The organism is Devosia marina (genome assembly GCF_009758415.1).
Classification (GTDB): domain Bacteria; phylum Pseudomonadota; class Alphaproteobacteria; order Rhizobiales; family Devosiaceae; genus Devosia; species Devosia marina.
Genome location: NZ_WQRF01000001.1, coordinates 401,746 through 456,665, shown reverse-complemented (window position 1 = coordinate 456,665; position 54,920 = coordinate 401,746). Strand labels below are relative to the sequence as shown.

Here is a 54,920-nt window from a genome sequence, read left to right as displayed (position 1 = left end):
GTATCACGGCCAGCGTGGCGACTACCGAGGCGGGAATGCCGATGGCAGCGCCCAGCATCAGGCCGCGTGTTCGCCCGAGGCGATAGATCACCATGGTGGCGGTCGAGGTGGTCAGCGCCAGGCCGACAATCATGGCCGTCACCGGCAGTGTCACGGCGGACCGGTCGGGGGCAAAATTTACGGCAGCCAGGGCCGCGACTGACATGATGATCGAGGAGTTCGAACCACCAAGGGCCTGGGCGGCCGAGAGCAGACCGATATTGCGGATGGACTGGCGGTGGCTGTCAGGCATTGAAAGACATCCTTGGTGGGCGGCGGTGGACGGTGCGCCCGGCCGCTAGAGGCGTCAATGCCGCTTGGGTCAGTTCATGTCCACGCCGGCGGAGCGAGCAATGGAATCCAGCGCTGCGTTGACGAGGCCGGATGCGTCATCCTCATAAAAGGCGCGGGCAATATCGACATACTCAGTGATGACCACACGCGCCGGAATGTCCTTGCGGCGCAGCAGTTCGAAGGCGGCAGCACGCAGAATGGCGCGCAGGGTGGCATCGACGCGCCCAATGGGCCAGCCTTCTGCAAGAGCCTTGTCGACCGAGGGGTCTATCTCAATCTGGTGCTTGGTGACCCCGGTGACGATCTGGCGGAAGAAGTCGGCGTCTGCGGGCAGGTATTGTTCGCCTTCGATTTCCCGGCCGAGATGAAACGAGCCAAACTGCGCCAGTGTATCTTCGAGCGTCGCCCGGCCGATATCCATCTGGTAGAGCGCCTGGACGGCAGCGAGGCGGGCCGCACCGCGCTGATTGGCAGGGCGAGCGGCGCCGGGATCACGTTTAGGATGGTCGGTCATCTAGCTGTTCAGTTTCACTTTCACACTGGATAGGGCCAGTGCGGCTCTCGCCGCGTCACCGCCTCGATCCTGGTCGTTCACATTGGCCCGCATTCGGGCCTGCGCTTCGTTCTCTACCGTCAGAATGCCAATGCCAAGTGGCAAAGCGTCAACAACGGCCAATTCGGCCAGCGCCCTGATGCTCTCATTGGCCACCGACACATAGTGGTTTGTCTGGCCGCGGATAACACAGCCCAGCGCCACATAACCGTCGAAGCGTCCAGTTTCAATCGCCATTGCCATGGCCACGGGCACTTCCATGGCACTGGGCACAGCAATTGTTTCATGGAGCGCGCCGGCCTTTTCCAGCGCTGCGATGGCGCCGCGCTTCATTTCATCGGCTATGTCGGGGTAGGCCCGCCCTTCGACAATTAGAAACCGCAGCCCCCTGCCCGCATCTTCAGGCAGCGGAAATCGCACACCGTAGGAATCCATGGTCAACCTCCCGTTACGCGCGTCACGTTGGAGAGAATAGCCCATTTCGGGGTCGCCCGGCAGCTCTACCTCAAGGGGCGATAAACGAAACCTTTTGCTGGCGAGGCCTGGGAGCGGTCAGCCCTCATCCTCAGGCATGGCAGGGGTGTTATCCTCCAAGTCCGCAAGGAACGACCGGAAGTCATTGGCTGCAGAGAAATTCTTGTAAACGCTGGCGAAGCGTACAAAGGCCACATCATCAAGGCCCTTGAGACCTTCCATGACATATTCGCCAATCTGGTCGGAGGTGACCTCGACATCACCCAGGCTTTCGAGCTGGCGGACGATGCCCGAGATCATCCGCTCGACCTTTTCAGGCTCCACCGAACGCTTGCGCAAGGCGGTGTTGACCGAGCGCGCCAGCTTTTCGCGGTCGAAGGGCACTTTGCGACCGGTCTTCTTGACTACGGTGAGGTCGCGAAGCTGCACGCGTTCAAAGGTGGTGAAGCGCCCGCCACAGCCATTGCAGACACGGCGGCGGCGGATAGCGCCCGAATCTTCGGTCGGGCGGCTATCCTTCACTTGGGTATCGTCATTGCCACAATAGGGGCAGCGCATGGCGGGCCTTCCGGTTGTCAGCCGTAGATCGGGAAACGGTCGGTGAGCGTCTTCACCTTGGCACGAACTTCGGCCTCAACAGCACCGTTATTGTCGTCGCCATTGGTCTTGAGGCCATCGAGCACCTCGATGATGAGCTCACCGATAAGCTGGAATTCCGCCTCGCCAAAGCCGCGCGAGGTACCGGCGGGCGTCCCGAGGCGCACGCCGGAGGTGATGGCTGGCTTTTCCGGATCGAACGGCACGGCGTTCTTGTTACAGGTGATGTGCGCGCGGCCCAGAGCTGTCTCAGTCGCCTTGCCGGTCAGACCCTTGGGTCGAAGATCGACCAGCATAAGGTGATTGTCCGTGCCACCCGAAACGATGTCCACGCCGCCCTTGACAAGCGTATCGGCCAAAACCTTGGCATTGGCCACAACCTGGCTGGCATAGGCCTTGAACTCGGGCGAAAGCGCTTCCTTGAAGGCAACAGCCTTGGCAGCGATGACATGCATAAGCGGCCCACCCTGGATACCAGGGAAAATGGCCGAATTGATCTTCTTAGCGATCGCCTCGTCATTGGTGAGGATCAGGCCGCCGCGCGGACCGCGTAGGGTCTTGTGCGTGGTGGTGCTGGCCACATGGGCATGGGGGAACGGGCTGGGATAGACGCCACCAGCGACAAGGCCCGCCACATGGGCCATGTCGACAAAGAGGATGGCGCCCACTTCATCGGCAATGGCGCGGAACGCGGCCCAGTCCATGACGCGCGAATAGGCCGAAAAGCCAGCCACGATCATCTTGGGCTTGTGCTCCTGCGCCAGGGCGCGGACCTGGTCCATATCGACGCGGCCGTCCTGCTGGCGCAAGCCGTACTGAATGGCGTTGAACCACTTGCCCGACTGGTTGGGCTTGGCCCCGTGGGTCAGGTGACCACCGGCGTCGAGCGACATGCCCAGAATGGTGTCGCCGGGCTGGATCAGCGCCTGATAGACACCCTGATTGGCCTGGGAGCCGGAATTGGGCTGCACATTAGCAAATTCCACGCCGAACAACTGTTTGGCGCGCTCAATCGCCAGGGTCTCGGCCACGTCCACATACTGGCAGCCGCCATAGTAACGCTTACCGGGATAGCCCTCGGCATATTTGTTAGTCAGGACCGAACCTTGGGCCTCAAGCACAGCCTGGGACACGATGTTTTCCGAGGCGATGAGCTCGATCTCGTTCTGCTGACGGCCCAGCTCGTCCTGGATGGCCTTGGCCAGCTCCGGATCGGTCTGGGCAACCGATGCAGAAAAGAAGTTCGGGAACAGGGGCAAAGACGTGGCGGCGCTCATCGGGCGATTACCTCGTTGACGATCGTGTGGGTCGGCGTGGCGAAGGCTTTATCACGTGACAAATCGCGATTCCAAGGCCGGCAATGATGTGTGGATAGATTTGAGAAACGCATGGGGCTCCCCTGATTGCGGATGGGTGCCCAGGCGAGCGGCTCTTGCTAAGGTTCGCGTTCCCCGATGGTTCCCCATCTCTTCTCGCCAGTCGCGCGAACGCTCCTGTTATGCCGCAGCGGGGAAACGAGGGAAAGAAAAAAGTATCCGGCTCAGGCAAATTTGCCGCTCACCGGTGCTGGCGCGGGTGTCGCCTGCTCCAGCTTGCGCTTGAGCTTGGCCATGGCCACGCGCTGCATCTGCAATTTGGTGGCGTTGAGCGGCGTGATGACTACAACTTCGGTGCCGGTCGCCTCGTCAATCGCGGCAACGCGCATCTGTTGTCCCATTTGGACAAACTCAAACAGAACGTCGCCCGCGCTCATGTCACCTCACTTCCGGACGGATCATAGCGGAGTCGCTTGCCATTCAAAAGCTATGGCCCGACGCAATGCGCCGAGCCACAAAATAAGCGCGCGCTGGCAATCACGCCGTGAAGCTGACCTTGCCCTCTTCGTCAAAATTGTAAACGTCGTCGCGGAAGCTGACCGTGCCCTGGCGGTTGGCCCAGGCGGTGATGTAAGTCGTGTGAATGGGCATCTGCGTGCTCAGGCTGACATCCTTGCGCTCGAGCGAGGCAAAGGTCTGGTCGACGCGGGCCTGATCCCAATCGCCATTATCGCGCAGCAGCCAAGCTACAAGCTGGTTGACCCCTTCCACCCGGACACAGCCGGACGAGTGGAAACGGGCGTTTTCGCCGAACAGCGCCTTGGAGGGCGTGTCGTGTAGGTAGACGTCGAAGGGATTGTAGAAATTGATCTTGCAATGGCCCATCGAGTTTTCGGCCCCAGGCTCCTGGCGATACATATAATTCACCTGGGCATCGGTGATACTCGCCCAGTTAATGGTAGCCGGATCGATGGTGTTGCCGCTACCGTCATAGATGAAGATGTTCTGCTTGGCCAAATATTGCGGATCTTCCAGCATATACTTGGTGAGATCCTGCCGCACCAGCGACTTGGGAACGTGCCAGTAAGGGTTGAAATTGACCTGGTGAATCTTGCTGGCAAGAATCGGAGTGGCGCGGTCGACGCGGCCAACGACCGCCGTGTGACGCTGTTCGACCATGCCACCACCGACGGCCTCGATGGTGGCGGCCGGAATGTTCACCACCACATAGCGATCGGTCAGTTGGGGCGCCATGTTCTGGACGCGTGTATAATTGAGATAGAGCTGCTGCAGGCGGGTCGAGGCCGGCACGTTGAGGGCATACCAGGTCGCCTCGTCGATCCAGCCATTGACGATCAGGCCATGACGAGCCTGGAAGACACGCACGGCTCGGTCGGTATCGGCATCAAAGATATCGCTGGCAAACTCGACCAGCGGCATATCCCCAGAGGAAATCAGTCGGCGCTTGAGTTGAACCACAGCTGGATCGGACTTGCCCAGATTAAGCTTGAAGGCGCGCTGGGGGATTTCTTCCCAGCCGCCAGCGGCCACGAATGGCTCGTATTGAGAGATGGCAAGCTGCAGGTTGTGCAGCGTGTCATAGGAGAGGATTGGCTCGTTGGTCGCGATGGTCGCCGCCGCCGCCGCCGTATTGCCGCTTGGGTCAGCTTCGTTGATGACGCGGCTTCGCGACATCATGTCGAACAAGGAATCCTGTGCCCAGGCCGGCACAGCCGCCGATGCCCCGGCAACTGCCATGGACCGAATAAAGTTACGTCGTGTCAGCCGCATCAATCCACCTTAGAAATCGCCCGCCACCTGCCTAAAGGGCGATAGCACCGCCCCGGCGCGATCCACAATCTGGCTCAACGCCTTGTGAACCCCGTATGGCATTTGTAGCCATGCCAGCAAATGGTTTCCAACCAGGTAACTCCGTTGCCCGCGCTTTGCGGCCTAAATAAGAAACGCCAGCCTTTCGGCCGGCGTTGTTCAGCAGTTGTGGCATGGAGGCAACACACGCCACCAGCTGCCGCTCGTTCACATAGCCCCTGCGGGCAGGAAAATCAGAGCTTGTAGAGAATCTGGTCGACCCAGAAGCGTTCGAGGCGGGCAAGCGCCTTGTTCAAGCCGTCAAATTCCTCGTCACCCAGGCCACCAACCTTGTCGATGGATTTGAGGTGGCGGTCATAGAGCTCATCGATCACCTCAGCCACTTCCTCACCCTTGGGTGTGAGCTTGATACGGACCGATCGGCGGTCGGTGCGCGAACGCTCCTGGAAGATGTAGCCGGTCTCGACCAGCTTCTTGAGATTGTACGACACATTGGAGCCAAGATAGTAGCCGCGGGAGCGTAGCTCGCCGGCGGTCAGTTCGGCGTCGCCGATATTGAACATCAGGAGCGCCTGGACCGGGTTGATGTCATCCCAACCCATGCGGTCGAATTCGTCCTTGATCAGATCGAGCAGGCGGCGGTGGAGACGCTCCACGCGGGAGACAGCTTCCAGGTAAAGGGGTTTGAGACCTTCACTACGTTCCGGGTTGAGCGCCTCGGCCGCGTTCGACTTGATTGCCATTTTTGCCTCACTGTTTTCAACGTGCGATTTTTCGCATCTGATGAGGCTAAACTAGGGCCACCCGACTAAGATCGCCCTAAGCCATACGCTTAAAACTATGTTACTGGAATGCAATGAGAATTTGGCTTAATGGCGCCTTACCACGGGTGAGAAACTTGTAACCATTCCCGAGTGTTAACGAGCCCAACTGCTCTGCCTCTGGTTTGCTGACAGCTGGCCAGAAAGCCAGCATTCACCCCAGATCTTAGTGGCCATCACGACACCTACAGCCAAGGCCTGCGCGACAAGCGCCACCCATCCCAACGTCGCTAGCTCGCTGGCATGAAACAGTATGAGGGCGACCGAGCCCACTATCCAAAGCAGGTCCCCAGCTATGTTGACACGGACCAAGCGAGGCACAGACCTGGCGCTGCTCGCAATGATCAGGTTGAACAGTGCCCATGGTAGCAATCCAAAACCGATAGCAGTCAGCACCGCGTCTGGAAGAGACCACCCCAACAAGGAAGTCAGAGGGGCAGCCAAAGCGATCAGGACGATGCCGAAGGCTAGCGAGCCTGCGGCGTCCAGCCAATAGACCAGCGACGGAGCGGGTCGGCTGGTAATGTAAGTGGGCGTGCTCATTCTTTGTCTCCATTCCGGTTTGACGATGCAAAGATCGTCGGGAAGACGGGTCATCGTTTCAATTCCCTCGCAGGTAATGGAAACCCGTCGCGCCGAGTGGCATGTCTTGAAATAATGGAGGCGGGAATGTTTGAGACGATGCTGCGCGAATGGCGCAGTCGGCGCGGCATGAGCCAGATGAACCTAGCGATGGCGGCAGATGTTTCACCGCGCCATCTGTCCTTTCTGGAATCGGCTCGTGCCAGACCAAGCACAGCCATGGTGCTTCGCCTGGCCGAAGCGCTTGCTCTGCCATTACGCGAGCGAAATGGCCTGCTGGTGGCCGCCGGGTTTGCGCCGCAGTTCGGGGACAGCGACTGGCAGAGCCCGCAAATGGCCGAGATCCGACAGGCTGCGCAGTTGCTGCTCGAGGCCCATTCACCCTACCCCGCCTTGGTTCTCGACGCTGCTTTCGGGATACTCGATGCCAATGCTGGCGCCTTGAGACTGGTGGCAATGACGCCCGGGGCTGGCATCGGGTCAAATCTGGTCGATCTGGTGTATCGGCCTGGCCCGGTCCGAGACGCGATCGTCAATTGGGAGGATGTGGCGGGTTATCTCCTGTTGCGCCTGCGTGAAGCGAGCCGCCGTCATGGCCCCAGCTCCGCGGCAACGCAGGTTCTTGCTCGGGCCAGACGACAGCCCGGCGCCAGCGCCTTGGACCAGGGGGCAATGTTTCCTCGCGGCACCGTGCTCCTGCCGCTTGAATTCAGGATAGACGGGGAGATCACACGATGGTTCACGACAGTTACCAGCTTTGGCGCTCCTCAGGACGCGCTGGCCGAGGAGGTCACCATCGAGCAATTCCACCCGGTGGCTTCTCAGTCGGCCTGAGCCCTGGCAAAACGCAAGCTCAGGCCGAAGATCAGCACGATGGCTGCCAGCAGTACGACACGCACGCCAAAGCCCAGCATGCTCATGCGGACATCGGGACTGCCAGAGAGGTAAAGCCCAAGTTCCAGTGTTGTGACACCAACCAGCAGCACGGCGCCCCAGCTTGCCTTGATCCACAAGCCCACGGCGGCGAACAGCTTGGCGAGGCAAAACACGGCGAGAAACGCGAAGGCAGAAAAGCCCATGGCCGTGATCGGGCTCTGCGCCCCGAGATTGATGCCGAGGAGCCGGGACGCGTCGCTCAATCCCAGGATCAACGCCAGGATGGCGACGACGCGAATATAGAGCGAGAAATTTGGGGCCTGAAACAGCATGGCGGTTTGATACTCTGCCGATCGGGCTGCGACAAGCGGTGGCTTGGAGCGGTGGGCGAGCGCTGGTAACTAGTCCCCGACAAGGAGAGTCCCGATGACCCAGAACTGGCCCAAGCACGACATGTCCTTTCTGGCCGGACGCCGGATGCGCCGGCTGCGCCAATCCGACTGGACCCGGGCCATGGTGCGCGAGACCGAATTGCTGCCGAGAGACCTGATCTGGCCGCTCTTTGTCATCGAGGGGCAGAACGAGAAGACGCAGATCAAGACCATGCCGGGGGTTGAGCGGCTCTCCATCGATCTGATGGTCGAGGCCGCGCGGCAGGCGCGCGATGTCGGTATTCCAGCGCTGGCCATCTTCCCCAATACGCCCGACCATCTGCGCAGCGAGAATGGCGCTGAGGCGCACAACCCCGACAATCTGATGTGCCGGACCCTCAGCGCCATCAAGCAGGCCGTGCCAGAGATTGGCCTGATCGCCGATGTGGCGCTGGACGAGTATTCGAGCGATGGCCAGGACGGGCTGGTGCGGGACGGCGAAATCCTCAATGACGAGACGGTCGCGGTGATGGTCAAGTCGGCCCTGGTGCAGGCACGGGCGGGCGCCGACATCATCGCGCCATCCGACATGATGGATGGGCGCGTAGCAGCGATCCGCGCAGCGCTGGATGCAGAAGGTTTCGAGCACGTCCAGATCATGTCCTATGCCGCCAAATATGCGTCCTGTTTCTACGGACCGTTCCGGGAAGCTGTTGGATCTGGGAGCCGCCTCAAGGGCGACAAGCGGACCTACCAGATGGACTTTGCCAATTCCGACGAGGCCCTGCGTGAGATCGAGCAGGATATTGCGGAGGGCGCGGACAGCATCATGATCAAGCCCGGCATGCCCTATCTCGATGTCATCCGGCGCGCCCGCGATGCGTTCAATGTGCCGATCTACGCCTATCAGGTGAGCGGGGAATACGCGATGATCGAGATGGCGGGGGCGGCCGGGGCGATCAATCGCGATGCGGCGGTGCTGGAAAGCCTCTGGGCCTTCAAGCGCGCCGGCGCCAACGGCATTCTCACCTACTACGCTCTAGAGATGGCGCGGACGCTGGGGAGCTGATCCGGTCACAATTATGTGCCCGCTGCTCTTGCAAGCCGCGCGGAGCGTGACAATGTGTGCTGCATGACACAGGACACAGCGGCCCGCCCCTATCTACCCGATCCTTCTACTGCGCCCGAGTTGTTCGAGGGGCTGCTGACCCGGCGCGCTACGGCCTACATCATCGATCTGATCCTCATGTCGTTCCTGGTAATGGCGATCAGCCTGGTGGGCGCGATCCTGGGGTTCTTCACCTTCGGGCTGGCCTGGGTGTCGCTGGTCTTTGCCGTTCCGGCTGCCATCATTCTTTACTACGCCGCCACGCTGGGCTCGCATCGCCGGGCCACTGTGGGCATGCAGATGATGGATATCGTACTGACCCCGACGCGGGGCCAGCCGCTGGATGGCTGGATGGCGTTCCTGCATGCGCTGGTGTTCTGGATCACCATCTGGATCAGCTGGCCGGTGACGCTGCTGTTCGCCCTGTTCACGCCCCGCCGGCAAATGATCCACGACTTCATCATGGGCACGCTCATGGTGCGCCGTTCGCCGATGATGCGGCATTGGCAGCGTCACCGCATGTCCGAGCAGGATGCCTATCACGGTGGCGAGTGAGGCGTTGCTTGCGGGGCGAGAAAGCTGCTAATCTGGCCCAATATGCATCGATAGGTCCGTGATGACCGACCAGACGCCGGAAACAACCCAGCTCTTTCTCACCGCGGCGATGCCATGCCCCTATCTTCCCGGGAAAATGGAGCGCAAGCTGTTCACCCATCTGAGCGGGCGGCGGGCGTCGATGCTGCACCAATTGCTCAGCGATAACGGGTTTCGCCGCAGTCAGAACCTGATCTACCGCCCCGCCTGTGAGGGCTGCAATTCCTGCCAGTCGGTACGGATCGTGGCGCAGGAATTTGCCCCGAGCAAACGCTTCCGCCGTGTCACCAAGGCCAATGCCGATATTGTAGTGGCGGTGCAGCCGACCGTCGCGACGATTGAGCAGTATGAATTGTTCAAGCGCTATCTCGACGCCCGCCATTCCGGTGGTGGCATGACGCAGATGAGCTACCAGGACTATGAATACATGGTGGAGGACACGCCGGTGCAGTCTGTGCTGGTGGAATATCGCCTGCGCGACCTGCCCGACCAGCCGCTGGTGGCCGTAGCGCTGACCGATGTGATGCCCGATGGGCTTTCCATGGTCTATTCCTTCTACGATCCGGACATGGCCCAGCGCAGCATGGGCACCTTTCTGATCCTCGATCATATCAACCAGGTCCGCTCGGCTGGCCTCAGCTATGTCTATCTCGGCTATTGGGTGAAGGATTCGCCCAAGATGGCCTATAAGGGTGACTATCGCCCCCTCGAGGTGCAACGGGGCTCGCTGGGCTGGATGCGCCTGGAAGAATAGCGCCTCACACCACCATATCGAACACGATCAGCCCGTCGCGCCCGCCCTCGAGCGCGGCGACCATGCGCCCGCCTGCCGCCTTGTGGGCGGGGTGCTCGAGATAGGCGTCGCGCGCAGCCTCGTCGGCAAAATCCATGGTGAAGCCCTCTGTATATCCCTGATGCAGTCCTTCCGGAGATGCATTGGCACCATAGCTCATACCCAGGAAGCCGGGGACAAGTTCACGCAGTGATTCAAGTTCGGCGTAGATCGCGGATTTTTCTGCGGCGGTGATTTCCGCGCGGAAGCGGAGGAGGACGATGTGGCGTATCATTTTTGATGAGTCTCCGGAGATGGTTAGGGACAATGTTTCACACAATGATTCCGCTGCAGCCCCCTCAGCCGGCGCTCCGCGCCGACCTCTCCCCCAAAGTGAGGTATAAGGGACCGTGCGCGCCCAGGCGTCGTCCGGCCCTGCGCACCGCCATTCGAGCATGGCTCGCACGGCCTTCTCGCCTCAAACCTCTCCACCGGAGAGATTGGTTGCCTTCGGCAAGCGCTCGTCACCCTTTAAACTTATTGTTCCGTGGGAAGCCGGTGGGGGGTTGGCGGCCGGCGGTGGCGCGGTCGCCGATCCAGTCGACCAGTTCCTCGGTGGGTTTGGAATAGGTGCGGCCGGAACTGTCCGTCCAGGTAAGACCATCGGCGGCGTAGAAAGTCTTGATGTCGGAGATGCCGCCATCCTTGTAGCGCTGCAGACGCACGCCCTTGCCGCGCGCCATGGCGGCGAGCTGGCTCAGGGGGAAAACAAGCAGCTTGCGGTTCTGGCCGATGACGGCAACGCGGTCGCCATCGCAGGGCACGATCAGTCGCGCCTCGTCGGGCAGCGAGACATTGAGGATCTGCTTGCCCTTACGGGTATTGGCTATCAGGTCGTCTTCCTTGACCACGAAGCCATAGCCGGCCGAGGAGGCGACAATGCGCTGCTTGCCGGGCGAATAGACAAAGAGGTCGACAATGTCCTGCCCCTCCTCGATATCAACCATGATGCGCACCGGTTCGCCCTGACCACGGCCGCCAGGCAGCTTGTCGGCGCCGAGCGTAAAGACCTTGCCGCCGGTGGTGAGGATGAGGAGCTTGTCTGTGGTTTCGCAGTTGAAGGCCAGCTTGAGGCGGTCACCGGCCTTGAAGCTCTTCTCATCGGCAGGTGCATTGTGTCCCTTGGGCGCGCGGATCCAGCCCTTTTCCGAGAGAATAACGGTGATCGGTTCGCGTTCGATCATGGCCTCGAACACTTCAGCAGCGTCGGCGGCCGGGGCCGAACCGAGAATGGTGCGGCGCGCGCCCAGGGCGTGCGGTGTTGTGCCATCGGCCTCGAACAGGGGATAGGCCTTTTTCAGCGCCTCGACCTGCTTGGCGATTTCGCCCCACTGGCGTTTGTCGGAGGCCAGCAGAGCTTCGAGCTTGCCCTTTTCCTCAGTGAGGTTCGTGTGTTCCTTGCGAAGCTCGAGTTCCTCCAGCTTGCGCAAGGAGCGCAGACGCATGTTGAGGATGGCTTCGGCCTGGTTGTCTGTCAGATCGAAGGCCGCAATCAGGCTTGCCTTGGCATCATCCTCCTCGCGGATGATGCGGATCACCTCGTCGAGGTTGAGATAGGCAATGATATAGCCTTCGAGCACTTCGAGGCGGTTGGCGATCTGCTCCAGCCGGTATTCGGAGCGGCGTACCAGCACTTCCTTGCGGTGATCGAGCCAGGCGCGCAGCGTATCGGCCAGGCTCATCACCCGTGGTGTCGTGCCATGATCGAGGACGTTGAGATTTAGGCTGAAGCGCAGTTCGAGCTCGGTGAGCTTGAAGAGCTGTTCCATGAGGATAACCGCGTCGACGGTGCCGGCGCGCGGTTCGAGCACCAAGCGGATATCGTCCGAGCTTTCATCACGCACGTCTTTGAGCAGCGGCAGCTTCTTGGCCAGCAGCAGTTCGGCGATCTTTTCGACCAGCCGGGACTTTTGCACGCCATAGGGGATCTGGGTGACGACGATCTGGTAGACGCCCCTGCCCTTTTCTTCCTTTTCCCAGATGGCGCGATGGCGGAAGGCGCCGCGACCCGTTTCATAGGATTGAATGATCGAAGCGCGGCTTTCGACGAGTTGTCCCCCGGTCGGGAAATCCGGTCCGCGGATCAGATCGTCCATGCTGGGCGGCGCTGACAGGTCAGCGTGGACCAGTTCCTCGGTGGTGGCGGCGGGGTTGTGGATCAGCTTGAGCGCGGCGTTGCACAGCTCAACCAGATTGTGCGGCGGCACCGAGGTCGCCATGCCCACGGCGATGCCGGTGGAGCCGTTGGCAAGCAGGTTGGGGAAATTGGACGGGAGCACCACCGGCTCTTCGTCTTCACCGTCATAGGTCGGCCTGAAGTCGATGGCATTCTCGGTGATGCCTTCGAGCAGGCGCGTCGCCACCTCGGTCATGCGGCTCTCGGTGTAGCGCATGGCCGCCGCGCTATCGCCGTCGATATTGCCGAAATTGCCCTGGCCGTCGACCAGGGGGTAGCGCAGGGCAAAGTCCTGGGCCAGTCGCACCAAGGCATCATAGATCGACTGGTCGCCATGGGGGTGGAACTTACCGATCACGTCACCGACGATGCGGGCGGATTTCTTGTAACCCTGGTTCGGATCGAGCCGCAGAAGACGCATGGCGTGGATGATGCGGCGATGCACGGGCTTGAGACCATCGCGCGCGTCCGGCAGGGCGCGCTGGGTGATGGTCGACAGGGCGTAGCTCAGATACCGCTCTTCAAGCGCCTGCTTGAGATCGACAATGCGGTGATCGTCTGGCGGTGGAAGGGTATCGGCGTCGGACATGCTTGGCTCAGTTCATGTGAACGAATCAGGAGCAGAGTATAGCGGGCGCGGGGCCGAGGGCGAGAAAAGCCGCGGATTTCCTGGGGTTTGTGCACCGATAAGGCGTGACAAAGCGTCGGACAGCCATCGGCTTCCGGCTGCGTGGTGGACGTGTTCCGAGGCACGTGCGTCTCGGTAAAACTAAGTAATAGAGACGTCGCCGCCTCGGAACACCGGGTTTCTCCTGCTGTCGTGGCCCCTATTGATCGCTCGTCGCAAGGTGACCCAACGAGCAGGCAGGCCCTGGAGCGACCCAGAGCCCAACCGGCTCCCCCCGCAAAAGTTCGCTGCAGTCCGTCCGCGCGGGAGTGATGGGGGGATCATAGCCCCGCTTTGTCCCGCGGGGATAAGTGGGCCCTACTCCCGGCTCAGCATCTCGATCAGCGGTTCACGGGTCGGCGGCGGACTGATCTGCCTGGCGGACCAGAGATGCATGTCGAGGAAATGGCCGGTGAGCCGGAAGGCCTTGCGAATGTCGTCGGGCGAGGCATTGCCGCGGGCGGCCAGGAAGCTGGGGAGCGGCAGCAGGCGGTCCTTATAGGGCTCGGCGGCGGCACGGGAGACGGCGCGGCCGGATTTGGGCGAGACGTGGGTGAGATCCTCCGTCACGCCTGTTGCGGCGCAATTGGTAAGATCGAGGCCAAAGCCGAGTTCATCAAGCAAGCTGAGTTCGAACCGCGCCAGGGCCGCGCCGTCCGGGTCGTGGTCGATCAATTGCAGCGCCATGCCGAGCAGGCGGTCATGCGGGTCGCGCTCGGGCAGCAGGTGCAGATGTTCGAAAATGGTCTGGGCGAGATAGAGCCGCTTTCGGTCGGCGATGAGGCCAGCGGCACGGCCCTGAAGCAGCTCGACCGTGAAAGTGCCAAGGTGATCTTCGAGGCGGGCGCGCCAGGTGAGCTGGACGGTGTTGCCGGGCTGAAGGGTGGCCGAGAGTTTTGAGGACCGGCCGCCGCGAATGAGGCCCATATAGCGGCCGCGCCCGGCGACCATGGCATCGGCAATGACGCTGGTTTCGCCGTGGCGGCGCACGCCTATGAGCAGGGCTTCACCGGTCCATTCCATGTTAGCGAGTAGTGAATGGGGAGTAGCGAACAGCGGCGCTTCTACTCGCTATCCGCCATTCGCTACTCACTCTTCTCATTTCTTGCCGGCCGGGAATTCCAGGCCCATTTCCTGATAGCGCTCCGGATCGTCTGCCCATTTTTCGCGAACCTTGACGAACAGGAAGAGGTGGATGGGCACGTCGTACATCGCCATCAACTCCTTCCGGCTTTCCGCGCCGATAGCCTTGATCGTCTGGCCGCCGGCGCCAAGCACGATCTTCTTGTGGCTGTCGCGGCTGACATAGACGACCTGGTCGATCTTGTAGGAGCCGTCCTTCTGGATCTTGAAGCTCTCGGTTTCGACCGTGGAATTGTAGGGAATCTCGTCGTGAACGCGCAGGAAGAGCTTTTCGCGCGTCACCTCGGCCGCGGTAATGGCCATGGTGAGGTCGGTGAGGTGATCTTCGGGGAAGTGCCAGGGGCCAGGCGGGATATGCTTGACGCACCAGTCGATGAAATCCTGAACGCCGTGGCCCTTGAGGGCGGAGAGCATGAAGGTGGCTTCAAAGCGTAGACGGTCGTTGAGCGTCTGGCTGAGGGACAGCAGGCTCTCGGGCTTGACGGTATCGATCTTATTCAGGATCAGCACCTTGGGCTGGCGGATGTTTTCCAGGCCCTCGAGCAGTGTTTCGATTTCCGGGGTGACGCCGCGATCGGCATCGATGAGGAAGGCGACGATGTCGCTGTCCCCTGCCCCGCCCCAGGCGTTTTCCACCATGGCGCGTTCAAGGCGCTTTTTCGGAGCGAAGATGCCGGGGGTGTCGACAAAGACCAATTGCGCCTGGTCCAGGGTCAGCACGCCACGCACCTGGGACCGCGTGGTCTGGGCCTTGTGGGTGACGATGGACACCTTGGTGCCGACCAGCGCGTTGAGCAGGGTCGACTTGCCGGCATTGGGCGCGCCGACCAGGGCGATGAAGCCACAGGAAGTATCAGCGAGTTCGGTTGGCGTGTTCATGTCTTGGGTTTCCAGACTTTCTGGTCGACCAGAAATAGTTCGGCAGCGCGGTGTTCGGCAATCTTCTTGGACGGGCCAATGGCCTCGATGCGATCAAAACCTGTCAAATCGACGCCAATCGTGAATTCAGGTGCATGGTCGGGGCCGGTGCGCGCGACCAGTACGTAGGAGGGCGGCTCGAGCCCGCGGGCCTGGGCCCATTCCTGGAGCGTAGTCTTGGCATCAGCACGATTGGCCTGACCATCGGCGAGGAATTCCTCAAACAGGCGCTCGATGAAGCTGCGGGCCGGCTCCAGCCCCCCATCGAGATAGATGGCGCCGATGATGGCTTCGGTCACGTCGCCAAGGATGGCGTCCTTGTCGGCGCCACCGGAGCGGGCTTCGCTCTCGCCCAGGATCATTTCCGTGCCCAGATCGAGCTGGCGGGCGATTTCGGCGCAGGTTTCCTTGCGCACGAGGGTGTTGAGCGAGCGGCTGAGCTCACCCTCGTTCGACTTGGGATAGCGGCGATAGAGCATATCGGCGACCACAAGGCCGAGCACGCGGTCGCCGAGGAACTCGAGGCGCTGATAGGAGCGTTCGATGCGCTTGCCCGGCGAAATGGCGCTCGAATGGGTCAGCGCACGATCCAGCAGATCGGGGTCGGCAAAGCGGTAGCCTAGCCGGAACTGGAGCTTTTCGTGGGACTTGTCGCGCCGGCTCACTGGCCGGCCGTGGTGTCATATGGCGTGTCGCCGTAGACGGAGCGGAACATGCGGTCCCAGCGCACATTGGCCGGCCACTGCCAGATCTGCCAGGGCGGCAGATTGTCCTTGATGGAGAAGAAGCGTGCTTCGGCCTTGGCGATCAGGTTGACCGAGGGGACATAACCCACCTGGCTCAAGACGCGGCTGTCGGCGGAGCGGTCGCGATTGTCGCCCATCATGAAATAGTGCCCGGCGGGCACCAGATATTCGGGCGTGTTGTCGAGCGAGAGGTTGTCGCCGATTTCCTGGATCAGGTGGGTCGTGCCTTCGGGGAAGGTCTCGCGATAGACTGTGACTTCGCGGGTATCGCCGCTGCTGTCGGTGTCCATAGTGGTGCCCACCATTTCGCGCTCGATCATCTCGCCATTGATGTAGAGGCGGCCATCCTGCAGCTGGATGCGGTCGCCGGGCATGCCGACGACGCGCTTGATGTATTCCATGTTCTGCGGCACAGGCCGAAACACGGCGATATCACCGCGATTGGGTTCTCGGCCCAGAATGCGGTTGGAAATGGGCAACTCGAAATCGAGCAGGGTAAAATTGCCGTAGCGGCCCAGCGAGAAGGAGTGCTTGCCATAGCCCCAGACAAATTTGTTGGCGACGAAATAGTCGCCAATCATCAGCGTCTGCTGCATTGAAGCGGTGGGGATGGAAAAGGGCTGGAACAGGAAGAACCGCAGCACGATGGCGATCAGCAGCGCCTCGATGATGACCACGAAGGTCTCCACCCACTCATTGGTGGCGGATTTCTTGGTGGACTTGTCGGCAGGCTGAGTCATGGTTTTTCCCGATAATGCGGTGCCGAAGGGTTATGCGTTTGGCCCGCTGGGGTCAACTTGCTTGAGTAGCCCGCGCGGCGGGCTCAGCGGATCGGCAGGGCTTCGATGATGACAAACGCCTGTGCCAGGCCCGCGTCATCGGTGATGGTGAGATGGATATGGGGCTCGTGTCCTTCGGGCACAAGTCGCGCCAACGCCCGCGCCGCGCCATTGGTCAGGCGCATGGTCGGTTTGCCCGATGGCAGGTTCACCACGCCCATGTCGCGCCAGTAAACACCTTGGGACAGGCCCGTCCCCAAAGCTTTGGAACAGGCCTCCTTAGCGGCGAAGCGCTTGGCGTAGGACGCGGCCCGCTGGGCCCGGCGATCGGACTTCTTCTGCTCGATCTCGGTGAAACAGCGATTGGTGAATCTGTCGCCGAACTTTGCCAGCGTCTGTTCCACACGGTGGATCTGGATCAGGTCAGAGCCCAGGCCGACAATCATTTCACCCCCTGAATGCCGCGGCTGCCGGGTTTGACGGCGGGGATGGCGGCCAGTTCGGGCGGCAATTGGTCGGCTGGATAGGCCGGAACCTTGAATTCGATCAGGCTGACCAGCGGCACGCCGACATCGGCCTCGCCACCGGAGCGATCGATCAGGCAGGCTGCGGCAACGACATTGGCGCCGAGGTTTTTCAGGGCAGCGACGCATTCGCGGATCGAAAGGCCGGTGGAGACGATATCCTCGACCACGATCACCTTGTCATCGGGCCCGATCTCGAAGCCGCGGCGCAGTTCGAACTGGCCTTCCACGCGCTCCGTGTAGAGCGCAGGAACGCCAAGCTGGCGCGCGGTTTCATAGCCGGGGATGATGCCGCCGATGGCAGGCGAAACCACCTTGGTGACGCCGGGCACTTCGGCCTTGATCCGCTCGGCCAGGGCGCTACAGAGCTTCTCGGTCTGATCGGCGTACTGGAAAACCTTGGCCTTTTGCAGAAAAACCGGTGACCGCAGACCCGAGGAAAGGATGAAATGTCCCTCCAGCATGGCGCCGCAATCGCGGAAGATCTGCAAAACCTGGTTCTTATCCATCACGTCCGCTCCTATCGATATTGCCGTCCCATTCAAGGGTCGAAATCATGCCCGCCTCGCGCAGTCCGGCGCGCTGAACAGCGGAAAGACCGGGGCTGCGCTTGAGCGTTGCCAGAACATCGGTCAGCTGCGCAAGGTCGCGCACTTCGATTTCGAAGATCATCTGGTGAAAGTCAGGCGAGATCATGCGCATCACCAGATTGTTGATGTTGGCGTCGCAAGCCGCGATGGCAGATGTAATCTGCGCCAGTGAACCGGGCTTGTTGACCGATTCCATGGAAATGACGGTCGAATAAGCCTTTTCTTCGCCCTTGGTCAGGTTCCAGCGCACATCGACCCAGGCGACATCGCTGTCGTGCTTGGCGATCAGGGCGTCGGAGTGGATCGGATAGACCACGAGGGGGCTGTCGGGTTCGAGAATGCCGACCAGGCGATCGCCGGGCACGATGCCCTCGCCCGAAATGGTCACCGGAGTATGGAAATCCAGCTGAGCCATGGCTGCCTTGGCGCGCGAGCCGGGACGCTGCCCGCCCGGCACACGGAACCTGAAATCGTCGGTCGAGCGCAAGGCAAACCAGCCATCAGCCGTATCGGCCACAGGCAGGTCGAGCTTGCGGCGACGCTTGCGAATGCCCTTGATCTGCGCCAGCGCGGCGGCAAGGGGTTCGGAGCCGACCTTTCCCTCGCCCACAGCGACCAGCAGGTCGCGCTTATTCCCGTATTCGAGCGCCTCGGCCAGGGTCGTGCCCTCGCTCTCGTCGAGCATGACGCCTTCGCGTTCCAGCATCATGCTGAGCACATGTTCGCCCAAGGCATAGGCGCGCTGGGCGGCGGCTTGCCGCACGGCACGGCGAATGGCGGCGCGGGCCTTGCCGGTCGCGGCAATGCCGATCCAGTTCGAGGGCGGGCGATGGTTCTGATCGCGCAGGATCTCGACCTCGTCGCCGGAGCGCAACTGGGTGACCAGCGGCAGAATGAGACCGTTGATCTTGGCGCCGACGCAGGTGTCGCCAATGTCGGTATGCAGGGCATAGGCGAAATCGATCGGCGTAGCGCCACGCGGCAGGGCGATCAGCCGCCCACGCGGAGTGAAGCAGAACACCTGGTCCTGGAACAGTTCGAGCTTGGTATATTCCAGGAAATCCTCGGTCGAGATGCCCGAGGTCAGGTGGCTGATGGTCTGGCGCAGCGAGCCATAGGCGTGCGACTCCATCTCAATGCGACCGAGATTGGCCGAGGCGCCATCCTTGTAGAGCGCGTGGGCCGCGATGCCGAATTCGGCGATGCGGTCCATGTCCTCAGTGCGGATCTGCAGCTCCACGCGTTGCCGGCTAGGGCCGACAATGGTGGTGTGGATGGACTGATAATCATTGTGCTTGGGGACCGAGATGTAGTCCTTGAACCGGCCCGGAACGACCTTCCAGGTGGTGTGGATCAAACCGACCGTGCGGTAGCACTCCTCAGGGGACGTGACGATGACACGAAAGCCGATCATGTCGGAAAGCTGTTCGAGGGCAATCGACTTGCGCTCGATCTTGGAAAAGATCGAATAAGGCGATTTGACCCGCGCCTTGACCCGCGCGGCGATGCCGGCTTCGCCGAGGCGCTCGGTCAGTTCGGCGGTGATGGTGTCGATGGTTTCCCGGTTATCGGCCTGCATCTGTTCGAGGCGTGCCGTGATGGCCGTGTAGTGATCGGGCTGGAGAATGCGGAAGCTGAGATCTTCGAGCTCGTTGCGCATGTCCTGCATACCCATGCGTCCGGCCAGCGGGGCATAGATATCCATGGTTTCCTGCGCGATGCGGCGCTGCTTTTCCGGCGCCATGAATTGCAGCGTGCGCATATTGTGCAGGCGGTCGGCCAGCTTAACGAGGAGCACCCGTACATCCTGGCTGATGGCCAGCAATAATTTGCGCAGGTTTTCGGCCTGCGCCTCCTCGCGCGAAACCAGGTTAAGACGTTCGATCTTGGTCAGGCCGTCGACAATGGTGCCGATCTCGCCGCCGAACATCTGGTCGATCTCGGCGCGGGTGGCGTCAGTGTCCTCGATGGTGTCGTGCAGCAGCCCCACCGCGATCGAGGCGTCATCGAGCTTCAATTCGGTCAGGATGGCCGCCACTTCGAGCGGATGGTTGAAATAGGGGTCGCCCGAGGCACGCTTCTGCGAGCCGTGCTTCTGCATGGCGTAGACATAGGCCTTGTTCAACAATTGCTCGTCGGCGTTCGGGTTATAAGCCTGAACCCGCTCGACAAGCTCGTACTGACGCATCATGGAATTAGCCGCCCGCTCGCCCTGCCGAGCTTAGCGCCTGTGACAGAAATGAAAAGAGCGCCCGGCGCATGCCGGACGCTCTCTGATATAAACCGATCACCATGCGCCGCAAGGCCGGTGCACGCCATTCGAGCGTAGCTCTCATGGCCTAGTCTGCTCAAATCGCTCCACTGGAGCGATTTGCAGGACGCAGCCTAGTCGTCCCGACGCTCCGGCGGAGCCAGGCTTTCGATGCCGCGCAGCAGCTCTTCTTCGCTGATCGTATCGAAATTGATGGCGTCGTCGTCGCCACTTTCGATCATCGGCGCAGCGCTGTTTTCGGGTTCATCGACCTCGACATATTTCTGCAGCGAGTGAATCAGGTCCTCGTGCAGATCTTCGGGCGAGATGGTCCCATCACCAATTTCGCGCAGGGCAACGACAGGATTCTTGTCGTTGTCGCGCGACACGGTGATCTGGGCGCCGGAGGAAATCATGCGCGCGCGATGGGCGGCCATGAGGACGAGATCGAATCTGTTCTCGACCTTTTCAATGCAGTCTTCAACGGTGACGCGGGCCACGGACGTCTCCACACTTTGGGGGAATGAAGGGCCGCAATACACGATGGCGGAGACAATGACAAGGCTTGCAGGGCAGAGGACACGAATGCGCTCTCCGCTTTACGCAGGCACGGGAATGTGCGAATACCGAACTTAAGATTTAAAGGTATCTGTGGAATTTATTCTGCCAACCGTCTTTGGCGGCATTTTCAACAAGGGTGGCCCCTGCCCCTACGGGAGTGTTCATTATGGCCATTGATCCGCGCGAAAAGATTGCCCTCTTCATCGACGGCGCCAATCTCTATGCCACGTCCAAGGCAATCGGCATCGACATCGATTATCGCAAGCTGCTCACTGAATTCAGCGCCAAGGCCTATCTGCTGCGGGCCAATTACTACACCGCGCTGGTGGAAGATCAGGAATATTCCTCGATCCGGCCGCTAATCGACTGGCTCGACTATAATGGCTACACGGTGGTGACCAAGCCCGCCAAGGAGTTCACCGACTCCATGGGCCGACGCAAGGTGAAGGGCAATATGGATATCGAGCTGACAGTGGATGCGCTCGAGCAGGCCCCTTATTACGACCACCTCGTTCTGTTTTCCGGCGACGGCGATTTCACCGCGCTGGTAGCGGCCCTGCAGCGCCGGGGCAAGCGGATTACAGTGGTATCCACGCTGACGACGCCCACGCCGATGATCTCGGACGAACTGCGGCGTCAGGCAGATTTCTTCATGGATGTGGCAGAACTGGCCAAGACGGTCGGGCGCCCGCAGGTACAAAGGCCGGTCGAGGCCTAGTCCGCTGTTTTCTTCACCCCATCCAGTTCTGCTACGGACCTGCCGGTCCCAGCGACGCTACCTTCCCCCTCAAGGGGAGGGAGAGCACCGGCGCATGAGCGACGCTCAGATGCGAACTTAACCGCGCCCACCTTCTTTCATGATCCGGGCCTTGTCGCGGTTCCAGTCGCGGTCGCGGCTGGTAGCGCGCTTGTCATAGTTCTTCTTGCCCTTGCCGACGCCGATCAGCAGCTTGGCCTTGCCCTGGTCGTTGAAATAGAGCTTGAGCGGCACGATGGTATTGCCGGAACGGGCCACTTCCTGGTCGAGCTTGGCCAATTGCTTTTTCGAGACCAGGAGTTTGCGCGGGCGCTTTTCCTCGTGGTTGAAGCGGTTGGCCTGCAGATATTCGGGGATATGCGCGTTGATGAGCCAGAGTTCGCCGCGTTCGGGGGAAGCGTATGACTCGGCAATCTGTGCCTTGCCCAGACGCAGTGACTTCACCTCGGTGCCGGTCAGGACGATGCCGGCCTCGACCGTGTCCCCGATCTCGTAATCGAAGCGCGCGCGACGGTTCTCAGCCACCTGTCCGTGGCTGATCCAACCATTCTTGTTCTTGTCGTTCTTTGCTGCCATCGAACCTAGATAAGGCCTGCGTGACGCATTGCAAAGTCCATTGCGTCCTGCGTGGGCTTGCTGATGGGAGTCAGCGGCAGGCGGATTTCATTGGCGCAGAGGTTGAGCCGGTTGGCGACATACTTGGCCGGAGCCGGATTGGGCTCCATAAACAGGTCCTTGTGGAGGAAGGCCAGCTTGTCGTTGATGTCGCGGGCAGCATTGAAATCGCCGGCAAGGGACAACTCCTGCATCTGCGCACACAGGCGCGGGGCGACATTGGAGGTCACCGAAATGCAGCCGTGGCCGCCATGGGCGTTAAAGCCAAGCGCGGTGCTGTCATCGCCAGAGAGCAGGATGAACTCCTTGCCCAGCTTGTTGCGCTGCATGGTGGCGCGCTCCATGCTGCCGGTCGCGTCCTTCACGCCGATGATATTGGCATGGGCATCGCGCAGGCGGGCGATGGTGTCCACGGTCAGATCGACAATAGTGCGGCCCGGCACCGAATAGAGAATGACCGGAATGCCAATGGCACTGGCGACAGCGGAAAAATGCTGGAACAGGCCCTCCTGGTTGGGCTTGTTGTAATAGGGCACGACCGAGAGCACTGCATTGGCGCCAGTCTTTTCCGCAAACTTTGCCAGGGCAACAGCTTCGGCGGTCGAATTGGACCCTGCCCCGGCCACCACCGGCACGCGGCCATTGGCGACTTCGATGCAGATCTCGACCACGCGGCGGTGTTCCTCATGGCTTACAGTGGGGCTTTCGCCCGTGGTGCCGACCGGCACCAGGCCATGCGTGCCCTCGGCAAGTTGCCATTCGACAAAGCTGGCGAAGGCTTTCTCATCAACAACCCCGTTGCGCATGGGGGTGATGAGCGCCGTTATCGAACCTCGCAGCATTTTGTCGGTATTCCTCAATTGGGGTCCGGCCCGCCCGCCGGTGCAGATTTATGATAGGTGATTGGTCCGGAGCCGGTTGGCGCCGAACGGGGCGCACCTTACTTTCAACAGCGTCGCGCCACAAGGCGGCTGAAACGGCTTGTTTCGCGGTGCTCCACGCGGCTAGATGACGCCATGGAACCGCTGTTCAGCCGCCCTCGCAAGGTCCCCGAAGGACACCCGGCCTTCGCCGGGCTGCCGGCGACGCACATTTGCCTTGGCGATGCGCGCACCCGCGCGGCGGTGCATCTGCGCGGTGATTTCCGCCGGGACCGCATGCCGCTGGTCTGCCTGGCCGGCTACCACCGGAACATGAGCGATTTTTCCGCCTTTGCCGCCCATTTTCAGCGGCTTGGCACGGGCGACTGGCCGATGGTGCTGATCGACCTGCCGGGACGCGGCCGCGCCGATGACCGGCCGCGCAAGACCCCCTACAGCACCTTGGCCGATGCGGACGACCTGGCCGATGTGCTGGCAGCACTGGGCATCGGCAAGGCCGTGCTGCTTGGCCAGGGGCATGGCGGGCAAGTGGCGATGGCGCTGGCGGCAAAGCATCCGCTGCTGCTGGGTGGAACGATCCTGCTCGATTCCGGCCCGGTGACCGATTCCCGCGGCATTGTGCGGTTGCGCAACAACCTGGCCCATGTGGAAGCGCTGCGGGGCGCCAAGGCGGTCACCAGCGGGTTTCGGCGCATGCTGGGCGGTGACTATCCGGGGCATTCGGAGGCCGAGCTGGACCAGCTGGCGCTGCGCAGCCATTGGTTCGACAAGCGCGGCCGCGCCCGGCCGCTGTTCGACCCGCGCCTGCTGAAGCAGATCAAGGATATCGGTTTTGACGACATCCTGGTGGCGCAATGGCCCCTTTATGATGCGCTCGGTTGTGCTCCCCTGATGCTGTTGCGCACGCAATTGACCGACCAGCTGCGGCGCGAAACCTATGAGGAAATGGTCAATCGCCGACCCGAGGGCGTTGCATTGACCATTGCCGGTCAAGGGTCCCCTGCCCTGTTCGACCAGCAAGCCGAGATCGAGGCGGTCGCCGCGTTTGTGTTTGAAGTGGGTATCGTCAAGCGCCGGGTGGCCTGAATATCACGCGATGGCAGTGGCCAGCAGCACTGCCTGTTCCACCCATTGCTCGCGGCGGATGCGGCCCTTGACCGCGATGCGGCCTTCGAGCCAGTCGATATGCGCCGCAGTCCAGGCCGCGATCTGATCATAGTGATAGATACCAAGATCGTTGAGTGCTGATTCCGTTTTCGGCCCTATCCCCTTGATTTCCTGAAGATTATCGGCCTTTCCATCACGCGGCGCGGGTAGATCCGGCGGGCGCAATTGGGACGAGGCAGGGGCCTGGACCGGCTCGGTATCTTCGCGTTCTACCGCGCCAGCCAGGCGCCGGGCGGCCGACCGGGTGGTGGGTGCAGGCGCGTTCCTTGTTGCGGGGGAGGACTTCGCTTTGCTTGCGGTGACGGCCGGGGCGAGCTGCGGACGGGACTGATAGGCCCGGACAGACAGATGGGCGCCATAGCCAATCAGGCAGCCACCCAGATAGGCGGCGAGCACCAGCAAGGCCACTTCGATGATGTGGTCCAGCGGGATCATTCCGGTTCCTTACGGCTAAGACTCAGCCAGCCCGTCACCAGCCCGACAAGCGCAGCCACGGCCATGAAGGGCCAGTAATAGCTCAAAAGGAACAGCAGCGTTGCCCCGAATGGCCCCATGGCGACGTGCTCAGACCGCGCCGTCGGCAGCGCGAACCGAAACGACAATACGCCGGTTCTGCCGCTTGCCGGCAGCGGTCGCGTTGTCGGCCACCGGCTGCGTTTCGCCATAGCCGATGGCATAGAGCCGCTCGGGGGCAATTCCGCGCTCGATCAACGCATTGACGACAGCTTCCGCCCGGGCGACCGAGAGGGCCAGATTGCGCTGGTCGTCGCCATCGCTATCGGTATGGCCCTCGACATCGATGGCCGCGTTGGGGCAGAGCACAAGCGCCTCGGCAAAGGCGTCAAGCTCGGCGTTGGCGCTGGCCGAAATGATGGCAGCGCCGGACTGGAAGAGAATCGCATTGTGAGCGGAAAGCTCGGCCAGGCGGGCCTGACAGAGTGCCAGATTGGTTGGGGCGGAAATCGTCCCGGTCCAATCACCACCAAGGGCCGCGATCTGCGCCTCGATCCCGGTCCTGACTGCCGAGGAAGGCGCCTCGCCGGTGAGGGACCAGGTGCCATCAGCAAGTGCCAATTGGCCGGACTGCAATTGCAAAAGAGCGCGAAGGCCGATTTGCAGATTGCCGACAAACCCCTCCGGAGCCCCGATCCTGACCTGCAAGGCGCTGCCATCGGCACCGGTCAAAGCTGCGGCATAGCGTGCGGTGGCTTCGGCCGGGACTGAACCGGTCAGCTCCACCGCACCTTCGGCTGTACGCGTGGCGGAAAAGGTGTAGGCCGGATCAATCGCTGGATCGGCTGCGGGAGCATCCGCCGCCGTTTCTGGCACAGCTGTGGCAGCAGGCTCCTCAGCCGGCGCCGGTGCGGGGTCGGGCTCCGGTTCGGCTACGGGCGTTTCAGTTGCCGCCTCAATGATATCGGGCTCGACAGGCCCTCCCGTAGCGCTCTGGGGCTCAAGCAGGGCGATCGACCAGCGGGGCGCCGCGGTTCCCAAAACGACTTCTGCGTCGGCCAGAATATCGGCGGTGAGACCGACGCCGTTCGCCGTCCAGCCTGTTCCGTCAAACGCGACTTCGCCATCCGACAGCAGGGCCAGCAGATCAAGCGCCTGCAGTACTTCGCCGGAAAACGCCTCCGGCGCGTCCGTGCGGACGCTCGTATTGTCCGTCACCGCATCGCCGCCCCGCACAGCCAGGAAACGCTGCAGTGACTCGGCCGGAACGGCGCCATTGAAGACGATGCTGCCATCGGACGCCTTGCTGGCCGACCAGAGATAGGGCGCGTCATTGACGGTGTCCGGCGCATTGATCTTGGCGTCGCCATCAAGGTTGAGCACCGAGGCCTGTTCCAGGCTGGCATCTCGCGCATCTGGCGTTGCGGCCTCTCCCAAAAGAGTCCAATCGGTGCCGTCAAAGGCCGCCCTACCCTCTTGCAATGCAAGCAGCGCATCGACCGCAGCGCGGGCTTCGGCGGCGAAATTGTCCGGCGCGCCCAGCGCAACGCGGCTGGTATCGGCCACGCGGGTGCCGACATGAACCTTGAGATAGGCCTGCAGGGAAGCAGCAGGCACATTGCCAGCGAACAGGAAACTGCCATCGGGCAAACGCTCGGCGGACCAGGTAAAGGGATCTGCAATCACCGGCTCAGGCCGTGGCTCTGTCAGCGCCAGGCTCCAGCCGGATTGCGCCAGACCGCGAACGGCAAATTCGGCCTCAATGGACCCCTGGTCGATTGCTGACGCCGGTTCGCCTTCGACAGACCAGCTTGCGCCATCGAAACGCACCACGCCGCTGCGCAGCCAGGGCAGGAACTGCAGTGCCTGCTCGGCAGAGGCAGCGAAATTGAGTGCTTCCCCCGAGGCGAAGCTGACATTGGAACGGGCATTCGGTCCTGCGAGGGCCAGCAGTTCCGTTTCGACCTGCGGATTGGGCAGCAGCCCTTCAAGAGTCACGGCGCCGCTTGAATCACGACGCGCGGCAAAGCTGTAGCTGGCCGCGGCGGGGGCCTGGTAGGCCATCTCGCCCAACGAGACTCCCTGGGGCAATCCCGTTTCGAGCAGAGTCTGGATGGCCCGATAGTCGGTCGGCGTCTGGGCAGAGCCCGAAAGCGACACGACATTGCCCGCAAGGGCAAAGCGGCCTTCGGACAGATGCGCGAGCAGTTCGAGGCCGAAATCGACGGCGCGGCGATAGGCTTCCGGCGCACCCGCTCCGAATTTGAGGAAGGACACATCCGCACCATCAACCTCGGCAAATTGCGCGCGGGTGGCTTCATCGGGCACGTAGCCATCAAAGACCAGCACGTTGCCGGGCTGGCGATTGATGCTGATCCAGTAGTCCGCAATGCGTGGCGGCTGCAGCTCAACAATGGAATTGGGACCAGACAGGGCCTCGGTGACGGCCTGCGCGACTTCAATGCTCGGCGGCACGCCGGTGAGGTGGCTCACCCCATCGGTAATCCGCGCCTCGCCCTCCTCAAGCCGGGCCAATTGTTCCACCAGAAGCTTGGCCTGCTCTGCAAAGCCGTTGGGTGCGCCGGAGGCCAGGGACAGTCCGGTGGCAATCGGCACGCCAGAGACATCGGCAAGGCGCAAGCGGTCAACCAGTCTTTCTTCGGGCACATGGCCGGAAATGGCGATGCGCTGGCCGTCATATTCGGCGCGCCAGGTATAAGGGGTTACCCGCACCGGCTCGACGGCGATTTCGCCGCTGCCAATGCCGTCAGGAAGTTCGGCAAGCGCCATTTGCAAATGACCAAGGGCCTGTTCGGAACGGGCACGACCGATGGCGTTGAGCGTGAGCCCTGACAACTCGAAATGTCCAGACTCGACCAGTGCGGCCTGAGCGAGGGCGAACTCCACGCCCTTGCGCCATTGCTGTTCATCAGGTTGGCCGGATCTGATCTGCAGATCGACAGCGGCCAGGCCCGGCAGGGTCATCAGAAGCTGTCGCAAATCCTCATTTGGCACGCTGCCAAAGAGGCTTACTGCGTCATCTTCAATCGCTACATTAATGCGGTAGGGCGCGGCGAGAGGTGCGATGGTGACAGTTTGGTCGATGCGACCAATACCGGTCAGGGCGGCGAGCCGCGACATGGCGAGATCGCGTTCGGTATCGGAGGACGTTGTGCCCGACAGAAGAAGCTGTCGCCCGGAAATCGAGACATGCGCCCAGTTCGAACCGGAGGCATCGAGAGCCGCTCTGCTCTCCTCCGCCAGATTGCTCACCATGGCCGGCGTTGCCATTGCCAAGGCTGCAATCGTGCCACCCAGCACCGTCACAACACCCGGCGCCACCCATTTAAGGAGGTCCCTGATCATCCCGAATCCATTGGAAAACCGCAATTTTCAGAAGGTTAGATGATTTGCGGACGGGGACAAAGAGAAAAGGGGCAGAATGGATCTTGGGAGAGGTGTGGGCTTCGCCCATTTGAGTCTGCTGTGACCTGCAAGTCAAACAGCGCTCACAATATTCCCGGAGCAATCAGAGCACTGGGCGAACCGTGCTCCGGCGCCATTCGAGCATAGCTCTCATGGCCTTCTGGACTTGCCCGGCTCCACCGGAGCCGCGCACTCGCTGCGCGAACCGTCTGCGAAGTCACCTAAATTCGCTCCACCGGAGCGAATTTGCCTTTGGCACGGCTCGAAGAAAGAAAGGCCCGGCAGAGCCGGGCCTTTCCAAATTCAGCAGTAATCCAGGGATTACTTGAATTCCTTGGCAGCCTTGAAGGTAACCTTGTAGGCACCGTTCTGGTGAGCTTCGCCCTTGACCGAGGAGGTGAAACCACCACCCGGAGCCCAAGCGAGTTCAGCAGCGCCGTAGAAGTCGGTCTGCTGAGCAACAGCCTTGTTGGTGCCATAGACGCCAACTTCACCGGTGATCTTGATGGTTTCAGAGACGGCAGCCACGAGCTGGGCAGCGACCTGGTAACCTTCAGTGTTGTTGGTGCCAGTGTCTTCGTCGAACCAGCGACCGCCGAGGTTGATGCTGACGCCTTCAGTGACCGTAGCACCGATGGAGCCACCAACACCGGTCTGCGTGGCAACGGCAGTACCGTTGTTCTGGCCGCCGGTTGCTTCGCCCGACAGAGCGATCTTGAACATGTCGAAGGAAGCCTCAGCCGAACCCAGGACATTCCAGTAGGTGTCGTTCATGTTGTTGGCGCTGTATGCACCAGCAGCACGGACCTTGAACATGTCGAAGGTGCCGGTCACGCCAGCGTGGACAGCCCAGTTCTCAACGACGCCGTCGAGGATGCCGCCAGCCATACCGGTAACATGAGCGGTGATGCCGTCGCCAGCATATTCCAGAACACCGATAACAGTACCGGCATTCTGAGCGGCCGCAACAGCATCATACCAGCCTGCTGTGGTGGCGGCGTTGGTCGGAACTGCAGCACCGAAGGCAGCAGTCGCGTTGCTGTCGAGGTTCTCAAGACCAGCCTTGACGACAACACCATTACCGAGGTCGGACACGACCTGGATGACATGGCCACCGTCGTACGGCAGATCCTTGGCGAACATTACGCCCTTGTCGACGGCGTCCGAGTTGAACAGGCCGAGGAAGTTGAACGGCTCGTCGTCGCCGAAGTTAGCGATCGAACCCTTCTTACCAGCCATGATGGTGGTGGTGTCGCCGATCGAGACATAGGCCTCATCGATAACAACTGTGCCGTTACCAGCAGTCAGACCCGAACCAGCAACACCGGTCGTGCCGTAACCTTCATTAACGACGGTGGTCTTCCACTCGTTCTTCAGCTTGATCACTGCCGAGGCAGGACCAAAATCAGACGAAGCGGTACCGGCGAACTTGACCCAGGACTCAACCTTGCTGTCCCAGTCGTTGTCATAAGTCGTGCCACCAACAACAACGTTGTTGTTATCCATGACATTGCGGGTGCCGGCAGCGGCGTTGACGCCCATACCATTGAAGCTGCCGTTGAAGTCGCCCCAGTTGAATTCGTACTTCACGCCGCCGGTGATCTGCAGGCAGTTGTCAGCCGACGAGATGGTCAGGCCGGAGATGCCGAGCGAGTCACAGACGTCGAGCGAGGTGAGGACACCCAGATCGGCAGCGAAGCCAGCGGTCGAAAGACCAGCGGCAGCAACAGAACCGAGGATAAGGCTCTTGAGTTTCATTAATTGACCTCCAAAGTCAGTCATTTTTGGTGCCGGTTACCCAGCGGTTTGTCGAAACGCGACCACACAATTCGTGGTGCTGTGTGTTGCCGTCGCGTTGCGACCGACAAACGATCCCATGCATGGATTCGCAAGACCCACTGTACGCATGCAAAAAGCTGACGCAATCGCGGCAAGCCGGTTTTGGGGTCGTCACAATGTGGTTGCACAGCAGTTGTTGCAGATTCAGCACACAGCTGGAAACGGAGTGTTAAGCGAGTTGAACAAAGCGTTAAAATTGTAAGGTTCCTGCCACTTTGCGCCCGTGCAGAAGGCATGGATGGCCGCGTCGCAGGAAGAATGTGGCGACCTGCCCGATCTGTGGCAGAGTCGTGGAAGATATAAGGAGACCTGTATGGCTGAGGGAAAAGTAGCGCTGGTGACGGGGGGAACCTCGGGAATCGGTTTGGGGGTAGCGCGTGGCTTGGCCCAGGACGGTTGGCGGGTAGTGATTTGCGGTCGGCGGGCGGAACTGGTGAAAGCCCATAGCGCAGAGAACGGTTTTGACGGCCATGTCTGCGACGTCACTCAGCCGCAGTCTGTTGAAGAGCTGTTCGCGGGCATTGCTGCGCGTCGGGGACGGCTCGATCTGGTGTTCAACAATGCGGGGCGGTTTGCGCCGGCTGCCAATTTCGGCGATCTGGAGGTAGCCACCTGGCGCGAGATGATCGATACCAATCTCAATGGCGCATTCTATATTGCGCAGGGTGCGTTCCGGATGATGCGCGATCAGAGCCCACAGGGCGGACGCATTATCAACAATGGATCGATCTCGGCCTATGTGCCTCGACCGCATGCAGCATCCTACACTACCAGCAAGCACGCCATCACCGGACTGACCAAATCCATCTCGCTCGATGGCCGGCCCTATAATATAGCCTGCGGGCAGATCGATATCGGCAATGCGGCGACGGACATGACGAGCAATATGAGCGCCGGGTCGCTCCAGGCCAATGGCACGATGGCGCCGGAGCCGACATTTGATGTGGCCCATGTGATCGACGCGGTGCGCTATATGGCGGACCTGCCGCTTTCGGCCAATGTGCAGTTCATGACCGTGATGGCGACCACCATGCCCTATATCGGGCGAGGCTAGAATCGGCCGCCACGCGCTGATGCTGTTCTGCAAATGCCAATCTCCTCCGCTTCCGGTGCTCACGTGCTGGAGTACGCTGCGCGCCGGGTCTCGGAGATCGCCATTTTCGCCTCAGCCTGAGCGCGTGGCGTTGGTTCTAGTTCAAACTCCAGACCTTTTCGCCCCCGATCCAGGTCGATCGCACATGTCGGTCAGTAGAAAGATGCACGAAGCTGGCTTCGGCCGATGGGCGCAGATGGCCCAGGCGGTCGTCGGCGCCGATGGCGCGGGCAGGATAGAGCGCCGCCATGCGGAATGCTTCTTCCGGAACCAGGCCGACCCGGTCGATCATGAAATTGACCGCGTCGATCATGTCCAGGTCGGCGCCGGCCAGCGTACCGTCGGCGAGGCGCAGCGCGCCATCGGCACGGGTAATGGTGCGGCCGTTGAGTTCAATGGTCTTGAGGTCGGTTCCGGTCTGCGACATGGAATCGGTGACCAGGAAGATGTGACCCGGTCCCTGCTTGGCGCGCAGTGCCGCACCCATCGAGGCGGCATGCACGTGAATGCCGTCGGCAATCAGGCCGGCATGCACTGCCTTGCTGTCCAGAACCGCGCCAACAACGCCGGGCTCGCGATTGCCGAGTTGGCTCATGGCATTGAACAGATGGGTGGCCATGCTTGCCCCGGCCTCGAAGGCCGCCATGGTCTGATCGTAGCCAGCGTCGGAATGACCAATGCTGACAACGGCACCTGACGCCGCGAGCCGGGCGATCTGCGCCGGGGGCACAGTTTCGGCGGCTACGGTGCAGAGCAGGTTTGGCAGAGCCTCGGCGGCCGCGCAGAGACGCTCAAGGTCCGTCTCATCCATCGGGCGGATCAGGGATGGATCATGCGTTCCCTTGCGCGCAAGTGCCAGATGCGGCCCTTCCAGATGCAAACCGATGAAGCCGGGCACGCGGTGGTCCGCCGCTGCTACACCGGCGGCGATGGCCTGGATGTTTATCTCGGCCGTATCGGTAATCAGTGTGGGCAGCAGGGCGGTGGTGCCGAACTGTGCGTGGGCGTTGCAGATGGTACGGATGGAATCGAGTGTCGGGGCATTGTTGAACAGCACCCCGCCCCCGCCATTGACCTGCAGGTCGACAAAGCCGGGCACAATCATGCCGCCATCGAGCACCACGCGCTCGGCATGATCGGGGATATCGGCCTTGGCGACGATGCCGGTGACATAGCCGAATTCGATCAGCAGCGCCGCGTCGTCGAACCAGTTCTCGCCGTCAAAAATGCGGGCGCCCGAGATTGCAGACAGATCACTCATACCGTCTCTGTCACCTTCTTGAGCGCCGGCGGCACGTCGGGATTGAGGCCGCGATGGCGCGACAGCGCTTCGACGAAGCCATAGAAGGAGACAATCAGCGCCAGCGGGTCGGTGATGGAATGGCCAGTGGCGGCGAATGGGAGCGGCTTGGCGGCCCCCGGCAGGTCGCTGGTCAGAAATGCCTTGGCGCCCTGCCCGGCCAGCTTGTGCGCCATTTCGGCGACCGATGTTTCGGCGGCATCGCGCGCGGCCAGACCGAGCACCGGATAGCCCGGCGTCACAATGGCCACGGGGCCATGCATGACTTCGGCAGCACTGTAGGATTCGGCCTGAATGTTGCAGGTTTCCTTGAATTTGAGGGCCGCCTCATTGGCGATGGCGAAGCCGGGGCCGCGTCCAAGAACATAAAGAGCGCTGTGGCCATCCAGCGCGCCCACCATTTCCGACCAGTCGCAGGCCACGGCACGCGACAGGCTTTCAGGCAAGGCGGCCACGGCACGGGCGAGATCGGCATCCCCGCTCCAGCGCGCCAGCAAGGCGAGACCGGCGACCACCGAGGTCACGAAGGTCTTAGTGGCGGCGACGCTTTTTTCGAGGCCAGCATGCAGGTCGATGGTGAAGTCGCTGGCTTCGGCTAGGGGCGAACCGGCCGTGTTGGTGATGGCGATGGTGGTGGCGCCATTGCGCTTAGCCGACTGGGCCATGCCGACAATGTCCGGGCTCTTGCCCGACTGGGAGATGGCGATGGCCGCGGCCCGGTCGAGGCGCAAATCCTTGCCATAGATCGAGGCGACCGAGGGTCCGACTGAAGCGACGGGGAGGCCCAACGTCAATTCAAAGGCATATTTGAGGTAGGTGGCAGCATGGTCCGAGGAGCCGCGTGCCACGGTCACCAGCAAGGCCGGATCAAGGTCACGCAGGCGCGTAGCAGCAGCGTCCAAGGTTAGGGCAGAGGCATCGAGGAAACCGGCCACCACCTGCGGGATCTGATCGATTTCCTGTCGCATAAAGGTCTGAGTGGTCACGATCCGAGTGCTCCATTGCTGGTGTCTCCAAGCCGGAGCTCGGCGACGAAATCATAGGTGTCGCCCCGGTAGATGGAGCGGGTGAATTCGACGACGCGGCCAGTGCCGAGATAGGAAATGCGCTCGATATGCAGGCCAGCCGAGCCGACCGGCACCTGCAGCAAATGGGCATCCTCTTCCGCGATATTGGAAGCGCGAATGCGCTGAATGGCGCGAACCGGCCGCATATTGGTCTTTTCAAGGTGCTTGTAGAGCGAATCCGCAATGCTCATCGGATCGGGCAATACAGCCATGGAGAGACTGGCGCGCTCGATGGCCAGGGGGGTCTCCCCGGTCAGCCGAAGACGCGCAATGCGCGCCACGCGATCGCCCGCACCGAGGCCCAGAATTATGGTTTCCTCCGGAGAGGGCACATAAAGTCCGCGCTCGAGCCATTCGGCCCGCACCGCCATGCCGCGCCGCGCCATATCCTCGGTGAAGGACGTAAGCTGGGAGAGGGATTGTTCGACGCGCTGGGTTTCGGGCGCAACGAAAGTGCCCGAGCCGTGACGCTGAACCAGAACCCCTTCATGCACCAGTTGCTGCACCGCCTTGCGCACGGTAACCCGGGACACGTCGGCGCGCTGCGCCAGGTCCCGTTCGGACGGCAAGGCATCACCGGGGTTGATATGTCCGCGCTTTATGGCATCTTCTATCCAGCGTTTGAGCTGCAGATAGAGCGGCCCGCCGATCGGCAGAACGACCGGACCTTCGCCAAACATCGTGCCGGACTGTTCAGTCAAGCGACCTCCTTGGCCGGCCATTCAGCAAGACCGGCAAGACTGATGCGCCAGGATGGCGCTGCACATATAATACCAATAAAATACCATTTACCAAGCCCATTTGGCAAACTTACGCCAACATGCCCATCCCGCTGTGGATATTGTGCTTTTGAGCCCGGCGCTTTATCCCTTGGCGTAGTGATCGTGATAAGTGGTATTTTTTTGGCATTAGAGCCAGACAGGAGCAGCGGATGACAGACAGGCGAACCGAAGCCCGGCACGCAAAGGCCATTGGTCTGGAGCTGCAGAGTGACACGGAAATCCTGTCCTTGCTGGCGAAGGGCCAGGCGGAAGCGGCCCAGTGTGTCGAAGCCGCTGTTCCCGAAATTGCGCGCGGCGCCAATTTGGCGGCGCGTGCGCTGGGCAATGGCGGACGACTGGTTTATGCCGCCGCCGGCAGTTCGGGCCTGATGGCCCTTGCCGATGCGCTGGAATTGCCGGGCACCTACGGCATATCGCTTGATCGGATCGTGGTGTTGCTAGCCGGTGGCATGGACGCCTTGCGCGACATGCGCGGCGGCCCTGAAGACGATGCCCCGGCCGCCAGAGAGGCCGCCGAGGCCCTGGCACTAAATGCAAATGATTGCCTGATTGCCGTGACAGCAAGCGGACAGACCCCCTACCCGCTTGCCGCAATTGAAGTCGCCCGCGCGGCTGGCGCCAGCACGATCGGCATTGCCAACAATGCCGGTGCACCCCTGTTCGAACTGGTTGATGCGGCGATCTGTTTGTCCACCCCGGCCGAAGTCATTGCCGGATCCACGCGCATGGGCGCAGGCACTGCGCAGAAGATCGCGCTCAACATGCTCTCGACCTTGATGGCCATTCGGCTCGGCCATGTGCATGACGGCTATATGGTCAATGTGGTGGCGGACAATGAAAAGCTGCGTAAGCGCGCCTGCGGAATCGTCGCGGCGATTGCCGGGGTGGACGAGGCCAAAGCCCAATCAGCGCTGGCGGCCAGTGCCGGCGCGGTCAAGCCGGCCATTCTCATTGCCAGCGGCGCCAGCGGCCCTGCCGAAGCAGAGGCCCTGCTGAGACAGAATCAGGGTCAGTTGCGGCCTATTCTGGCGGATATGGGCTGCCAGTAAGAAGGATGGCTGCCGATGCGGTTGAAAATCCTGGTTCGCCGCGCCAAAAAAAGCCGCAGCAAATGTCGATGTGCCGTTGGCTCTCTCGTCGCCTTTGTGAACCATCATCTCAAAGGTGACATGCAATGACCACTCCAGCCAATGATCCCGACCCCGACAGCAATCGCGATCTGGTGCTGACGCGCCTGATCGATGCCTCCCCAGAAGCGGTTTATCGCTGCTGGACCGAACCGGACCTGATGACACGCTGGTTCGCGCCCAAACCCTGGTCCACACCGCGCGCCAGCGTCGATCTGCGCCCCGGCGGCACCAATCTGGTGGTAATGGCCGACGAGAACGGGACCGAATATCCCAGTCCGGGTCAATATCTCGAAATCATCCCGAACCGTAAGCTGGTATTTACCGATGCCTATATCGGCGACTGGCAACCATCAGAGAAGCCCTTTTTTACCTGCGTGCTGACCTTCGAGGCCGAAGGCGGCAAGACGCGCTACACGGCGACCGCGCGCCATTGGAGCGTCGAGGACCGCGAGGCGCATGAGAAGATGGGGTTCCATGAGGGGTGGGGTTTATGCGCCGCGCAACTCGAAGAAGTAGCGAAGTCCCTCTGAGCGCCGCACAACAAAAAACCCCGGAGGTGGTGGCACCCTCGGGGTCTTTTACCGGTCTTCGATATGTTTCAATCGCGTTCCAGTAGTGGTTAAACGGGGTCGGCACGATCAGGTTCCACAAAGACCGGTACACTAGGCGACCGCCCCGACCCGTGCGTGAAAGGTGACCAATCATGGACCGGACGACTGGAGGATGCCTCTGTGGCGCCGTGCGGTTCGAGGCGACGGGCGCACCCTATCGCGTAGGGCTCTGCCACTGCCTGGATTGCCGTAAGCATCATGGGGCCTTGTTTCATGCCTCCGCCATATTTGCCGAAGCTGCGGTATCCAAGACCGGAGGGACGAGCTCATATCGGGGCCGACATTTCTGCCCCCGCTGCGGTTCTTCGGTGTTTTCCAAGAGCGGCGATGAAATCGAGATCCATCTAGGTGCCCTGGACGCGATCGATCAGTTCCGCCCGACATACGAACTCTGGACGATCCGCCGGGAAGCATGGCTTCCGCCCTTTGACGGCGTACGGACCTATTTGAGAGACCGGGAAGGATCAGGACGAAGCGCAGCCTGAGGTTCAGGGCTGCTCAGGTTCGAGTGGCACTTCACCGGCCAGTTCGGCGACATGGTCGATTACTGCTGCCGCATCGGGGTGGTCGCCACCGAGCATGTCCGCGACGCGTTCGAGCGCCGCGATCAGCATGATCTGTTCCCACTCCTTGAGATCGGAAAACTGCTGGTGAAACTGCGCGTGCACGCCGTCGGGCGCGATCGCCAGCACTTTCTGACCCTTGTCAGTCAGCGACAGCAGCACCTGCCGGCGATCCTTCTCGCCGCGCCGGCGCTGGATCATGCCGGTTGTTTCGAGCTTTTGCAGCAGCGCCGTGGTGGTAGCCTGGGTGATGCCCATGCGGCTCGCCACATGCCCGGCGGTCTTTTCCTGCTCACCATCCAATATCTGCATGAAGATCAGCTGGGACGGTGTCAGCCCGGTTTCGCGCATCAACTGTTTGGAGTTCGACTCGGTCGCGCGCAGAATTTTGCGCATCGCAGTCAGGGCCAATTTGGTCCGATCTTCCAATAGCCTACTCCAGAGTCTTCCTCACCATATTATCGTCAGAATTCAGGGAACCCAAGCGCCTTCACAAGGGTTCACCATTCCTTAGCTATATCTAACCTGTTTTTATACGACTAAGCAAAAATGGCGCATACAGAAAATAATTTGGCACACTGCGTTCCGCGCAACCCCTTGATTTCATACGGTAGATCACGGGTTTCTGACACCAGCATGACGCAGGCGTCAGATTTTGTCGCACCGCCTGGGTTGAAATTTAGTTTTAACAAGCTAACTTTCGCCACCATGATTTACGGCAACTCAGCGCTGTTCGATGCCAGTGCCCTGCACCGGCAAACCGCAAGTGCCCCGCAAGCGAGCATTCGCACCCCCATCAGTACCGATGGTTCAAAGGTGTGGAAGCTCATCGGTGCCACCAGCGCGCTCGATGACAATTCGCTTTATTGCAACCTGTTGCAGACCACCCATTTTGCCGCCACCTGCGCCATTGCGGAGCAGGACGGCAAGGTGGTGGGCTGGCTCTCGGGCTACGTCCCCCCTGAGCATCCCGACACCTATTTCGTCTGGCAGGTCTGCGTCAACGACGCCGCCCGCGGCCAGGGTCTTGGCCGCCGCCTGATCGGCGACGTGCTGGCCCGCCCGGCCTGCCGCGCGGTGACTACGCTGCAATGCACCATCACCCATGACAACGAGGCGAGCTGGGGCCTGTTCACAGCGATCGCCCGCAGGCTCGACGCGCAGATGCGCCAGGTCGAGCTGTTCGAAAAAGACGCCCATTTCGACGGACTGCACGACAGCGAATACGCCGTCAGCATCGGTCCGTTCAGCCCCGAGAAGGTGACGGCGCTTACGAGCGCCTGATCGCACGACTTTCAGACCTAGCCCTTTGACTATCCACGTCCAGGAGACGTTCCCCATGGCCACGACAGCAACCATCACGCCTATCAATACCTTTGAGCGCGTCGAAAGCCGCGTGCGGTCCTATTCGCGCAGCTTCCCCAAGGTGTTCGACCGTGCCCTTGGCTCGACCATCTTCGACACCAATGGCAAGGCCTATACCGATTTTCTCGCCGGCTGCTCGACGCTCAATTATGGGCATAACGACCCGGACCTGAAATCGGCGCTGATCGAGTACATCTCCAACGACGGCATCGCGCATGGCCTGGACATGTTCACTGACGCCAAGGAGCACTTTCTATCGACCTTCGAGCGGCTGGTGTTGCGCCCGCGCGGTATGACCCATCAGCTTCAGTTTACCGGTCCGACCGGCGCCAATGCGGTGGAAGCGGCAATGAAGCTGGCTCGCAAGGTCACCGGCCGCACCAATGCCATCGCCTTCACCAATGGCTTTCATGGCGTGACCCTGGGCGCGCTGGCCGCAACTGGCAATGGCAAGCATCGCGGTGGCGCAGCGACGCCGCTCTCCGGCGTTACCCGGGCCGCCTATGACGGCTATCATGGTCCCGACATCAACACGGCCGACCTGCTCGAGCGCGAATTGAGCGATCCGTCCAGCGGCATCGACGCGCCGGCGGCGATCATCGTCGAGACCGTTCAAGGTGAAGGCGGGCTCAATGCCGCCTCCCCCGAATGGCTGCGCCAGATCCAGACGATTGCCCGCAAGCACGGTGCCCTGTTCATCATCGACGACATTCAGGCCGGTTGCGGCCGCACGGGCGGGTTCTTCTCGTTTGACGGCATGGGCCTTTCGCCCGACATCATCACCATGGCCAAGTCGCTTTCGGGCATGGGCCTGCCGCTGGCCATGACGCTGATCAAGCCGGAGCACGACATCTGGAAGCCGGCCGAACACAACGGCACCTTCCGGGGCAACAACCATGCCTTCGTGACGGCCGCTGCGGCGCTTGAGAAGTTCTGGTCTGACGACAGGTTCATCTCGGAAGTGAAGGAAAAGGCCCGTTATCTTGGCGAGCGCCTGGCCGCCATTGCCGACGAGCATGGCCTGACAACGAAGGGCCGCGGCATGATGGTCGGTATCGACACCGGTTCGGGCGAAAACGCCGCTGCGATCTGCAAGGCCTGCTTTGCCAAGGGCCTGATCATCGAAACCTCGGGCAGCTTTGACGAAGTGGTCAAGGTGCTCTGCCCGCTCACCATTTCCCTCGACCAGCTTACCGCCGGCATCGACGTCATGGAGACCGCCTTCGACGCGGTCCTGGGGTCTCACCGCGCGGCGGCCGAATAAGGACAAGCCAGCGATGATTGTACGCGATCTTGAATCCGCCCGCCTGGGCGACCGCCTCGTCAACTCCAATGGCTGGGACAGCACGCGCCTGCTGCTGGCCGGCGACGAGATGGGCTTTTCGTTCCACATCACCCGCATTCACGAAGGCACCAGCCACGTGTTCCACTACAAGCACCATTTCGAGAGCGTCTATTGCATCTCGGGTGAAGGCTCGATCGAGGAACTCGATACCGGCGTGGTGCACCAGATCCGCCCCGGAGTGATGTATGCGCTCAACCTCAACGACAAGCATCGCCTGACCGCCAAGAGCGAGATGGTGATGGCGTGCTGCTTCAACCCACCGGTCACCGGCAATGAAGTGCACCGCGAGGACGGCTCCTACGCCCCGGCTCCAGAAGACGCCTGAACGTCTTCCCCGAAAACTCCAACTGAAAGGCGAGAACCATGACCCAGTCAGCTTTCGACACCGCCAATCATGATGACTATCCCACGCGCCTGCCGGCCGAAAAGTGGCAGGAGCGCAAAGACCCCGTCGTCTGGGGCAACTGGACCCCGGAAGCGCCACTGACGCGTGCGCAGACCGAGAGCTTTGAGAAGAACGGCTATCTGGTCCTCAAGGATGTCTTTTCGCCGGCCGAAGTTGCTGCGCTGCAGAAGGAATCCGCCCATATGCGTTCGGGCGAGGCGAAGATCGCCGAAGACAATGTGATCACCGAGCCCGGCTCGAACGAGGTGCGCACCGTCTTCCGGCTGGATGAAGAGAACGCGCTCTTTGCGCGCCTCGCCAGCGACCGCCGCATTGCCGGCGCCGTCAGCTTCCTGCTCGATGACGAGGTCTATCTCCACCAGTCGCGCCTGAACTACAAGCCGGGCTTTACGGGCAAGGAGTTCTACTGGCACTCCGATTTCGAGACCTGGCACGCCGAGGACGGCATGCCGCGCATGCGCGCCATTTCGGCCTCGATCCTGCTCACGGACAATGACGCGCTAAACGGTCCGTTGATGCTGATGCCGGGCACGCACAAGAACTTCATAGCCTGTGCCGGCGAGACCCCCGAGGACAACCACAAGACCTCGCTCAAGAAGCAGGAAATCGGTGTGCCCTCGCATGACGCGCTGACGAAGATGGCCAAGGAACACGGCATTGACTATGCCTCGGGCAAGGCCGGGACCGTGGTGCTGTTCGACTGCAACACCATGCATGGCTCGAACGGCAATATCACGCCCTTCCCGCGCTCAAATGCCTTCTTCGTCTATAACGCCTGGTCCAACCGGGTGGTGCAGCCCTTCGCTGCCAAGGCACCCCGCCCTGCCTTCCTAAGCTCGCGTGACCCCAAGGGTCCGATCAGCATCGAGACCGGCAAGATCAGCTAAGGCCGGTATTTCTATCGCCAACGACCAATCAAATGGCTCCGCTCCCGAAAAGGGAGCGGCTGGAGACTACATGACCACCGAAAGCCCGCGCCATACCGTTGAGAAGATCGGCGGCACCTCGATGTCCCGCACCGAGGAATTGCTCGACACCGTGCTGATTGGTAACCGCAAGGGTGCTGATCTCTACCAGCGCATCTTTGTGGTCTCGGCCTATGCCGGGATGACCGACGAGCTGCTTGAACACAAGAAGTCGGGAAAGCCCGGCGTCTATGCGCTGTTTTCCAGCGCCGAGAGCGGCTGGGGCTGGGGCGATGCCCTCAGCGCCGTGGCCGACAAGATGTTTGCCCATAATGAGCGCATCTTCGCCGACGAAGGCGCCCGCCAATCGGCCAACCGCTTTGCCCGGGAGCGGGTGGAAGGCGTGCGATCCTGCCTGATCGATCTGCAGCGGCTGTGCTCGTTCGGGCATTTTCAGCTGCAGCAGCATCTGCTCACCGTACGCGAAATGCTGGCCTCGCTGGGCGAAGCCCATTCCGCGTTCAACACCGCGCTGCTGCTCAACCTCAACGGCGTCCGCGCCCGGATGATCGACCTCACCGGCTGGCGCGACGAGGGCCAGTACACGCTCGATGAAGCCATCGAGCGGGCGCTGGCCGATGTGGATCTCGCCACCGAGCTGCCGATCGTCACAGGCTATGCCCAATGCAGCGAAGCGCTGATGGGCACCTATGACCGGGGCTATTCGGAGGTGACCTTGTCGCGACTGACGGTCGTGACCAAGGCGCGCGAGGCGATCATTCATAAGGAATTCCACCTTTCGAGCGCCGACCCGCGGCTGGTGTCTCAGGATGCAGTGCGCGTGATTGGTGAAACCAATTACGACGTGGCCGACCAGCTCTCCAATATGGGTATGGAAGCAATTCATCCTCGCGCGGCCAAGGGACTGCGGCGCGCCGGCATACCGCTGCGTGTGAAAAATGCTTTCGAGCCGGAACATCCCGGTACGGTGATCCGTTCTGACCTTGATGCGCAGTCACCCCAGGTCGAGATCGTGACCGGATTGAAAAATGTCTATGCCTTCGAGTTTTACGACCAGGACATGGTCGGAGTGAAGGGCTATGACGCCGAAATCCTCGAGGCGCTGAAGCGGCACAAGGTCTGGATTATCGCCAAGACCTCCAACGCCAACACCATCACCCATTATCTCAAGGGTTCGATGAAGGCGATCAAGCGGGTCGAGACCGATCTGTCCAACGCCTTCCCGACAGCCGATATCTCCTTGCGCAAGATCGCGCTGGTCTCGGCCATCGGCCGCGACCTGGGATCGCCGAAGGTGCTGACCCAGGCCATTCGCGCCCTGTCAGATGCCGGGATCGAGCCGCTGGGCGTGCACGACCTGCTACGCAAGGTCGACCTGCAGGTCATCGTCGAGCCCGACCAGTTTGAAGCCACAATCGCGGCCCTGCACAAGGGCCTGATCGAAGACTGGGCCGCCGCCCCGCAACACAAATTGCACGCGGCAGCCTGATCCATGCCGGCTGCAGGGATGGGCAGCAGCCGGTTTCAACCGCCCGAAGAAGAAGAAATGAGGAGAACACACATGACCAAATTCGGAAAAACCGCAGTCATGGCGCTGTCCGCCATCGCCGCTTCGGCACTTGCCTCCACCGCAGTCAGCGCCGCATCGCTGGCGGAAATCCAGGAATCGGGTTCGATCCGCATCGCGGTCGCCAATGAGATTCCCTATGGCTATATCGATCCCGTCTCTGGCGAAGCCATGGGTGCCGGACCAGACGTGGCCAAGCACATTGCCGAGGAACTCGGCGTAACCGATATCGAGTGGATCACCACCGACTTTTCCTCGCTCATTCCCGGCCTGCAGGCCGACCGGTTCGACATGGTTGCCGCCGAAATGGCCATCATCCCGACCCGTTGCGCCACGGTCATCTATTCGGAGCCCAACACGTCCTACGGTGAAGGTCTCCTGGTGCCCGCCGGCAATCCCAAAGAGCTGAGCGGCTATGCTGACTTTGCCGACAATTCCGATCTGAAGGTCGCCATCATGGCCGGCGCGAACCAGCTCGACATGATGCAAGCTCTCGGCGTTTCGGAAGGTCAGCTCGTAACCATCTCGTCCAACGCCGACGCGATCTCTACGGTCTCGACCGGTCGCGCCGACGCCTATGCCGCGACCGGCCTGACCGCTAGCGAACTGGCTGGCCAGAGCGACTCCGTGGAAGTTGCCGAAGGCTTCAGCGATCCCGTGATCAATGGGACCGAACAGCGCTCCTGGGGCGGGTTCGTGTTTGCCCAGGGCAATGAAGAGCTGCGCGACGCGGTCAACGAAGTACTGGCCGAATACAAGCAGACCGACGACTGGCTCGAGACCGTGTCCGGTTATGGCTTTACCGACGCCGACACCTCGCGCTCTTTCGACATGAGCACTGCAGAGCTTTGCGCTGAATAAGCTCCGCTCATTGATCTGATCTGCCGGCGGGCGCCGCTCAATTGGCGCCCGCCGGCAAATTGGTTAAGCTTCACCGCCAAAAAGCTAGGTTGAGAACACCTTCATGGATTGGACCCAATATCTCAACCCCCTGATGCTAGGGGCTTGGGTGACCATCGAGCTGACGATCTATTCAACGGTGTTCGGAGCGATCCTTGCGTTCGCCGCAGGCATCGGCAAGCTCGCCCACAACCCGCTCATCAAGGCGATTTCGATAGGCTATATCGAGATATTCCGTGGCACCTCGCTTCTGGTGCAGCTGTTCTGGTTGTACTTCGCACTGCCGGTCGCTGGTCAGGCCATTGGCATCGACCTGCGCCTGCCCCCTGTGGCCGCCGGGGTCCTGGCACTGTCGCTCAATATCGGTGCCTATGGTGCCGAAGTGGTGCGTGGGGCCATCCAGTCCGTCTCCAAGGAGCAGTACGAGGCTGCCAGGGCGCTCAACTTCACGCCACGACAGGCACTATGGCGGGTGGCGCTGCCCCAGGCCATCCCCGAAATGATGCCGCCTTTCGGCAATCTGGCCATTCAGAATCTCAAGGATACCGCACTGGTTTCGCTCATTTCCTTGTCCGACCTGGCCTTTCGCGCCGAGCAATTGCGCAATTTCACCCAGGACTCGACGACGATCTACACACTGGCGCTGCTGATGTATTTCGGGCTGGCGCTGGTCTTGACCGCCATGATGAAACTGCTCGAGCGGTTTGTCGGCCGCTGGCGCGCCGGAGCGAGGTAGAACAATGCTTTTTGGAATTGCATGGGATACCTCCTCGGGCTGGGCGTTTGCCGTTTCGATATTGCCCATCCTGCTGATCGGCATGTGGGTGACCATCCAGGCCACCGTGCTGGGCTTCTTCATCGCGCTTGTCGTAGGGCTCGTGTGGGCAGCGCTCAAAGCCGCACCGCTCAAGATCATTTCCTGGCCCGCCGCCGTGGTCACCGAGTTTCTGCGTGACACGCCGCTTTTGATCCAGTTGTTCTTTCTTTATTACGTGCTGCCCGAATTCGGCATAACGCTGCCCGCCTTCATGACCGGGGCGCTGGCCCTTGGCCTGCAATATTCCGCCTATACCTCGGAGGTCTATCGCGCCGGTATCGAGGCTGTGGCCAAGGGCCAGCACGAGGCGGCGCGCGCCCTCAACCTTTCAGGCGGCCGCACCTTCAGCCACATCATCCTGCCCCAAGCGATCCCGCGCATTGTCCCGGCCATGGGCAACTATCTGGTGTCGATCATGAAGGACGTGCCGCTACTCTCGGTGGTGACAGTCCTCGAAATGCTCAACGTCGCCCGCATCATCGGCGATCGGACATTCAACTATCTGGTACCACTCTCGCTGGTCGGCGCGCTCTACCTTATCATGACACTGGTGGCCTCGGCCGGCGTTCGCCTGCTCGACAACTGGCTGCCCAAGCAGGGGATTCCCTTGAAATGAGTGACGAACCGATCATCAAATTCGACAAGGTCGTAAAGCGCTTCGGCGACCTGACCGTGCTCAACGAGCTCGATTTCGAGGTCAAGAAGGGCGAAAAGGTCTCGATCATCGGGCCGTCCGGATCGGGCAAATCGACCGTGCTGCGCATCCTGATGACGCTTGAAGACATCAATGGCGGCGTGGTGACCGTGGGCGGCGAGCCACTCTGGCACGAAAAGGGCCCCGACGGGTCCCTCGCCCCGGCCAGCGAAACGCATCTGCGCAAGATGCGGACGCAGCTCGGCATGGTGTTCCAGCAGTTCAACCTGTTCCCGCACATGACGGTGCTGCGCAATATCACCGAAGCGCCGGTCCAGGTGCTGGGCCTGTCCAAGCAGGAGGCAAAGCAGCGCGGCGAGGAACTGCTTGAACTGGTTGGCCTCGCCGACCAGGCGCAGAAATACCCGCACCAGCTCTCCGGTGGCCAGCAGCAGCGCGTCGGCATCGCCCGGGCGTTGGCAATGCGTCCCAATATCCTATTGTTCGACGAGCCGACCTCCGCGCTCGACCCGGAACTGGTGGGCGAAGTGCTCAACGTGATCGGCAAGCTGGCCGAGGAACACGACCTCACCATGCTGCTGGTGACCCACGAAATGCGCTTTGCCCGCGAAGTTTCGGACCGCGTCTGTTTCTTCGACCAGGGCCGCATCCGCGAGGAAGGTGCCCCCGAAGACCTGTTCACCGACCCCAATGAAGAGCGCACCCGCGAGTTCCTGCAGGCCGTGCTGGATAATTAAGGGCGCGAGTTGCCGCACATCCCCGCGATTCGAAAGGCCGCTCAGCCCTGAGCGGCTTTTTTTATGTCCGGCGGAGAGGTGCGACCGCGCGGAAGCAGACAGGTGATGAATTCGGGAGTTTGGCGACGAGGAAAATGGCGGAGAGGAAGGGATTCGAACCCTCGAGACAGTTGCCCATCTGCACCCTTAGCAGGGGTGTGCCTTCGACCACTCGGCCACCTCTCCGGCGGGGTCGGGTCTAGCGGTCCCACCCCTGGATGGCAAGTGGTTTTTGTGCGGGGCGCCACAAGGACTTGCTGCCTGTGGACGGACGGGGAACTCCAGCGCCGCAATTTGGTTGGTATGCGCGCGCATTCATGGCTTAAATCGGCGGTGTGGCGGCGGCAGGTTCCGGATCGATTGGACGACCGGACAAAGGCAAGAGGCGGAGAGCAGATGGCAAGTTGGCACAGATCCGGGCATTTCCTGGCGCTTCTGGTTGTGATGGTGTCGAGCCTGTTTGCCGGGACTATGAGCGCACTGGCGCAAGCGCCGGCGCCAATCGAGGGTGTCTGGCGCACGGCGCTCAAATCCGAAATCACCATCATGGCCTGCCCGGAAGGTTTTTGCGGGCACCTGTCGCGCATTGTGGTCCCCGAGGGCCTGTTGAGCGGGGCAGAGGCCGAAGCCGCCGCGGCGATGGCGCCCGAGGACTTCTTCGATTATCGCAATGAAGATCCCGCCTTGCGGGATCGGCCCATGCTGGGGCTGCAGATCCTCACGCTGTGGCAGGGCCAGCAGCCCTATATCTATGACGGGGAAATCTACAATCCCGAGGACGGCAAGACCTATACGGGCTATCTCGAGATGACCGGGCCGGACGTGGTGCGGCTCAATGGTTGCGTACTGTTCAACGTGGTCTGCCGGGGCGAAGACTGGACGCGGGTCCCAGCAGAAGAGCTGGAAGCGCGCGCCGCAGCGGAAGCAGGGACCGAGGCGGCAGAAGCCGCCGCCCCGGCGCAGTAGGTGCGCTACTCGTGCATTAATCGCATCTGTGGCTGGCCATTGCCGCGCAGGGCCGGCGAGATGCCGCGCAGATCCACGGTCGAGACCACACGCTGCCGATAGGCGGCGAACATGAAGTCCGGCGTGACATTGACCGGCTCATCGAACTGAATGGTAACCGTAAAGGCTTGCATAGTGTGGGCAAGCTGCACGCCGATCAGCAGGCCCTTGAAGGGCTGTTCGAGATAGAAGCCCTTGACGCGCATCCCGACCTGGAAGGGCACGGCGACACGCTCGGGCAGCGCCGCGCGGGCGGTATTCCAGTCGCGATAGCCATGGGCGCGCGCTGTCTCTTCGAGGGCGGCGCTATGGGTTATGGGGTGGCCGGATTGGGCACGGGCTTCGCGCAGGGCCTTGGCCTCGGATTTGAGGGTTTGGGCGGACGGGGTGTCGAGGGAAAACGACATGTTTCGGGCTCTCCGGATGGGAGGCGACAATTCACATGGGAGCCCGCATTGCCATGATGCGCCTTGGGAGAAACAACCGAAGGGATCATCGTCATTGAGCCGGACTTCACCATGGATCTTGCGATCCGCGAGCGGCAGGCGCCAGCAACCGGTGGAGTGAATGCGCCCTGGACGGCGCCAAGTCAAGCGCGGGCCGATCACCTGCGGTGATGGGGCGATCAGACAATTGCGTTGGGCGCCGGCGGGATTGGGCGCTAGGAAGGTCCGTCGCACAATTGGGGGAATGATGACCGAGCTCTTGCTGTTTGTTGCGGGCCTTTTGGGTGGAGCGCTGAATTCGCTCGCCGGTGGCGGCTCGTTCATCGTCTTTCCGGCGCTGCTGTTTTCCGGCGTGCCACCCGTGCTGGCCAATGCCTCCAATACCTATGCGGCCCTGCCGGGCTATGTCAGCGGCGCAATCGGCTATTGGAGCTCCATGGCGGGTTACAAGGACCGGCTGGTGCTCTATGGCATCATCTCGGCGCTGTTCGGCTATGTTGGTGCCGAACTGCTCCTGGTGGTGTCGGATGAACAGTTTTCGCTGGTCGTACCCTGGCTGATGGCGTTTGCCGTGACGCTGTTCGTGTTCGGCAACCAGATCAATACGACGCTGAGGGCCCGTAGCGGCGAGCGGCGCGGCATGAAGGCGCTCGGAGCCGTGCTGATCCTATCGCTGCTCGCCGCAGTCTGTGTCTATGGCGGGTTCTTCAATGCGGGCCTGGGTATTCTGCTGCTGGCGTTTCTCGCCATGGCCGGGATGACCGACATCCACGCCATGAACGGGCTGAAGCTCTATATCTCCACCATTGTGGCGCTGGTGGCTGTGGCGCGCTTTGCGTTCAATGCCAGCATCGACTGGTATCACGGCTCGATCGCCCTGGTGGGCGTGACCATCGGCGGCTATGCGGCGGCGCGGCTGGCGCAGTACATTCCGACGCTGTGGATCCGCATGGGCGTGATCGTCTATGGCATCGGGATGACGGGGTATTTTTTCTGGGCGGCGTATTTCGCCTGACAGGGCGGCCTAACTCGCAAGCCGGATCCACACCGCCGCGTCGTGGAACGGCGCACCGCCAAAGGGCGGGGCCGGTTCGGCGCTGGTGAGCATGTTAATGCCCTGCCCACCGCGATGGGCCTTGTTGCGATGCAGGCCTTCGGCGATCAGCACGCCGGTGCGCAGCCCGTCAAACAGGCGCGCGGTCAACTGCACCGAACCGCGATGATTGCCGACCACAACGGGCGCACCATTCGCAATGCCAAGGCGGGCAGCGTCGTCGGGGTGAATGAAGACGCTCGGCTCGCCCTCACGCCTGAGGCTGCCCGGGGTCTGGTTGAAGGAGGAGTTGAGGAAGGCGCGCGCCGGGCTGGTGGCCAGCTTGAACGGGTGCTCGGCGTCGGTGGCCTCGGTGATGGCCCAATGGTCAGCAAAGCGCGGCAGAATCGCGGGGTCGCAGACCCAGCGATAGCCCTTGATATCCGAAACGGCCTGCCAATTGGGCGCGAAGCGGAAACGGCCATCGGGCCAGGCAAAGCCATTGGCGAAGCGAGCGTCATCATCCGGACGGCCGCGATCGATGTAGCCGGTCTTCTCCACCTCTTCGAGCGCCGGGTAGTTGGAGCGCGCAAAAGTATCGGCCACCACATCGCGGTCGCTGGTGCGGAAGATCGGATCATCGCTGCCCAGACGCTGCGCGATGGCATTGATGACCTCGTGATTGGAGCGCGCCTCGCCCGGCGCATCGACCACGGCGGGTCCATAGAGCACGCGGGTGTGGCCGCCACGGGTGTAGTAATCATTGTGCTCGAGGAACATGGTGGCGGGCAGCACGATATCGGCCAGTTCGGCCGTTTCGGTCATGAATTGCTCATGGACCACGAGGAACAGGTCGTCGCGCCGCAATCCTTGCTGCACCAGGGTCTGCTCCGGCGCGACGGTGGCTGGATTGGTGTTCTGCACGATCATGGCATGCACCGGGCCACCGCCCTGCAACGCCCTGGCGTCGCCGATGAGGATCGGGCCAATCTCGGACATATCGAGCAGACGCGGCGTGCCCTTCTGCAGGTGCTTGCCGGTCAGGCGTGACTTGTCGAGCGCCCAGGTGCCGGAATTTGAGTGGAAGGCGCCGCCGCCGCGATGTTGCCAGGCGCCGGTCATGGCCGGAATGCAGAGCGCCGCATGCATGGCGGTTGAGCCGTTGCGCTGGCGGGAAAAGCCGAAGCCGAGGCGGAAGAAGCTGCGCGGCGTCTGGCCAATGAGATGGGCGAAGCCTTCGATTTCCGCGACGGACAGACCGGTGATGTCGGCCGCCCATTCCGGCGTGCGGGTTGCAAGATGGGCTTCGAATTCAGGCGAGAAATCGGTGAACCGGTCCATGTAGTCCCGGTTGGCCAGACCATCGCGCAGCAGTACATGCATGGTGGCAACGGCCAGCGCCCCATCGGTGCCGGGCCTGAGGACCAGCCCCATATCGGCCTGGTCCATGGTGGCATTGCGATAGATGTCGATGACCACCACCTTGGCGCCGCGCGTCTTGCGGGCCTTCATGGCATGGGTCATCACGTTGACCTGGGTATGCACGGCATTGGTGCCCCAGATGACAACGCAATCGGCCTCAGCCATCTGCTCGGGATTGACCCCGCCCAGCAGGCCCGTGCCGGCGATATAGCCGGGCCAGGCGAGACCCGTGCAGATGGTGTCGTATTGATGGGAATAGCCGCGCAATGCGCGCAACCGTTCGATGCCGTCGCGCTGCACATGGCCCATGGTGCCGGCATAGAAATAGGGCCAGATGGCCTCCGGACCATGCTCGGATTCAATCGCAAGGAAGCGCTGAGCGATCTCATCGAGCGCCTCGTCCCAGGAGATGCGTTGCCACTGCCCTGCCCCCTTGGGCCCGACACGGCGCAGGGGATGGGTCAGGCGTTCGGGGTGATGGATGCGCTCGGCATAGCGGGCAACCTTTTCGCAGATCACGCCAGCTGTGTAGGGATCGTCCTTGGCGCCGCGCACACGGCCAATGGTGCCGTCGGCGAGAATATCGACATCGAGCGCGCAGACCGAAGGACAGTCATGCGGGCAGACGGAGCGAATGGTGCGCTGGGCAATGGGGGCGTTCATGGCACAAGGTTAGTCTCCCCCCTGCCCTGCGACAATCGCATTGTGGTGATGGGAGGGATCAGGGGCTGTGATGGCCCGCCCCTGCGGCACGATGTCGTCAGGCCGCGAATGCCTTTGCCGCGGTCTCGGAATTGCGGCGGGCGCGGGTGCTGGCGTGCCTGGCCAATTGGGCCGCCCCGGCGTGGAACTGGGAAAAGGTGATGTGCCCGGAGGTGCCGGTGATGGTGATACCGCGCCAGTTTGGCCGCACCGCACGCACATCGGCCCAGTCGAGCTTGGTCTCGCGGCCCATGGCGTTGCGATGGGTCACCTGGCGATGATCCCAGCGGGTCTTTGTGAAGAGCCCGGCAAAGCCGATCCCGAGCGAGCCAGCCGCCAGGAGCACAACCGCCAGATAGGTGGCGATCAACTGGGTGGGGTCGGCGACATGGCCCATGATGATGACGGCAAAAAGCAGGATGGCCGCCAAGGCCGCGGCGCCATAGCAGGCGAAATATTCGACCATGGAAGGGCGCAGCTCGGCCCAGCCGCCCTCGACCATTACGGCCTCCTCAGGTTGCAACAGCCGCAAGGCAAGGAAGGCAGCATAGCCAAACGCCACCACGCCGGCCGCCCGGGACAGTGGCAGATGGTCAGTCATGGGGATGTGCTTGAGGAAAAGGAGAAGGGTGATCGTAACGAGCGGCAAAGCCACTTCCTGCCAACGCAAAGGCACGCTTGAAGTCTCCATGGTGCGGGGCCGGTGACGCAAGTTCGGCAGATTTCCTTGTCTTGAAGGGTACGCAATCGAAGTGATTTGGCCATTCACAATTTCGCCATAAGTGAGGCGGGACGGCCAGGATGGGCTCAGGGATTGATTCAAGAGCTTCAGAAAGTGAGTCAGCGCCCTGCCAATCCGATTCACGCTGCGCGTCCAGAGCATTGAAATAGCTTGATTAAATCTAGATCCGCCAAAAAAATCCACGCCGGATTGTGACCAGGCCAGTCTATCAACCTCCATGCCGAAACGTGGCAGAATTGTCTCAGCCTCGCATGCAACCCCCGTCGAGGGCATGTGCAGGCCAGTAAGACGTGAAAGGGCCTGACAACTCGCAATCGATTTAAATAGACAATTCCCTGCATGCCGCGATAGCTCTCTGGTCTCTTTGGGAGGAGAGTGATGCCGTCGTCTGCCCGCATGCCCGTGACCGCCCTGCTGGGCGCCAACATGTTCTTCTCCGGCATTACTTACGCCGCCACCATGCCCTACGCGTCGCTGGTCGGGGTGGACACGCTGGGCATGTCGCCGGGCTGGTTTGCCACGATCATGGCGGTGGGTTCGGTGCTGGGGACGTTTCTGTCCCTGTATCTGGGCTACTTGTCCGATAAGCTGCCGGACCGCCGCATCCTGGTGCTGATCGCAGCGTTGGGCGGTGTGGCTGGCCATGGGCTGATCTATCTCTGGCCCACGCAAACCGGCTTCACCATCGCCATGGCCCTCTTGATGCCAATCGGCTTCACATGCTTTTCGCAGTGTTTCGCCTATGTCCGGGTCTATTATTCAAAGCATATGCCGGGCCGGGCCGACTTCATGGTCACCGCGCTGCGTACTGTCTTCACCATTGCCTGGGTCGTCGTGCCCCCGGCGGCGGGCTGGGTGGCGGCGGAGTTCAGCATTTTCGACGTCTATCTGGCCTCATCACTGAGCTACGCGGCCGTCGCTGGGATTTTCCTGGCGCTGATGAGCGACAAATCCACCCATGTGCATGTCCCGCCGCCGGTGCGGGCGGAGGGCGCGTCGCTGCTCTCGACTTTTGCCCTGCCTTTGGGCGTGCTGGCCGGGCTGACGGGATTGATCGTGATGAGCATGGCGATGCGGATCCTGAGCTTCACCGTGCCGCTGTTCATTGTCACGGACCTTGATGGCACGGTCACCGATGTCGGCTTTTACGCGGGCATCACGGCGCTGGCCGAAGTGCCCTGCATGCTGTTTTGGGGCTGGCTGACGACGAAGCTGACCAAGGAAACATTGCTGGCCGCGGCGGGCTTGGTGATTGCCCTCTTCCTCGCCCTGGCGTCGGCTCTCACCAACATGACGGTGTTTTACTGGCTGCTGATCCTCAACGGCCTGGGCACGGCAGCGCTGATGAGCATCAACATCTCCTATATCCAGGAGGCCATCAAAGGCCGGGTTGGGCTGTCGACCTCCTTGATGGATGTGGTCGCCATCGCCGGCAATCTGCTTGGCGCGACCGCCTTTGGCGTGCTGACCTCGGGCGGGGACTATCGCTTCGCCCTGATGGTCGGGGCCGGCGTGGCGGTCATTGGCGCGGGCATCATGCTGGGTGGCAATCCGGGGCGGCTGGGGCGGTTAAGGCCCCAGCCCGTGGCCAGCTAGATTTCGCTGCGGTTCTTCTTGTGGTCCTTGGCCTTGGCGGCCTTCTTCTTTGGCGGGCGCGCTTCACCGTCGGCGGCCGGCTTTGACCATTTCGGCTTGCCCTTGTCCTTGGGGGCCGATTTTGCCGACTTGGCCGGGCGGATGGTGACGTGTTCTGCGGGCTGCTCCACGGGCCGGGTCGCCGGGCGTGTGGCCGGACGCTCTGCGGGCTGCTCGAAGTCGTCGGCCCGAAGTTTGGAAGAGCCATAGCGCTGCTTGCGGTCGGCGCGCTCGGGCCGGGCCTTCATCGGATCGTATTTTTCCGGTGGTCCGGGCGGACGGCGCTTGCCCTGCGGACGCTCGGAGCGCTCGCCCGGACCATCAACGGCGTTGATATGCACGCCCTTTTCGCCGGTGCCGTTCTTGCCCAGGGACCGCAGGAAGCCATCGACCTTGTCGGCGGCGATTTCAAAAATGCTCTCGGTATCGAAAATGCGGATCGAGCCGATGGCGGACTTGGTCACGCCGCCGGCCTTGCAGATCATCGGCAGCAGCCAGCGCGGCTCGGCGCGCTGCTTGCGGCCCAGATTGACCTTGAACCAGCTGCCGCCAACAAACGCCTCGCGGCTGCGCGGCTCGCGCGAGCCGAAGTCATCGGGCGCCATCGCGGTCACATCCTCGGGCACCGGCCGCGCCGCCAGTTGCAGACGCACATAGGCGGCAGCAATCGCCTCGGCGCTGTGGCGCTCGAGCAATTGGCTGACCAGCGGCGCCTCGTCCTCGCTGGCCGGCGCGCTCAGCGTCTCGGCCGAAAGGATATGTTCGCGGTAACGCGCATCGATATCGGCGGCGCTGGGCGGGGCAATGTTTTCGGCATCGACCTTGGCGGTGCGCAGTATGGAGAGCGCCACGCGCTTGCGGTGGGCCGGGGCGATGACCACGCAGGTGCCCTTGCGCCCTGCCCGGCCGGTGCGGCCCGAGCGGTGCAACAGCGTTTCGGCATTCATCGGCAGGTCGGCGTGAATGACCAGGTCGAGATTGGGCAGATCAATGCCACGAGCAGCAACGTCGGTGGCCACGCAGATGCGGGCCCGGCCATCGCGCATGGATTGCAGCGCGCTGGTGCGCTCGGCCTGGCTCAATTCACCCGACAGGGTCACCACGTCAAAACCACGATTGTGCAGGCGGGCCGACAGGTGTTTCACCGCTTCGCGAGTCGAGGCAAAGACGATGGTGTTGGTGCTTTCGTACCAGAGCAGAGTGTTGATGACGGCGTTCTCGCGCTCGGCGGCGGGAACAGACACCAGCTTGTAGTCGATATCGGCGTGCTGCGAGCCGGAACTGGCGGCGGTAATGCGCAAGGCATCCCGCTGGAACGTTTTGGCCAGTTCAGCGATCTGCTTGGGCACGGTGGCCGAGAACAGCAGGGTTCGGCGGTCTTCTGGCGCAGCATCAAGGATGAATTCGAGGTCTTCGCGGAAACCGAGGTCGAGCATTTCATCGGCCTCGTCGAGCACCACGGCGCGCAGCGCCGAAGTGTCGAGCACACCGCGGGTAATGTGGTCACGCAGGCGCCCCGGCGTACCGACGACGATATGGGCGCCACGTTCAAGCGCCCGGCGCTCAGTGCGCTGGTCCATGCCGCCAACACCAGCGGCGGTCTGGGCGTGCATATTGGCATAGAGCCAGTCGAGCTCGCGGCGGACCTGCATGGCCAGTTCGCGGGTCGGCGCAATAACCAGTGCCAGGGGGGCGCCAGGGGCCGGCAGAATGAGGTCGTCGCCCAGCAGGGTCGGAGCGATCGCCATGCCAAAGGCGACGGTCTTGCCCGAGCCGGTCTGGGCGGAAACCAGAAGATCGCGGCCATCCGCGCTTTCTTCAATGACGGCAGCCTGTACCGGGGTGAGGCTGTCATAGCCCTTGGCCGCGAGGGCCTGGGCGATGGGGGCAATAATTGTATCGGGTAGGGACAAAGCAGTTCTTTCGGAGCGGATTACACCATGCGTGCCGTGCCCCGACGCTGCGGGATGCTCCGACCGATTATTGGTGTCTAGCAATGGGGTTCCACCCTTATGGCGGAGTGACCCGGGTCGTGTTCAATGCCTTATAGCACGAACAAGCAAAAAGGCCGCCCGGCGGGCGGCCTGGAATTCGGTGGCGGAGACATCGGCCCGGCCCTTCGCGGGGCTCAGGGCGTTCGTCCCTCAAATCGCTCCGCTGGAGCGATTTGCCGGCTGGCCAAGGCCAGCCGTCGGCACTCACCCAACGATTTCGTCGTCGGAGAAGAAGAACTTGATTTCCTGGGCGGCGGTTTCCGGAGCATCCGAACCGTGCACGGAGTTTTCGCCGACGGAGAGGGCAAATTCCTTGCGGATGGTGCCTTCAGCGGCGTTTTCCGGGTTGGTGGCGCCCATGATTTCGCGGTTCTTGAGGATGGCGTTTTCGCCTTCCAGGACCTGCACGACAACCGGCGAGGCAATCATCTGCTCGACCAGTTCACCGAAGAAGGGGCGTTCCTTGTGGACGGCGTAGAAGCCTTCGGCCTGTTCGCGGGTCATGTGGATCTTCTTCATGGCGACGGGGCGCAGGCCGTTCTCTTCGAACTTGGCGACGATCTTGCCGATCAGGTTGCGACGGACGGCATCGGGCTTGATGATGGAGAAGGTGCGTTCGAGCGCCATGGCGGTATGTTCCTGCTTGATGCGTTTGGAAAGGTGGCGCCTTTTAGCGGGTGAGTGTGTAAGGCGCAAGACGGCAACTTGCCGCCTTTCAGCCCCTCGCCTCAAGGCAGTCGCCCTGCCCTTTCCTCGCCTCGACCACCCCATGGGCCACTTCATTGTTCTCAGGGTTGAGCGCGCTCACATCGAGATCGATGACCGGCTCGCTGACCTCGATCACCTGTTCGGTGCTGA

Annotated in this window: 58 protein-coding genes, 1 tRNA gene and 1 riboswitch (2 of these 60 only partly in view); of the genes, 22 read left to right on the top strand and 37 right to left on the bottom strand. The window is 61.7% G+C overall.

Translation table 11 applies throughout. From position 1 onward, the window contains the following. From GO014_RS02110 to GO014_RS02070, 9 genes are all read right to left on the bottom strand, one after another. A protein-coding gene (locus GO014_RS02110; RefSeq protein WP_157288926.1) for an MFS transporter crosses the window boundary here: on the bottom strand, positions 1-292 show its start. It extends 899 nt beyond the left edge of the window; only the first 292 of its 1,191 coding nucleotides appear in the window; the start codon lies at positions 290-292; its stop codon lies off the left edge, out of view. A gap of 69 nt (positions 293-361) precedes the next feature. Beyond that, positions 362-847: a transcription antitermination factor NusB gene (gene nusB / locus GO014_RS02105; protein WP_157288925.1), complete on the bottom strand. Its 486-nt coding sequence runs from the start codon at positions 845-847 to the stop codon at positions 362-364. Further along, positions 848-1,321: a 6,7-dimethyl-8-ribityllumazine synthase gene (gene ribH, locus GO014_RS02100; RefSeq protein ID WP_116590709.1), complete on the bottom strand. Its 474-nt coding sequence runs from the start codon at positions 1,319-1,321 to the stop codon at positions 848-850. Between the two features lie 117 nt (positions 1,322-1,438). After that, positions 1,439-1,918: a transcriptional regulator NrdR gene (gene nrdR / locus GO014_RS02095; protein ID WP_157288924.1), complete on the bottom strand. Its 480-nt coding sequence runs from the start codon at positions 1,916-1,918 to the stop codon at positions 1,439-1,441. Between the two features lie 17 nt (positions 1,919-1,935). Continuing rightward, the gene (gene glyA / locus GO014_RS02090; RefSeq protein ID WP_157288923.1) at positions 1,936-3,234 is read right to left on the bottom strand and encodes a serine hydroxymethyltransferase; all 1,299 of its coding nucleotides are present in this window, start codon (positions 3,232-3,234) and stop codon (positions 1,936-1,938) included. A gap of 131 nt (positions 3,235-3,365) precedes the next feature. Beyond that, positions 3,366-3,450, bottom strand: a riboswitch (ZMP/ZTP riboswitch). A 47-nt stretch (positions 3,451-3,497) separates the two neighbouring features. Continuing rightward, the gene (locus tag GO014_RS02085) at positions 3,498-3,710 is read right to left on the bottom strand and encodes a DUF6898 family protein (protein WP_157288922.1); all 213 of its coding nucleotides are present in this window, start codon (positions 3,708-3,710) and stop codon (positions 3,498-3,500) included. Positions 3,711-3,810: 100 nt separating this feature from the next. Next, the gene (locus tag GO014_RS02080) at positions 3,811-5,064 is read right to left on the bottom strand and encodes a L,D-transpeptidase family protein (protein WP_116590705.1); all 1,254 of its coding nucleotides are present in this window, start codon (positions 5,062-5,064) and stop codon (positions 3,811-3,813) included. 272 nt (positions 5,065-5,336) lie between these two features. Next, complete coding sequence (ldtR, locus tag GO014_RS02075; protein WP_104894617.1) at positions 5,337-5,846, bottom strand: transcriptional regulator LdtR; 510 nt, start codon at positions 5,844-5,846, stop codon at positions 5,337-5,339. A 174-nt stretch (positions 5,847-6,020) separates the two neighbouring features. After that, positions 6,021-6,467, bottom strand: coding sequence for a hypothetical protein (locus GO014_RS02070; RefSeq protein ID WP_179952907.1), 447 nt, complete (start codon positions 6,465-6,467; stop codon positions 6,021-6,023). A gap of 126 nt (positions 6,468-6,593) precedes the next feature. On the opposite strand from GO014_RS02070, the gene GO014_RS02065 reads away from it, so the two are divergent. Continuing rightward, positions 6,594-7,340: a helix-turn-helix domain-containing protein gene (locus GO014_RS02065; protein ID WP_157288920.1), complete on the top strand. Its 747-nt coding sequence runs from the start codon at positions 6,594-6,596 to the stop codon at positions 7,338-7,340. Here GO014_RS02065 and GO014_RS02060 read toward each other — a convergent pair. Continuing rightward, complete coding sequence (locus tag GO014_RS02060) at positions 7,328-7,714, bottom strand: DUF6163 family protein (protein ID WP_116590702.1); 387 nt, start codon at positions 7,712-7,714, stop codon at positions 7,328-7,330. The genes GO014_RS02065 and GO014_RS02060 overlap by 13 nt on opposite strands. A 94-nt stretch (positions 7,715-7,808) precedes the next feature. Between GO014_RS02060 and hemB the strand changes: the two genes are divergently transcribed. From hemB to GO014_RS02045, 3 genes are all read left to right on the top strand, one after another. Beyond that, positions 7,809-8,822, top strand: a complete 1,014-nt coding sequence (hemB, locus tag GO014_RS02055; RefSeq protein ID WP_210252404.1) for a porphobilinogen synthase — start codon at positions 7,809-7,811, stop codon at positions 8,820-8,822. Between the two features lie 63 nt (positions 8,823-8,885). Beyond that, positions 8,886-9,416, top strand: coding sequence for an RDD family protein (locus tag GO014_RS02050; protein ID WP_157288919.1), 531 nt, complete (start codon positions 8,886-8,888; stop codon positions 9,414-9,416). A gap of 61 nt (positions 9,417-9,477) precedes the next feature. After that, a complete protein-coding gene (locus GO014_RS02045) occupies positions 9,478-10,209 on the top strand; it encodes an arginyltransferase (protein ID WP_116590700.1) in 732 nt (243 codons plus the stop codon). Positions 10,210-10,213: 4 nt separating this feature from the next. Here the strand turns inward: GO014_RS02045 and GO014_RS02040 are convergent, their stop codons facing one another. The 10 genes from GO014_RS02040 to rpoZ all read right to left on the bottom strand — a co-directional run bounded on the left by GO014_RS02040 (position 10,214) and on the right by rpoZ (position 20,581). Continuing rightward, on the bottom strand, positions 10,214-10,522 hold the full coding sequence (locus tag GO014_RS02040; RefSeq protein WP_157288918.1) for a Dabb family protein: 309 nt from the start codon (positions 10,520-10,522) through the stop codon (positions 10,214-10,216). Between the two features lie 229 nt (positions 10,523-10,751). Next, a complete protein-coding gene (gene parC, locus GO014_RS02035; RefSeq protein ID WP_116590698.1) occupies positions 10,752-13,052 on the bottom strand; it encodes a DNA topoisomerase IV subunit A in 2,301 nt (766 codons plus the stop codon). A gap of 396 nt (positions 13,053-13,448) precedes the next feature. Continuing rightward, positions 13,449-14,153 (bottom strand): DNA repair protein RecO, encoded by a 705-nt coding sequence (gene recO / locus GO014_RS02030; RefSeq protein ID WP_157288917.1) that lies wholly within the window; start codon positions 14,151-14,153, stop codon positions 13,449-13,451. A 75-nt stretch (positions 14,154-14,228) separates the two neighbouring features. Beyond that, positions 14,229-15,152 (bottom strand): GTPase Era, encoded by a 924-nt coding sequence (gene era, locus GO014_RS02025; protein ID WP_157288916.1) that lies wholly within the window; start codon positions 15,150-15,152, stop codon positions 14,229-14,231. Next, a complete protein-coding gene (gene rnc, locus GO014_RS02020) occupies positions 15,149-15,856 on the bottom strand; it encodes a ribonuclease III (protein ID WP_116590695.1) in 708 nt (235 codons plus the stop codon). The genes era and rnc overlap by 4 nt, the downstream gene beginning before the upstream one ends. Further along, entirely contained in the window at positions 15,853-16,677 is an 825-nt protein-coding gene (lepB, locus tag GO014_RS02015; RefSeq protein WP_157288915.1) for a signal peptidase I, read from the bottom strand. Before lepB ends, rnc begins: the two co-directional genes overlap by 4 nt. A gap of 83 nt (positions 16,678-16,760) precedes the next feature. Then, a complete protein-coding gene (gene acpS / locus GO014_RS02010; RefSeq protein ID WP_116590693.1) occupies positions 16,761-17,162 on the bottom strand; it encodes a holo-ACP synthase in 402 nt (133 codons plus the stop codon). Beyond that, positions 17,159-17,749, bottom strand: a complete 591-nt coding sequence (gene pyrE / locus GO014_RS02005) for an orotate phosphoribosyltransferase (protein ID WP_157288914.1) — start codon at positions 17,747-17,749, stop codon at positions 17,159-17,161. The genes acpS and pyrE overlap by 4 nt, the downstream gene beginning before the upstream one ends. Continuing rightward, entirely contained in the window at positions 17,742-20,021 is a 2,280-nt protein-coding gene (locus GO014_RS02000) for a RelA/SpoT family protein (protein WP_157288913.1), read from the bottom strand. The genes pyrE and GO014_RS02000 overlap by 8 nt, the downstream gene beginning before the upstream one ends. A gap of 194 nt (positions 20,022-20,215) precedes the next feature. Continuing rightward, positions 20,216-20,581: a DNA-directed RNA polymerase subunit omega gene (gene rpoZ / locus GO014_RS01995; RefSeq protein WP_104894630.1), complete on the bottom strand. Its 366-nt coding sequence runs from the start codon at positions 20,579-20,581 to the stop codon at positions 20,216-20,218. A gap of 227 nt (positions 20,582-20,808) precedes the next feature. Here rpoZ and GO014_RS01990 point away from each other — a divergent pair, with 227 nt between their 5' ends. Further along, entirely contained in the window at positions 20,809-21,360 is a 552-nt protein-coding gene (locus tag GO014_RS01990; RefSeq protein WP_157288912.1) for a LabA-like NYN domain-containing protein, read from the top strand. Positions 21,361-21,477: 117 nt separating this feature from the next. Here GO014_RS01990 and smpB read toward each other — a convergent pair whose 3' ends face one another. Then, positions 21,478-21,975 carry an SsrA-binding protein SmpB gene (smpB, locus tag GO014_RS01985; protein ID WP_157288911.1) on the bottom strand — a complete coding sequence of 166 codons (498 nt, stop codon included), beginning with the start codon at positions 21,973-21,975 and terminating at the stop codon, positions 21,478-21,480. Positions 21,976-21,980: 5 nt separating this feature from the next. After that, positions 21,981-22,856 carry a 4-hydroxy-tetrahydrodipicolinate synthase gene (dapA, locus tag GO014_RS01980; RefSeq protein WP_157288910.1) on the bottom strand — a complete coding sequence of 292 codons (876 nt, stop codon included), beginning with the start codon at positions 22,854-22,856 and terminating at the stop codon, positions 21,981-21,983. A 174-nt stretch (positions 22,857-23,030) separates the two neighbouring features. Between dapA and GO014_RS01975 the strand changes: the two genes are divergently transcribed. Further along, entirely contained in the window at positions 23,031-23,981 is a 951-nt protein-coding gene (locus GO014_RS01975) for an alpha/beta fold hydrolase (protein WP_157288909.1), read from the top strand. A 3-nt stretch (positions 23,982-23,984) separates the two neighbouring features. Here the strand turns inward: GO014_RS01975 and GO014_RS01970 are convergent, their stop codons facing one another. The 4 genes from GO014_RS01970 to GO014_RS01960 all read right to left on the bottom strand — a co-directional run bounded on the left by GO014_RS01970 (position 23,985) and on the right by GO014_RS01960 (position 29,699). Then, a complete protein-coding gene (locus GO014_RS01970; protein WP_157288908.1) occupies positions 23,985-24,497 on the bottom strand; it encodes an NADH-quinone oxidoreductase subunit E in 513 nt (170 codons plus the stop codon). Next, the gene (locus tag GO014_RS19325) at positions 24,494-24,616 is read right to left on the bottom strand and encodes a hypothetical protein (protein ID WP_281351124.1); all 123 of its coding nucleotides are present in this window, start codon (positions 24,614-24,616) and stop codon (positions 24,494-24,496) included. Before GO014_RS19325 ends, GO014_RS01970 begins: the two co-directional genes overlap by 4 nt. Positions 24,617-24,626: 10 nt before the next feature. Next, positions 24,627-27,881 (bottom strand): OmpA family protein, encoded by a 3,255-nt coding sequence (locus GO014_RS01965; RefSeq protein WP_157288907.1) that lies wholly within the window; start codon positions 27,879-27,881, stop codon positions 24,627-24,629. Between the two features lie 381 nt (positions 27,882-28,262). Then, positions 28,263-29,699, bottom strand: coding sequence for a hypothetical protein (locus GO014_RS01960; protein ID WP_157288906.1), 1,437 nt, complete (start codon positions 29,697-29,699; stop codon positions 28,263-28,265). A gap of 394 nt (positions 29,700-30,093) precedes the next feature. Here GO014_RS01960 and GO014_RS01955 point away from each other — a divergent pair, with 394 nt between their 5' ends. Further along, complete coding sequence (locus tag GO014_RS01955) at positions 30,094-30,834, top strand: SDR family oxidoreductase (RefSeq protein WP_157288905.1); 741 nt, start codon at positions 30,094-30,096, stop codon at positions 30,832-30,834. Between the two features lie 136 nt (positions 30,835-30,970). Here the strand turns inward: GO014_RS01955 and nagA are convergent, their stop codons facing one another. From nagA to GO014_RS01940, 3 genes are read right to left on the bottom strand one after another with little or no spacing between them, the layout of a single operon-like run. After that, complete coding sequence (nagA, locus tag GO014_RS01950; protein ID WP_157288904.1) at positions 30,971-32,134, bottom strand: N-acetylglucosamine-6-phosphate deacetylase; 1,164 nt, start codon at positions 32,132-32,134, stop codon at positions 30,971-30,973. Next, on the bottom strand, positions 32,131-33,141 hold the full coding sequence (locus GO014_RS01945) for an SIS domain-containing protein (protein ID WP_116590683.1): 1,011 nt from the start codon (positions 33,139-33,141) through the stop codon (positions 32,131-32,133). Before GO014_RS01945 ends, nagA begins: the two co-directional genes overlap by 4 nt. Before the next feature lie 14 nt (positions 33,142-33,155). After that, positions 33,156-33,920 carry a GntR family transcriptional regulator gene (locus GO014_RS01940; protein ID WP_116590682.1) on the bottom strand — a complete coding sequence of 255 codons (765 nt, stop codon included), beginning with the start codon at positions 33,918-33,920 and terminating at the stop codon, positions 33,156-33,158. Between the two features lie 251 nt (positions 33,921-34,171). Between GO014_RS01940 and GO014_RS01935 the strand changes: the two genes are divergently transcribed. The 3 genes from GO014_RS01935 (at position 34,172) to GO014_RS01925 (ending at position 36,248) form a co-directional block, all read left to right on the top strand. Next, positions 34,172-35,071: an N-acetylmuramic acid 6-phosphate etherase gene (locus GO014_RS01935; protein WP_157288903.1), complete on the top strand. Its 900-nt coding sequence runs from the start codon at positions 34,172-34,174 to the stop codon at positions 35,069-35,071. Positions 35,072-35,196: 125 nt separating this feature from the next. Beyond that, on the top strand, positions 35,197-35,682 hold the full coding sequence (locus tag GO014_RS01930; protein WP_157288902.1) for an SRPBCC family protein: 486 nt from the start codon (positions 35,197-35,199) through the stop codon (positions 35,680-35,682). A 173-nt stretch (positions 35,683-35,855) separates the two neighbouring features. Continuing rightward, positions 35,856-36,248 carry a GFA family protein gene (locus GO014_RS01925; RefSeq protein ID WP_157288901.1) on the top strand — a complete coding sequence of 131 codons (393 nt, stop codon included), beginning with the start codon at positions 35,856-35,858 and terminating at the stop codon, positions 36,246-36,248. Positions 36,249-36,251: 3 nt separating this feature from the next. Here the strand turns inward: GO014_RS01925 and GO014_RS01920 are convergent, their stop codons facing one another. Then, the gene (locus tag GO014_RS01920; protein WP_116590678.1) at positions 36,252-36,755 is read right to left on the bottom strand and encodes a MarR family winged helix-turn-helix transcriptional regulator; all 504 of its coding nucleotides are present in this window, start codon (positions 36,753-36,755) and stop codon (positions 36,252-36,254) included. A 120-nt stretch (positions 36,756-36,875) separates the two neighbouring features. Here GO014_RS01920 and ectA point away from each other — a divergent pair, with 120 nt between their 5' ends. From ectA to ehuA, 9 genes are all read left to right on the top strand, one after another. Then, complete coding sequence (gene ectA / locus GO014_RS01915) at positions 36,876-37,610, top strand: diaminobutyrate acetyltransferase (protein ID WP_246204349.1); 735 nt, start codon at positions 36,876-36,878, stop codon at positions 37,608-37,610. A 55-nt stretch (positions 37,611-37,665) separates the two neighbouring features. Continuing rightward, on the top strand, positions 37,666-38,955 hold the full coding sequence (gene ectB / locus GO014_RS01910; RefSeq protein ID WP_157288900.1) for a diaminobutyrate--2-oxoglutarate transaminase: 1,290 nt from the start codon (positions 37,666-37,668) through the stop codon (positions 38,953-38,955). 13 nt (positions 38,956-38,968) lie between these two features. After that, a complete protein-coding gene (locus GO014_RS01905; RefSeq protein WP_104894646.1) occupies positions 38,969-39,361 on the top strand; it encodes an ectoine synthase in 393 nt (130 codons plus the stop codon). A 38-nt stretch (positions 39,362-39,399) separates the two neighbouring features. After that, entirely contained in the window at positions 39,400-40,329 is a 930-nt protein-coding gene (gene thpD / locus GO014_RS01900) for an ectoine hydroxylase (RefSeq protein WP_116590674.1), read from the top strand. Positions 40,330-40,399: 70 nt separating this feature from the next. Continuing rightward, positions 40,400-41,857: an aspartate kinase gene (locus GO014_RS01895; RefSeq protein WP_116590673.1), complete on the top strand. Its 1,458-nt coding sequence runs from the start codon at positions 40,400-40,402 to the stop codon at positions 41,855-41,857. Positions 41,858-41,929: 72 nt separating this feature from the next. Further along, positions 41,930-42,796, top strand: a complete 867-nt coding sequence (gene ehuB / locus GO014_RS01890; protein ID WP_116590672.1) for an ectoine/hydroxyectoine ABC transporter substrate-binding protein EhuB — start codon at positions 41,930-41,932, stop codon at positions 42,794-42,796. Between the two features lie 103 nt (positions 42,797-42,899). Continuing rightward, a complete protein-coding gene (gene ehuC, locus GO014_RS01885; protein ID WP_116590671.1) occupies positions 42,900-43,571 on the top strand; it encodes an ectoine/hydroxyectoine ABC transporter permease subunit EhuC in 672 nt (223 codons plus the stop codon). A 4-nt stretch (positions 43,572-43,575) separates the two neighbouring features. After that, a complete protein-coding gene (gene ehuD, locus GO014_RS01880; protein WP_116590670.1) occupies positions 43,576-44,268 on the top strand; it encodes an ectoine/hydroxyectoine ABC transporter permease subunit EhuD in 693 nt (230 codons plus the stop codon). After that, positions 44,265-45,044: an ectoine/hydroxyectoine ABC transporter ATP-binding protein EhuA gene (gene ehuA / locus GO014_RS01875; protein WP_157288899.1), complete on the top strand. Its 780-nt coding sequence runs from the start codon at positions 44,265-44,267 to the stop codon at positions 45,042-45,044. The genes ehuD and ehuA overlap by 4 nt, the downstream gene beginning before the upstream one ends. A 135-nt stretch (positions 45,045-45,179) precedes the next feature. Here the strand turns inward: ehuA and GO014_RS01870 are convergent. Then, a tRNA-Ser gene (locus GO014_RS01870) sits at positions 45,180-45,269 on the bottom strand. Positions 45,270-45,479: 210 nt separating this feature from the next. On the opposite strand from GO014_RS01870, the gene GO014_RS01865 reads away from it, so the two are divergent. Then, positions 45,480-46,049 (top strand): DUF2147 domain-containing protein, encoded by a 570-nt coding sequence (locus tag GO014_RS01865; protein ID WP_157288898.1) that lies wholly within the window; start codon positions 45,480-45,482, stop codon positions 46,047-46,049. A gap of 5 nt (positions 46,050-46,054) precedes the next feature. On the opposite strand, the gene GO014_RS01860 is transcribed toward GO014_RS01865, so the two are convergent. Then, the gene (locus tag GO014_RS01860; protein ID WP_157288897.1) at positions 46,055-46,495 is read right to left on the bottom strand and encodes a glyoxalase superfamily protein; all 441 of its coding nucleotides are present in this window, start codon (positions 46,493-46,495) and stop codon (positions 46,055-46,057) included. A gap of 286 nt (positions 46,496-46,781) precedes the next feature. Between GO014_RS01860 and GO014_RS01855 the strand changes: the two genes are divergently transcribed. Continuing rightward, positions 46,782-47,549, top strand: coding sequence for a sulfite exporter TauE/SafE family protein (locus GO014_RS01855; protein ID WP_157288896.1), 768 nt, complete (start codon positions 46,782-46,784; stop codon positions 47,547-47,549). A 9-nt stretch (positions 47,550-47,558) separates the two neighbouring features. On the opposite strand, the gene GO014_RS01850 is transcribed toward GO014_RS01855, so the two are convergent. After that, positions 47,559-49,652: a molybdopterin-containing oxidoreductase family protein gene (locus GO014_RS01850; RefSeq protein WP_157288895.1), complete on the bottom strand. Its 2,094-nt coding sequence runs from the start codon at positions 49,650-49,652 to the stop codon at positions 47,559-47,561. Positions 49,653-49,749: 97 nt separating this feature from the next. Continuing rightward, positions 49,750-50,292 (bottom strand): hypothetical protein, encoded by a 543-nt coding sequence (locus GO014_RS01845; protein WP_157288894.1) that lies wholly within the window; start codon positions 50,290-50,292, stop codon positions 49,750-49,752. Positions 50,293-50,811: 519 nt separating this feature from the next. Between GO014_RS01845 and GO014_RS19470 the strand changes: the two genes are divergently transcribed. Beyond that, a complete protein-coding gene (locus GO014_RS19470; RefSeq protein WP_157288893.1) occupies positions 50,812-52,029 on the top strand; it encodes an MFS transporter in 1,218 nt (405 codons plus the stop codon). On the opposite strand, the gene GO014_RS01835 is transcribed toward GO014_RS19470, so the two are convergent. From GO014_RS01835 to GO014_RS01825, 3 genes are all read right to left on the bottom strand, one after another. After that, positions 52,026-53,981, bottom strand: coding sequence for a DEAD/DEAH box helicase (locus tag GO014_RS01835; RefSeq protein WP_157288892.1), 1,956 nt, complete (start codon positions 53,979-53,981; stop codon positions 52,026-52,028). The two genes, GO014_RS19470 and GO014_RS01835, sit on opposite strands and share 4 nt — an antisense overlap. A gap of 285 nt (positions 53,982-54,266) precedes the next feature. Further along, the gene (ndk, locus tag GO014_RS01830; RefSeq protein WP_104894660.1) at positions 54,267-54,689 is read right to left on the bottom strand and encodes a nucleoside-diphosphate kinase; all 423 of its coding nucleotides are present in this window, start codon (positions 54,687-54,689) and stop codon (positions 54,267-54,269) included. Positions 54,690-54,777: 88 nt separating this feature from the next. After that, positions 54,778-54,920, bottom strand: partial view of a hypothetical protein gene (locus tag GO014_RS01825; protein ID WP_157288891.1) — the 3' portion only. 265 nt of this gene lie beyond the right edge of the window; only the last 143 of its 408 coding nucleotides appear in the window; its start codon lies off the right edge, out of view — the gene reads right to left on this strand; the stop codon is at positions 54,778-54,780.

Excerpts from the sequence above, each read along its gene's own strand:
- GO014_RS01905 (WP_104894646.1), top strand. The coding sequence starts at position 38,969 with ATGATTGTACGCGATCTTGAATCCGCCCGCCTGGGCGACCGCCTCGTC.
- GO014_RS19325 (WP_281351124.1), bottom strand. The coding sequence starts at position 24,616 with ATGGGGCCATTCGGGGCAACGCTGCTGTTCCTTTTGAGCTATTACTGG.
- ribH (WP_116590709.1), bottom strand. The coding sequence starts at position 1,321 with ATGGATTCCTACGGTGTGCGATTTCCGCTGCCTGAAGATGCGGGCAGG.
- thpD (WP_116590674.1), top strand. The coding sequence starts at position 39,400 with ATGACCCAGTCAGCTTTCGACACCGCCAATCATGATGACTATCCCACG.
- ehuC (WP_116590671.1), top strand. The coding sequence starts at position 42,900 with ATGGATTGGACCCAATATCTCAACCCCCTGATGCTAGGGGCTTGGGTG.
- acpS (WP_116590693.1), bottom strand. The coding sequence starts at position 17,162 with ATGATTGTCGGCCTGGGCTCTGACCTGATCCAGATCCACCGTGTGGAA.
- ehuB (WP_116590672.1), top strand. The coding sequence starts at position 41,930 with ATGACCAAATTCGGAAAAACCGCAGTCATGGCGCTGTCCGCCATCGCC.
- GO014_RS02080 (WP_116590705.1), bottom strand. The coding sequence starts at position 5,064 with ATGCGGCTGACACGACGTAACTTTATTCGGTCCATGGCAGTTGCCGGG.
- recO (WP_157288917.1), bottom strand. The coding sequence starts at position 14,153 with ATGGAATGGACCGGTGAAGCCCTGCTCATAGGCGTGCGCCGCCACGGC.
- GO014_RS02065 (WP_157288920.1), top strand. The coding sequence starts at position 6,594 with ATGTTTGAGACGATGCTGCGCGAATGGCGCAGTCGGCGCGGCATGAGC.
- hemB (WP_210252404.1), top strand. The coding sequence starts at position 7,809 with ATGACCCAGAACTGGCCCAAGCACGACATGTCCTTTCTGGCCGGACGC.
- ehuD (WP_116590670.1), top strand. The coding sequence starts at position 43,576 with ATGCTTTTTGGAATTGCATGGGATACCTCCTCGGGCTGGGCGTTTGCC.
- GO014_RS01990 (WP_157288912.1), top strand. The coding sequence starts at position 20,809 with ATGGCCATTGATCCGCGCGAAAAGATTGCCCTCTTCATCGACGGCGCC.
- GO014_RS02040 (WP_157288918.1), bottom strand. The coding sequence starts at position 10,522 with ATGATACGCCACATCGTCCTCCTCCGCTTCCGCGCGGAAATCACCGCC.
- smpB (WP_157288911.1), bottom strand. The coding sequence starts at position 21,975 with ATGGCAGCAAAGAACGACAAGAACAAGAATGGTTGGATCAGCCACGGA.
- GO014_RS01970 (WP_157288908.1), bottom strand. The coding sequence starts at position 24,497 with ATGATCCCGCTGGACCACATCATCGAAGTGGCCTTGCTGGTGCTCGCC.
- GO014_RS01850 (WP_157288895.1), bottom strand. The coding sequence starts at position 49,652 with ATGAACGCCCCCATTGCCCAGCGCACCATTCGCTCCGTCTGCCCGCAT.
- GO014_RS01955 (WP_157288905.1), top strand. The coding sequence starts at position 30,094 with ATGGCTGAGGGAAAAGTAGCGCTGGTGACGGGGGGAACCTCGGGAATC.
- dapA (WP_157288910.1), bottom strand. The coding sequence starts at position 22,856 with ATGCTGCGAGGTTCGATAACGGCGCTCATCACCCCCATGCGCAACGGG.
- ehuA (WP_157288899.1), top strand. The coding sequence starts at position 44,265 with ATGAGTGACGAACCGATCATCAAATTCGACAAGGTCGTAAAGCGCTTC.
- GO014_RS02045 (WP_116590700.1), top strand. The coding sequence starts at position 9,478 with ATGACCGACCAGACGCCGGAAACAACCCAGCTCTTTCTCACCGCGGCG.
- GO014_RS02070 (WP_179952907.1), bottom strand. The coding sequence starts at position 6,467 with ATGAGCACGCCCACTTACATTACCAGCCGACCCGCTCCGTCGCTGGTC.
- era (WP_157288916.1), bottom strand. The coding sequence starts at position 15,152 with ATGAACACGCCAACCGAACTCGCTGATACTTCCTGTGGCTTCATCGCC.
- GO014_RS01845 (WP_157288894.1), bottom strand. The coding sequence starts at position 50,292 with ATGACTGACCATCTGCCACTGTCCCGGGCGGCCGGCGTGGTGGCGTTT.
- ndk (WP_104894660.1), bottom strand. The coding sequence starts at position 54,689 with ATGGCGCTCGAACGCACCTTCTCCATCATCAAGCCCGATGCCGTCCGT.
- nagA (WP_157288904.1), bottom strand. The coding sequence starts at position 32,134 with ATGAGTGATCTGTCTGCAATCTCGGGCGCCCGCATTTTTGACGGCGAG.
- GO014_RS02085 (WP_157288922.1), bottom strand. The coding sequence starts at position 3,710 with ATGAGCGCGGGCGACGTTCTGTTTGAGTTTGTCCAAATGGGACAACAG.
- GO014_RS01930 (WP_157288902.1), top strand. The coding sequence starts at position 35,197 with ATGACCACTCCAGCCAATGATCCCGACCCCGACAGCAATCGCGATCTG.
- ectA (WP_246204349.1), top strand. The coding sequence starts at position 36,876 with ATGGCGCATACAGAAAATAATTTGGCACACTGCGTTCCGCGCAACCCC.
- glyA (WP_157288923.1), bottom strand. The coding sequence starts at position 3,234 with ATGAGCGCCGCCACGTCTTTGCCCCTGTTCCCGAACTTCTTTTCTGCA.
- GO014_RS01855 (WP_157288896.1), top strand. The coding sequence starts at position 46,782 with ATGACCGAGCTCTTGCTGTTTGTTGCGGGCCTTTTGGGTGGAGCGCTG.
- GO014_RS19470 (WP_157288893.1), top strand. The coding sequence starts at position 50,812 with ATGCCGTCGTCTGCCCGCATGCCCGTGACCGCCCTGCTGGGCGCCAAC.
- GO014_RS02000 (WP_157288913.1), bottom strand. The coding sequence starts at position 20,021 with ATGATGCGTCAGTACGAGCTTGTCGAGCGGGTTCAGGCTTATAACCCG.
- pyrE (WP_157288914.1), bottom strand. The coding sequence starts at position 17,749 with ATGGATAAGAACCAGGTTTTGCAGATCTTCCGCGATTGCGGCGCCATG.
- lepB (WP_157288915.1), bottom strand. The coding sequence starts at position 16,677 with ATGACTCAGCCTGCCGACAAGTCCACCAAGAAATCCGCCACCAATGAG.
- GO014_RS01860 (WP_157288897.1), bottom strand. The coding sequence starts at position 46,495 with ATGTCGTTTTCCCTCGACACCCCGTCCGCCCAAACCCTCAAATCCGAG.
- GO014_RS01865 (WP_157288898.1), top strand. The coding sequence starts at position 45,480 with ATGGCAAGTTGGCACAGATCCGGGCATTTCCTGGCGCTTCTGGTTGTG.
- GO014_RS01975 (WP_157288909.1), top strand. The coding sequence starts at position 23,031 with ATGGAACCGCTGTTCAGCCGCCCTCGCAAGGTCCCCGAAGGACACCCG.
- parC (WP_116590698.1), bottom strand. The coding sequence starts at position 13,052 with ATGTCCGACGCCGATACCCTTCCACCGCCAGACGATCACCGCATTGTC.
- GO014_RS02050 (WP_157288919.1), top strand. The coding sequence starts at position 8,886 with ATGACACAGGACACAGCGGCCCGCCCCTATCTACCCGATCCTTCTACT.
- GO014_RS01960 (WP_157288906.1), bottom strand. The coding sequence starts at position 29,699 with ATGAAACTCAAGAGCCTTATCCTCGGTTCTGTTGCTGCCGCTGGTCTT.
- GO014_RS01935 (WP_157288903.1), top strand. The coding sequence starts at position 34,172 with ATGACAGACAGGCGAACCGAAGCCCGGCACGCAAAGGCCATTGGTCTG.
- GO014_RS02060 (WP_116590702.1), bottom strand. The coding sequence starts at position 7,714 with ATGCTGTTTCAGGCCCCAAATTTCTCGCTCTATATTCGCGTCGTCGCC.
- GO014_RS01945 (WP_116590683.1), bottom strand. The coding sequence starts at position 33,141 with ATGCGACAGGAAATCGATCAGATCCCGCAGGTGGTGGCCGGTTTCCTC.
- GO014_RS01940 (WP_116590682.1), bottom strand. The coding sequence starts at position 33,920 with ATGTTTGGCGAAGGTCCGGTCGTTCTGCCGATCGGCGGGCCGCTCTAT.
- nusB (WP_157288925.1), bottom strand. The coding sequence starts at position 847 with ATGACCGACCATCCTAAACGTGATCCCGGCGCCGCTCGCCCTGCCAAT.
- nrdR (WP_157288924.1), bottom strand. The coding sequence starts at position 1,918 with ATGCGCTGCCCCTATTGTGGCAATGACGATACCCAAGTGAAGGATAGC.
- ldtR (WP_104894617.1), bottom strand. The coding sequence starts at position 5,846 with ATGGCAATCAAGTCGAACGCGGCCGAGGCGCTCAACCCGGAACGTAGT.
- GO014_RS01895 (WP_116590673.1), top strand. The coding sequence starts at position 40,400 with ATGACCACCGAAAGCCCGCGCCATACCGTTGAGAAGATCGGCGGCACC.
- GO014_RS01925 (WP_157288901.1), top strand. The coding sequence starts at position 35,856 with ATGGACCGGACGACTGGAGGATGCCTCTGTGGCGCCGTGCGGTTCGAG.
- GO014_RS01965 (WP_157288907.1), bottom strand. The coding sequence starts at position 27,881 with ATGATCAGGGACCTCCTTAAATGGGTGGCGCCGGGTGTTGTGACGGTG.
- ectB (WP_157288900.1), top strand. The coding sequence starts at position 37,666 with ATGGCCACGACAGCAACCATCACGCCTATCAATACCTTTGAGCGCGTC.